The sequence below is a fragment of the Marinobacter azerbaijanicus genome, assembly GCF_030250645.1.
Classification (GTDB): domain Bacteria; phylum Pseudomonadota; class Gammaproteobacteria; order Pseudomonadales; family Oleiphilaceae; genus Marinobacter; species Marinobacter azerbaijanicus.
Genome location: NZ_JASSVS010000017.1, coordinates 1 through 50,420 on the forward strand (window position 1 = coordinate 1; position 50,420 = coordinate 50,420).

Genomic DNA, 50,420 nt, shown 5'->3' on the forward strand with positions numbered 1-50,420 from the left:
TTGCCCTTGGCATCCTCGTACTGAAGCAGGTACCGGCCATTGCTTCTGCATTGGGCGGTGGTGTGGCATTGGCAACTCAGGGCGCTCTGGGCTCTGCTATGTCCGCGATGCGTCCCTCAGCAATCCGCCGTCAGTATCGCGGCCTTCAACGTGATGCACGCTTAGCAGGCAGTGCGGCAACCTCTCCTTACCGTGGCGCCAAGTCTGCCTATCGTGCCTACCAGAAGCGATTCGGTGCTGGCAACACGATGACAGGAGGCTAAGTCATGAATACCAATATCAAGTGGTTAGATACCTGGCGCGTCCGTGTGGCGCGGGTAAAGCGTGGGGTGGGGCTAGTCATCTCGGGCCTGTTACTAGTGGTGGGTATCCTGTTGTCTGTGGCGTTGCTCCCTGAACTGCCTGGTTTGGTCAGCGTCGCTCTTGCTGGCGATGGCGAGGCTGCTCGTACCCTGTTTGTCTGTGTGGCCGGTATTGCCGTGTGCGTGCTCCAGTGGCTATGGCGCGCAGCGATATACCCCGAACTCCGGCGTGCTACATCACAGGAGGAGACGCCATGAGCTACCGCCGTTTGACACCCGAGGAGATCGAGGAACTGCGAGCCGAGATGCGCGCCGCCGGGCAGTGGATGAAAGATGAGATGGCCAGGCGCCGGCGCGAGCGGGGAGAGACGAATGCGGCTGAGACAAGTGCCTCCCCTATTACTAATGGCGAAGCCTACCGATCAGCCCCTGGCGACGAGCAGGTTTGAGACAGGTCCATGCGTATTACTATTGGCGAAGCCCTTGGGGTCAAGGATGGCAATGCCGCCAATAGCACATGCAGCTTTTCGTGCGCACGAAATTTCTGAATGTTCCAAAGGTGTTCAGGGTCCGTGCGTATTACTAATGGTGAAGCCTAACGCGTATACCTGTGATTGCTAGCCTCTCCCGAGGGGGGCGCCATTTTTCTTACGTACGAAAAGAAAGTATGGGTTTAGGGCTAGGGCAGGATTCGCGGGCTGGTACCACAACGTACCGCTGGTTGTGGGGGGCATAGTGGTAGGTCGGTGAGATTTCGTGCGCACGAAATTTGGGGGCGGTTGTGAAGCTAGGGCAGGATTCGCGAAGTGTCAGCCGTTGCCGGCAGGGCGCTGGCATTTGGTACCAGATTTGGAGAGCGACACGCAGTGGAGGGTGACACCGTGACAGAAGCAGCAGTGGTCAAAACCAGGCTGACATCGGCCGAGAAGGAAGCCTGGCAGCGTCTGTGTGAGGCATCTGGCCGCTCGGAGTCAGATGTACTGAGGGAGATGATCCAACGCGTTTGTGGAGAGAGCATCGCTGAAGAGGGGCGGGACATGATGCGAGGCCCCAAGTCCTGCAAGTTATCGGTTCGGCTGACTCGGCAGGAGCAGGATTTGATCACAGAGCGGGCCGCTTACGAGGGCTTTCCGAATCGCACTCGTTGGGCTTCGGCGCTGATTCGGGCGACGCTGCTACGTCAGCCGGTCATGAACGAAGAAGAGCGCTCGGCCTTGATCCAAGCATCTTTCGCACTGACCGACGTCATTGAAAACGCTGGCGGTACCCAGCTGGGTTTGCCTCGCATGCGGATTAAGGATCAGGGCCAGGGAGAAATCAGCATCAAGGAGCTACAGGACAGAGTGCGGGAGGTTAATGAGCGCGTGATGGCACTGGTCTCCGGTGGGCGAAAGCGTTGGAATCTGGTGTGAGAATAGGAGAATGGAAATGCCGCGATATAGTTTCAAGATCGATCCGTGCCCTCAAGAAGACGGCTATGGCTGGGTCCTGAGGTACTTTGAGGATGATTGGGAGATCCCAGGATATGAGATCTTTGCTGTACCTCACGATGTTGAATGGATGAAGAGAGTTGAATACGAAAATGCCAAGTTTTCCGGAGAGCTATGGGTCGAAGAGATGGTAGAAGGAGGAGTGAATGTAGTAGAAGCTCAGGCTGAGAGCGAGCCAGACCCTGGTCAACTGAGCTTCAAGCTCGAAAGATAATTGAAAGTGTGTCCAAGCTCCCACATTGCTGCCAACTGGGATTGGCATATCAGTCTATGTCCCAGGCCTGCTTTAGGCGCGTCACTGTATGCTCCCATTTTGGTGTCGTGGGTTTGCAGACAGTGTTCTGATTGCCGAACAGGCCGACTTCGCTGAATGCCTGCGAGGCAGGGAGTGAAGCGATCCAGCGGACCGGCACGAGATATTCCGCTGCCTCCTCGTCGTCTTCATCGGTCGCCCGGTGGATCTGCGGGTACTCGGTGGCCGTAGTTAGATCCTGGAGTCGCTGACTTCCCTGCTCGGTTTGCACCGTGAAATGGTCGCCTCGGCAACGCTCCCCGGTCACCTCGGCCACTCCTACATAGCCGGTTTTGGGGATGTTAACCCAGACCCGGTCTCCCTCCGAGAGCATGGCGAGGGTCTTCGAGTACCAGGCCGCACCGCCGCCGGCGATGAAGCCATGGCGACGTGCCAGCTCCCAGGGGCGGTTATCGCCGAAGGAAGCGTAGAACTCGCCGTTCCAAGGCTCCTTACGTGCCTTGCGGGCGGCCGGCTGGGGTGGTTCGTCCGGATCGATCATCCAGGCGCGGCTCAGGTAATGATTGCCCTGATCTTCGAAGGCGGCGAAGAACATGGCGTTGATCGAGAGCTGGGCATGCTCATTGAGGTAGTTGATGATCCGTTCACTGCTAGCGTCGAGCTGAGTGGCCACGACCACCAATTGGTGATTCTCGTTGAGGGTGACACTGTCCAGCGGGATGCCGAACTTGGCCTCGAAGGCGTCCTCGAGAGACGGATGAGGGCGCTGATAGCGTTCAGCGAAAGCCTGGTAGATCTCGATCAGCTGGTAGTCGGCCAGGGTGACGACCCAGGAGGCATAGTCGATAGCCTGAGCCACCACGTCGCGGGGTGTCTTGTCGCGCTTGAGTTCGATGACGATGACCGTGCCGTTGGCATCGATAGCCAGTAGGTCGATCAGCTTGTCGAAGCCGGTGCGTACCTGCCGGCCAATCAGCAGCCAATCCCGATTGAGGATCGAGACATCCTGCATGATCTGATCTTCCAGTTGCCCCTCGTCGGCGAGCCCCGTGGGCCGCAGCTTCTGCGGCAGCTCACCCGTAGTACCTGCCAGCTTCCAGATTCCTTGCGCGATGGCCATGTTAGCTCGCTTATTCTAATTGGCTATATAAAACCCTTTGCACGCGTAGAAGGTAGCAACTAAGATACGCTTCAACACGGCCCCTATCGGTGCGACTGCTCGGCAGTAGCGCTGCTTAGGGGTTTTTTATTGTCGTTCCTTCCATTTCCAATCATGCCAGCCATCAATGATGCCCATTCCCTTCAGGTTAAGCCCTGTCGGCGTCAGGTCTGGAAAGCTAATCAATAGCCCGCTTAGACGCTGCCACCAGGTAGAGGTAGGGTTTGTCGTCATCAGCAAATGCTGAACGATGCAGAACAGTAGAAACGGGCGCGCCTGGACATGCGAGTCCTGCCAGGCGTGCTCGAAAAGTGGTACTTCTCCCTGTGCGGGTTTTCGAGGCTGGTCGGCCATGTTCCGGTTCCAGAGACGGCTGTGATGTGCACAAACGTTGCGCAGATAATTAAGGCTGCGCAGCCAGGAAGCGAAGACGCGACCGTTGCTGATTCCGTATCGAGCGGCGATGGCGTCCTGCTCGCGCTCGCGCATGCCACCAAACAGGTGCGATAGCGTTCCGAAATCCCAAATCTCGCTAGCAATCCAGATCGGTACGGGCAAGCCATATTTCTTCTTGTGATGCTCAATGAAGGTCTCCTTCGAGCGATTGATCAGCCTTGCCTGGTTTTCCTGCCATTTATGCAGCGGTGTCAGTCCGGTTTTCTGATCGATTTTTTGGGCGAATTCATCGTGCAGCAGGGAAGGATTCAAATAGGCGTAAGGGTCCAGCCGCCCCAGCGTATGCGCAATATCCACCCGAAGCCCGACCTCGATACGCTCAAGCCCATCCAGTGCCAGCAGGCGCAGCCGCTTGTCGAACACATATAGGTCCACCGCCTGCTGAAAGGTGGCGCCAGGCTTGAAGGTGTCGAGCATCAGGTGATCGGTCTTACCTTTCTTTAGCATGGGAATGCCACTCTTTCTCAACGGAGAACATGCCCCCGAGCGCTGGCGGAAGGCGTACCAGTAACCGCTCAGACGGTAGTAACCAATCCGTTGCAGGTGTGCCAGAGCCCGCTGCTCATCGGTTATTGTCAGGCCTCGACCTTTAAGCTGCTGTAGCTGTTCAAGGTAACTGAGCCAAGGTTTGTCGTAAGCCATCAGTTCACCGCCTGTTCCACTACCGTCTCGGCCAACTGGGCGCGGGTCTCGCCGGCTTCACCCAGACGTACCTTGAGCCGGTCGCAGAGGGCCATCAGCTCTTCAACTTTTTCGACGATGCTCTTTTGCTCTTCCAGCGGAGGTAGGACTACTGGGATTTCTTTCAGCTTGGCAGCTTTTATCCCAGTAGCAGTCATCCCAGTTGCATTAAAGATGAGTTGTTCCTGAAAAGGAAGAGCCAAGATTTGCATCAGCATGAAGGGAGATATCTCTCTCACATGCCATTGAAAGCAAATCGCACGTTGTGCCAGTGCGAACTCCTCCTCTAAATCGACATTTGCAGCGTTCCCGAGAGGAGCCTCTGGGGTAAAAAGAGTATCACCTACACGAGGGAATCCACGGGTCATCCATGTGTGATAATCTGGCTCTGAAATAAATTCCTCAGGGTCCTTGTCGATATACCCTTTTCGAATGTTCTTGGCAGTGATTAGGCGCTTTCCACTCCCTACCTTTTTTGGAGTTTTCCCTCTGTAGTCAATGAATTTTGCCGTATTCCCAAGCCTCACCCACACCCAAGACCTTGGTATGGTTAAGTAAGCCTCTTCAGTATTTACCGCTCCAGAAGCTTTCGTTTTCATTCCTTCTTCACGTTTTAGCCTATCCCTTTCAGCTAGAATCTCATCCAACAAGGCGCTGGCGTGCTTGTCGTTGAGACTCTGCGGCACCAGTCGCCCCATCACCGCCAATTGGAGGATGGCCTTCTTGAGCTTGTCGATGCTGGCCTCGGTAGTGAAGAGGGTATCGAAATGCTCTGCCACGCGGGCCCAGTTCTCGGCTAGCTCTGCGGCATCTGTGGAGTGCGTGAGTGCATCGAGAAGGGTGTCGACCAGCACCTCATGGGCTTCCAGCTGGTCGCCAACCTCCTGTTCCAACCGATCGCAGAGTGCCATCAGCTCATCGACTTTTTCGACGATGCGGTGTTGTTCAGGAAGAGGTGGTACAGGTATCAGGATGGTTTTCAAATTTCCTGTGGAGATTCTAAATCGCGTAGCCCCTTTTCCATAGGATTCAACTTGATTGCGACATGTTGTAGAGTTTAATGCATGGACAACGTATTGCTGATTCAGCATCTCCTCTGTTCTTAGAATGGCTACGTCTACAGCTGTAATGCAGTCCTGCATTAATCCAGGAAAAACTGTCGCTCTTCCTATTGGGCTGGGCAGCCGAGCGATCAGTATGTCGCCAGCATTGATTCTAGAGCATTTTAGTCTAGCAAAAGTTTCTGAATTGATGTATTTTCTTGAAGTATTCTTGAATTCGCCAACGCCAATGTCTGCCAATTGAAGAAGGCGGATAGAACCAGTTGGGTCTTGATCCTTACTTTCAATCCAGTCTCCATCAAAGAGGGGAAAGGGTGCCAGCTGGTCAACGGGTGACCATTTCCAATTATCAGGAATGTCGAAAGGAGCGGTATAGCCACCTGGTTTTTCCTTGAGCTTCTTCGGCTTCCTGACCTTCCCTTCCTCGACCAGCCTCGCTTTCTCCTCAGCGATCTTTTCCAGCAGCACACTTGCGGGTTCGTCGCTTGGGTCCTGCTTCACCAGCTTTCCGCGCACGGCCAGCTCCAAGATCAGTTCGCGCAGCTTCTTGATGCCGGTGAGTTCGATTTTCCCGTTCTTACCCGATGCGCCACGTCCCGTGCCGCTCTTGTGCGTCACGGCGCCGGTCCAGAGATCGAGGTGGTCGGTGATCAGCTCCTGAGCGCTCATGCCGGCACCTCCGCCTGCTGCGGGGTGGCCTGGTCCTTAGACGCATGGTTGAGCGCATCGCCGAGCACGGTCTTTAGTTGGTCACGCAGCTCCTGGATCTCGGCCTGCTGGCGAGCGTATTGCGCAAGCAGCTCGTCCGGATCGTGGCTGACCTGCTCTTCTTGCCAAGGGTTCTTGATGTCGAGGTTGTAGTTGCGTGCCTTGATCTCCTCGATGCCGACCTTCCAGGCCTGTTCGGTTTCCTGGCGGCTGGCGAAGCCATCGGCCTCGTTGCCCCACCAGTCGATCTCGGTGGCGAACTCCTCGACGCGCATGGGCTTGGTCTTGCTGTAGTTCTTGTAGCCCTCGGGGTAGGGGTGCTCGTAGTACCACACATGTTCGGTCGGCTGGCCCTTGGTGAAGAACAGCAGGTTGGTCTTGATGCCGGTGTAGGGGTTGAACACGCCGTTGGGCAGGCGAACGATGGTGTGCAGGTTGCACTCGCTGAGCAGCTTTTCCTTGAGGCGCGTCTTCATGCCCTCGCCGAACAGGAAACCATCCGGCAGCACCACGGCGGCGCGGCCATCCTGCTTCAGCAGACGAATGAACAACGCCATGAACAGGTCGGCGGTCTCACGGGTGCGGAATTCCGCCGGGAAGTGGTTCTCGATGCCGTCTTCCTCGGTGCCGCCGAACGGCGGGTTGGCAACGATCACATCGACCCGCTCCTTCGGGCCCCAGTCCCGATAGGGACGGTTCAGGGTGTTGTCGTGACGAATCTGGCTGGGGACCTCGATGCCGTGCAGGATCATGTTGGTGGTGGCCAGCAGGTGCGGCAGCGGTTTCTTCTCCCAGCCGTAGATGCTGTGTTGCAGCGTCTGCTCGTCGGCGGGCGTCTGCACATAATGTTTGCGCTTGTGCTCGATGGCGCAGGTGAGGAAGCCGCCGGTGCCGCAGGCCGGGTCCATCACGCTCTCGGCAAGCTTGGGATCGACGCGGTTGACCATGAACTCGGTCACGGCGCGGGGCGTATAGAATTCCCCGGCATTACCGGCGCTTTGCAGGTCCTTGAGGATCTGCTCGTACATGTCGCCGAAGGCGTGACGCTGCTGAGATGCGTTGAAGTCGATGCCTTCCTGAATGCGGTTGATCACCTGGCGCAGCAGATGGCCGGACTTCATGTAGTTGTAGGCATCCTCGAACACGCTGCGGATGACGGCGGCGCGAGCGTCGCCGCCGGCATCCAGCTGTTGCAGCCCGGGAAAGAGGGTGTTGTCGATGAAGCTCTTCAGGCCCTCGCCAGTCAGCCCCTCCGGGTCGGCGGCCCAACTGCTCCAGCGCAATTGCTCGGGGATGGGGCTGACGTAGTCGTCGTAGTCCAGCTCCCATTCCTGTTCGCGGTCATCGTAGATCTTCAGAAACAGCATCCAGACCAGCTGGCCGATGCGCTGGGCGTCGCCGTCGACGCCGACGTCCTTGCGCATGATGTCCTGGATGCTCTTGATGGTGGTGCTGATGCTCATGGGAATCTCGTCTCGATAACCGAAAGCGCGCCGGTGTGGCTGCCGGCGCGTAGAATGCGACGTATTGTACCTAGCTGGGTCAGCCGGCTGTAGCGGCGTCTGCATAGAGCGTTTCCTCGAGGGCTCTCACGGCCTCGCGATAGCCGGCCTTGCCGCCGAAGGCCTTGGCGAGCTCCACGGGGGTACCGAGCCGGTCCAGCGGTGCCAGCTTCAGTACCTTGGTGTCCTCGATGGTGGCCACGCCGTTGTCGGCGTACTTGTCGAGCAGGGCGTCCAGCACGGCGCGGGCCTGGCCTTCATAGCGAGTGAAATAGTCCGACTGGCGGGCCTTGGCCGCACGCTGGCGACGGGTGAGTGCAGGCTGGCCGTAGACGATGTGCACGATGGCATCGAAGGGGTCCGGTGTACCGCCGAGGGTCTTCTCGACCTCGCTGGTGAGGTCTTCCCAGAAGACGCCTTGTTCGGACAGCTCATCCAACACGGCCTGCTTGCGGTCGCTGGCTTCCCAACGCCGCAGGAAGTCCTTCAGGGTGGCGTAGTGGGCGCGTACCGTCTTGCGGGTGTAGTCGGTCAGCTCTTCGGTGATTAACTTGCCGTCCGGCCCCAGGTACTGCACGCGCCGGCCGATGACCGCCACGGTGACGTCATCGACGACGTATCGCTTGGGCGGCTCGCCGATCCCGCCGTCTTCGTCATCCTCCCAGCCCCCTTCGGGGGGCAAGGCGGGATCGTTCGGTGACTCGTCGTCGGGCGCGTTTCCATCGACGCTGTCCTCGGCTTCATCGTCGTCGTCCGGTAGTAGTGGGTCGCCTTCGCCAGGTACGTAGACCTTTTCTGGTTCGCCGTCGAAGGCGGGGTCGGCGAAAAGCTCCGTGGCCTTGCGGAAGTCCAGAATCGTGAACCAGAACTTATTGTGCTCTGCGTCAATCCGCGTGCCGCGTCCGATGATCTGCTTGAACTCGGTCATCGACTGGATGCGCTGGTCGAGCACGATCAGCTTGCAGGTCTTGGCGTCGACGCCGGTGGTCATCAGCTTGCTGGTGACGGCGATGACGGGGTAGGGCTCTTCGGGGTCGATGAAGTGGTCGAGCTCGGCCTTCCCCTCGAGCTCGTCGCCGGTGATGCGCATCACGTACTTGCGGTTCTTGGCCACGTGCTGAGGGTTGAGATTGACCAACGCCTGGCGCATCCGCTCGGCGTGGTCGATGTTCTCGCAGAAGACGATAGTCTTCTGCATCGGGTCGGTCTGGGTCAGGTAATCGGTGACGGTTCGAGCGACCAGCTCGGTGCGTTGCGTTAGGATCAGGTGACGGTCGAAGTCTCGCTGGTTGTAGATACGATCCTCGATCACCTCGCCGTGGATGTCGGTCTGGCCGTCGCTGGGGCGCCATCCTTGCAGGTCGCGGTCCAGGTCGACCCGAATCACCTTGTAGGGCGCCAGGTAGCCGTCGTCGATGCCCTGCTTGAGCGAGTAGGTGTAGATGGGCTCGCCGAAGTAGTGGATGTTGGAAACCTCGGTGGTCTCCTTGGGCGTCGCGGTCAGCCCTATATGGGTGGCCCCGCTGAAGTAGTCCAGGATGGCTCGCCAGGCAGAGTCTTCGGCGGCGCTGCCACGGTGGCATTCGTCGATGACGACCAGGTCGAAGAAGTCCGGACTGAACTGCTTGTAGATGTTCTTTTCTTCCTCGCTGCCGGTGACGGCCTGATACAGCGAGAGGTAGATCTCGTGCGACTTCTCGACCTGGCGCTTGGAGATCTTGGTCATAGCCGCGCCGAAGGGCTTGAAGTCGCCGCTCTTGGTCTGATCGACTAGTACGTTGCGGTCCGCCAGAAACAGGATGCGCTGCTTGCGGCCGGCCTTCCACAGTCGCCAGATCAGCTGGAAAGCGGTGTAGGTCTTGCCGGTGCCGGTGGCCATCACCAGCAGCAGGCGATCCTGCCCTTTGGCGATGGCCTCGACCGTGCGATTGACCGCGACCATCTGGTAGTAGCGGGGCGTGCGGCCGCTGCCGTCGTCGTAGAAGGGCTGCTCGACGACCGGGCGTGTCTCTTCACTTAGGCCTTTCCATCGGCGGTAGCCGTGCCAGAGCGCATCGGGCCCGGGGAGCTGATCGAGCGCCAGTGTGGTCTCGGCCTGATCGAAGACCAGGCGGTGGGGGTCGCTGAACAGGAAGCCGCTGCCGTTGGAGCTAATGGCGAAGGGGACATCGAGCTTCTCCGCGTAGGCCTGGGCCTGCTGCATACCATGGCCCAGGCTGTGGCTGGCGTCCTTGGCCTCGAGGACGGCGATGGGCTGGTTCTTCTGGAAAGACAGCACGTAATCCGCCCGACGCGGGTGAGCCCGGTGGTGCATGCGGCCGCGTACCGTGATGCGGCCATCGCTAACCGGGTACTCTTCACGTACCTGGGTGTGGATGTTCCAGCCGGCCTGCTCGATGGCGGGGGTGATGAATTTGGTGCAGATGTCCCGTTCGCTGAAAGCTTGCCTTGTCATAGCTGCTTCCCTGCTGCGTTTATAGATTACTTATCACTTTTTACGCTAGCTTACGTGAAGTTGCGCAGATACGCATGGGGGAAGCGATGAGGGCTCGGCAAGCCTCAAGTCTCACGATTCTGAGAAGCAGCGTCTGGCTGGGATCATCAACCGGCTCAATGACCTCCATGGTGCCGAGGTCAGCGACGATAACAAGCTGCTTTTCGGGAAGATTATCCAGCTTCTGGTTTAAAATCTATATATAAAACGGCTTTTTATGCCGATTTTAGGATTGAAAATAAACCAGCGTGGTTTATTCTTCACTGTGAAGACGGAATTTAAGGTCGCTTTTTGACGTGAAAATAAACCAGCTGCTGCACGAGATCCCGTATGGCGCCGTGGTGACGACCGCCTGGCTAGCATCACATGGCGTCACCTCGGATCAGGCGCGTAAGCTGGCCGGCAGTGGCTGGCTTAAGCGCGTGGGGTACGGCGCGTACTGCCAAGCGGGGGAGCCTCTTACCTGGGAGAGCGCTGTTTTCGCCCTGCAGATGAGCGACGACACGGGCTTACCACTGCTTTGGCCGGGTGGCCAGACGGCCCTGGCACTGCATGGCTTTGCCCACTATCTGCCCATGGGGGAGAGCACAACGCATCTGTATGGAAAGGAGGCCGTTCGGCTGCCCCGGTGGTTGAGTGATGCCGAATGGGTAGGGCGGATGGTGCTCCACTCAGAAAAGGGCCTGCCGGTGCAGCTTCCTGGCAGCTTCACGGACTACGCGCCGGATGGCAGGGCCTTCAGCTTGCAGGTATCGACCCCCGAGCGAGCGGTCCTGGAGTGGATCGCCGTGACGCCGAATCAGCTGCTGTTCAGCAGTGAGCTGGTGGATACCTTCGGCGGCCTCAATACGCTGCGTCCGCGTCGGCTGCAGGCATTGCTGGAGGGATGCCGTTCGGTGAGAACCAAGCGGGCCTTCCTGGTGCTGGCTCGCCACGCCGGGCATGCCTGGTACGGTCGCCTGGAACCACGTCGACTGGATCTCGGCAAAGGCAAGCGGCAGCTCTGCCGGGGCGGCAAGCTGGACAGGGAATATCACGTGACGGTGCCGGAGGCGTTCCTGCATGCCGATTGAAGCTCGCTACCACGAACAGGTTCGTGCAGCCATTACCCCGTCTATCGGTCGACATCGACCTGGCCTACCTGCCGCTGGAGCCTCGAGACGAGGCGCTGCGACGCTGTCGCGATGCGCTGAAGCGACTGGCAGAGACTTTCAGCGCCCGACTGCCAGGCGTGCGAGCCGAGCTTCAGGATAACCGCCGAGACGAGCTGAGGATCCTGGTGCGCCGGGGGCGTAGCCAGGTGAAGGTGGAGGTATCGCCAGTACTGCGTGGCACTCTGCACCCGCTCCAGGAGCGCGATGTTGTCGAAGCTGTGGAAGACGATTACGGCTTCGCGGCGGTGCAGGTGGTGTCACTGCCGGACCTGTATGGCGGCAAGATCTGTGCCGCACTGGATCGCCAGCACCCCCGGGACCTTTTCGATGTGAAGCTGCTTTTGATTGAACCAGCGCGGCCTGGATCGAAGCGTATTTGAGGGCTTCCTGGTCTATCTGCTGGGGCATCCCAGGCCCTTGAACGAAGTGATCAACCCACGGCTGAAAGCGTTGGATGATGTCTACCGACAGGAGTTTGTCGGGATGGCCAGGGCTGATATCCCGTTGCAGCAGCTTGAGGACGTACGGCACGGACTTCTGACGCGGCTGGGCCCGCTGATGACGGATGAAGACGTTCGCTTCCTTCTGTCCTTCAAGCAGGGGGCGCCTGACTGGGCGCTATTTCCGCTGCAGGGCGTTGATCGGCTGCCTGCCGTGCGCTGGAAGCTCGCTAACATCCAGAAAATGGGGGCTGACAAGCATCGTCAGTCCCTGGCGCTCCTGGAGCAGGCTCTGGGTAGTCTTCGGAGATAATGCCCAATATCCCTGCGACGTACCGTCTTAAGTAGACTTCTCCTTATATCCTTTAAACGCTAGGCTGTTACGCATAATTACGCTACAAGCAGGGGATGACATGGCGAACAGCAGGGAAGCTCTGTTCCAGTGGAACATCACCAAGGCCATGTCTGCCGGCGGCTGGGAGCACGTCAGCTGGCTGGAATTGCCCCACTACCGCCTCACCAAGCGCGAGGAGAAGAGCCTGCGCCTCGAGGAGGCCGAGGGTGACTACGGCCTCACCCCGGTCAGCGAGGTGGGCTCAGGCAAGCCCCACGATCCCGAGAAGCAGCGCCTGGCCGAGATCATCGACCGGCTCAACGACCTCTACGGCGCCGAGGTCAGCGACGACGACAAGCTGCACTTCGCCAACGGCATCGCCGACCGCATCGAACGCGACGAGTCGGTGTTGGCCCAGGTACGCAGCCATAGCCAGGACCAAGTGATGCATGGCCTCTTCCCGAAGAAAGTCTCCGATGCGGTACTCGACGCCCTCAGCGACCACGAGAAGCTAAGCATGCCGCTGCTGGAGGACGAGGAAACAGGAAGGCAGTTTGCGCTGTTGATCCTGAAGCTATTGGCGGGGAGGTCGAACAATGACTTGTGTGCTGTGTAGCAAGCTACGGAAGAGGCCTATTATGGCTGATAACGACCTGAAGCGGACATCCCGGAAAGGGGAGGGAGCACATACATTGGGGATATGTAGCATGCGTGATGATTGGTGTTATGCGGCATCAGCTACAGCGCGTACTCCGGACGCTAGTTGGTGAAACTGATCTCATTCTTTAATAATCGATAGTTTTCAGCTGGAAATAGGATAAATAAAAGTTTTATAAAGGAGGTTTGAGTGAAGTTTATAGAGCCATTCGAAATTGAGCAGAACCAAAATCTGAGAGCCCCACAGAAAGAGGGTTGGTTATCAATTCGCGACCATTATCAGGATAATATTGACGCCGAGCGGTTTGTGGGTGTTGTTCTACCGGTAGGATGCGGGAAGTCAGGGCTTATATCTGTAACACCTTATGCAATTCAAGCTCACAGAGTGCTGGTAATTGCTCCTGGTACTCGAATCCGAGACCAGCTTGGTGCGGACATGAAATCAAGCAGCGCTACCAATTTTTATGAAAAATGCTCGGTATTACCTGAAGATGCCGAATATCCAGAAACAGTTGTCGTCGCAAGCGGCACAGTGAACCACGATGATATAGAAAACGCTGACATCGTAGTATCCAATATTCAGCAAATAGCTGGTGAAGAAAATCGATGGCTTGATGAGCTTAAAGATGACTTTTTCGATCTGATCCTAGTCGACGAAGGTCATCACAATACAGCGGCCTCGTGGCGTCAGGTTTTTAATCGCTTCCCAAATGCACGAGTAATCAATTTCAGTGCAACTCCAACGCGGTCAGACGGGCAACTAATGGAAGGCCACGTTATATACTCATTTCCTGTAACTCGAGCAATACAGGCTGGTTATGTAAAACGACTGTCCGCAAAAATGCTTCGCCCATCTGAACTGACTTATATTGATCGTGGCAATGGAGAAGAACGTACAATCGGATTGCATGAAGTAATTGATCTTGGCCAACAGGATGCAGAGTTCCGTCGCGGCATTGTAATGTCAGAAAATACGTTGTCTTCAATAGTAGACTGCTCTATAGGTGAGTTAAGGAGGCTCAGAGAAGAAACCGGAGAGCAGCGCTTGAAAATCATTGCCTCAGCCTTAAATATTGATCATTGTATACAAATCACGGAGGCGTTTAGAGCAAGGGGATTGAGAGCAGGCTATGTGCATTCGCGCGAGGGAGCGGAAGCGAATCAAAGAGTTTTTCAGCAGTTGGACAATCATGAGCTTGATGTGATAGTTCAGGCTAGGATGCTTGGCGAAGGGTTTGACCATAAGTTTTTGGCAGTCGCAATGGTCGGCAGCATATTCGCAAATCTTTCTCCTTTTGTTCAGTTCGTGGGTCGGATAATGCGCGTCGTTGAGCAAAATTCTCCAGATAATCCAGTCAACCGTGGAGTGGTGGTGTTCCATGCCGGAGCAAATGTAGCTCAGCGCTGGAATGACTTTAGAGATTTTAGCACTGCAGACCAAGCTTATTTTGCCGACTTATTACCAGAAGCAGACAATGTAGATTTTGATCCAAATGGAGCCACCGAAAGGGAACCTACGGGGGCGGGGGGGCTATCTCCTGTCGATATCATATCTGAATCTGATGTTTCTGCAGCCGAAATGGACCCTATTGGCAATCCAGAAGTAGCCGACCTTCTTCAACAACTTGTAGACAAAGGCATTACTCCAGACCAAGCCGCGGCGGGAATCCGCAGAATTCGACCCACCCGGCAAGATCAACGCATTGCACGCCGTAGCGCATTGAACGAGAGAATTCAAAATGAGACCGGTGGGTTGTTGGGGCGATGCGGAGTAAATCCTGGTGGGCGCAATCTGGACCCCCGGCACCAAAGCACAAATTTTCAATGGGTGGTAACTGAGCTCAACCGTAGAGTGAATGCCTCCGTGGATCAAGAAGGTTCAAATCGCGAGAACTTCACTCTCACCCAGCTGGAAACCGCTCATGAGGCCCTGAATGGGCATGTTGCCTCTCTTGAAGAGGAAATGCGTAATGGGTAGACCAAAATCGCTTGTCAAAAATATTTACATTTCTGAAGCAAAAAGGGCTCACTCCTGCAAATCAAATGCTAATCATAAAATAAAAAATGGTGAACAAAGGCTTACAGTAAAGGAAGGGCAAAGTGAGAGAAATTATTGTATGGAATGTGGCAAGCGGTTCATAGACTTGGCAATAGAGGATTTGAAAAGAATTCGATCAGATTATTGGCCATAATAACATTAAGAATGTAGATCTTTTTTTCGGTAAGTCAAGAGTGACGCATAACCAAGCCAAGCACAGCGACAGCTTTTCCGTTGCGGCTTCACCTCCACTACAAAGCTTCGCGTGTTGGCGGCGTTATACATCAGGAAAATCTCAATGGCCGCTTCTGGCCGTAAGCGGTCAGCATGCCTTTGAGAGAAGCAATCTTGCGCTCCTCATAGGCATGCTGTTCGAGAGGGAGAGGCCCTTGAGCGGTACACCAGCGGTACACACACCAGCTTCCTGTGTTATCCTCAACTTTCGCTAAGCTACTGATTACAAAGAACTGTACATTTCGCTAGATTACGGTTGCTTTTCCAAGGATATCAGTGGCCTATTGTTTTAAAAGCGAACTCATAATCCCTTGGTCGCTGGTTCGAGTCCAGCTGGGCCCACCAATGAAATCAATCGGTTACGCCACCAAGGGTCAATATTCATCAGTGTGTGGTTGCTGATTGGTTGCTGATCCGCGGCAGCTTCGCCACCACGCTTTCCCATCTGGCCGGGTCGGCATGAGCATAGCGGCTGGTCACCGTCAGTGACGAATGACCGAGCAGATCCCTGATGCTCGTCAGCGCCTCCCCCTTGCTCGCCAACAATGATGCATAGCAGTGACGCAAATCGTGAAAGCGGATGTCGGGGCGACCTATCTTCTCCCTCGCTTTCTCGAACGCGCCGCGCACCCTGTCGCCCGTCGTGTCAAACGGCAAGGCTTCCACTAGCGGTAGGGCTTCCTCCGTCAGGGGTATGACCCTCGGTTTCCCGCTTTTTGTCTGATTGGGCCTGAGCACGATGCGGCCGTTGTAGACGTTCCCTGATTGCAGTGCCATCAGCTCCCCACGCCTCATGCCGGTCAGCATCGCCAGCAGGATTACCTTTCGCTCGATCCTGTAACGCTCCGGCACTGCTTCAAGCAGTTCGGCGAGCTCCAGCTCGGTCAGGTAGACATGGCGCTCGTTCTTGGGCGATGGTTTGCGCAGCTTGCCGTCCAAAGGCATGTCGATCCAGTCCCATTCGCGGTACGACAGCGAGAGCACCCGCTTGACGACCTGAGTGCGGTTGTTGATGGTCGACTGCGCCAGCCCCTTCTCCTTAAGAGCCTTCTGCATCCTACGTGCCGCGTCCAGCAGCTCCTGCCCGATGATCACGCCAGGTGCATGCTCATCCATCCACCTGGCCACCAGCAGGATGTGCTGCTTCTGGGAGCGGACATCGTATTCGCTGACCATGCGTTGCAGCCCGTCAGAGAAGGTGTGCTTGGGCTTGCGGCCCATCACACCGTTGAACTCGTCCTCCTGGCGCTGAGCCTCTGCCTTCAGCGCAAACTGCCTTGCTTCTCCTTCTGTGCGAAAAGTTCGCTGAGTACGCTGGCCGTTGACGGTGCAGCGGACGACCCACGTGCCGCGATCTTTCCTGTGCGAGACTGTGTATCCCATTTCCGGTCCTCCTTCCGCTGAGGACCGCGCCTGCAGCGTTTAGCGTACTCTTCAACTGCCTCAGGCTCAAAGCGAACGGCGTTGCCTAGCTGGACGTAGCCGATCCTGTGCTTGTTCCCGTAGACCCAGCTCAGGCTCATTCCCAGCATTTCAGCGACCTGCTCTGGTCTGAGTAATGCGTAGGCCATTACTAATTCCTTCATTGGCTGGACAGATGGCCAAATCATCGCCGGAGCGGCATAGCGCAATCCTGTTGTCTGCTAGGTGAAAAAATCTATCTAAGCAGAACTATTGATTTATTGACCTGGGTGTGGTTGATGGTTATTGTGTTTAAGGTATTGTTTTTATTGCTTATTTTTTTAAGTGTCGTTTTTTAGTTTTGGAGAGGCGTCTGGGGCGGGAATCGAGGTTTGCAATGCTGAATTCTGTTGTGTCGACCTAGAGATTGGAGAGGCCCTGGATGCGCGCGATGGTATCCTTAGGGGAGGTATAGATAGAGGTCAATGTGATGTCGGATAAGCCAGAGGATTCACTCATGGGCGAGAAGTCGCCTATGGGCGAGCGTAGGCGTCGTGCTCTTGCGGACACTGCCGTGGCCATGCGGTGGGCCGGAAACGAATTGACCGGGCACGCCTGGCAAGTGGTGGAGCGGGTTTTCGAACATTTGGGCGTGTCGGACGCGCAGGAGCGAGATGCTCGGATTGACGAGCTGTTTGCCGACATGGAAAGCGGTGGCTTTCGGCCGAGTGAGGCGATGGAGTCTATCGCCTTGAGCCAGGGTAAGGTGGCCCTCACGGAACAACGCGAGCGGCATGCGGATCTTGCGCTGCGCCAGGCGGTGGCGGTGAAGTATGAATACCACAAAGGCCTGTCTCCGCTGACGGCCACCGGTATGGGGGCATTTGACAGCAGTCTGCAGCATGCCTTTCAGCGCATGCAGTCGTCCCTGCTGGAAGCGCAGCGGCACCTGGCTGCGCTGGACATCCTGAAGAACCTCGAAGGCAAGCACTACAGCCAGCGGGCACGCAAAGGCGGGCACACTCGCGCCCGGCCCGCGTCGGAGCAGGATCAGCAGGCGCTGTTGGGCGTGATGATCAAGGGCATGCTGTACAACGATCCCGGTGCGATCAAACGTGCCCAACATAATGCCGAGGCCGTCGCGCATGAATGGGCTGTGAGAATTTTTGAACTTAACCGCAACTTCCGTATCCTTCACATCACTCCCGGCAATCTTGAAGCCGAGATCCTCACGTTATTGCTGAAGCGTTTGAAGGCCGGTCAGGATGTCAGCGATCGACACATTCATCGGTGTGTGGTAGCCCGTCAGCTGCGTCAGCGGCGCGATGCCTTCCGCAGTGACGGGGCCGCTCGCATGGAGGCCGAGCTGGTCCACGAGCGTGGCTTCCGTGAAGGTGTCCAAGGTGTTCTGGTGTACTTGCTGGAGGATCGGTTCGGGGAACTACCCGATGAGGCGGTGGAAGCAATCCGAGCAATGCGCCACGTTGACGACCTTCAAGCCTGCCTGGATCGGCTACCCGAGGCGGCGTCGTGGCAAGCCGTGCTGCAGGCGCGTGAAACCGCCACATGACGTAGATAGCACTTGCCGCCCCGGAGGGCGGCAAGGCAAAGGAAGGCATCAGAGGTTGCTCGTGTCCGGCGGCCCCAGCCAGGGCATCAGGTTGATGTAGCGCGTTCGATGCTGCGTAAATACCACGACCTGCTGCTGGGTAATGAGTACCTCTAAAGCCGCCTTGAGGCGCTTCTTGTCGCGCAGGGATCGCGGCGCACGCTGACGCACGTCGTTGTACCGAATGATGCGCCAGTTGAATTGCCGAAGCTCATTGAACCACTCATTCAAACAGAAGGCATCCTGCTCCTCCTGGGGAGGCGGCATGAACACCTGCTGGAATTGGCCGGAGTAGAACAGGCAGAGATCCATGGCCATCAGCACCGTCTCGGCGGCGATCCCGCCCTCATGGCCCTCGAACAGGTGTATCAACGCGGCTACACGCGCGATGTTTTCCGCGAGCTTCGAGCCATGGTCGGGGCAGGCTTCATAGTACCCGCCAGGCCCCATCTGTCGCTCGATCTCGTTGGCCACCTGTACCCAGCAGGCCGCTCCCTCCTCGGTGAATTCCAGCACCTCACGTGGCATGTCAGGCGCGTGGGCCAGGATCAGGTTTTCCCGTGTCAGGGTAGCCAGGCGCGCCTCGGCCTGCTCCCAGGCCTCCCATGCCGGGGTGGTATGCAGCGAGTAGAAGCGCTGACCGCGAACCGACGGCGGCGCACAGACGAGAAAGCGGGCAAGCATGCCGGAATCCCTTGCCTGCTGTCCCTGTGCCTCCATGTACTGCTGCAGGATGCCGGGCTGCACCATCAGCAGCAGCATCAGGCGAGCATCGTCGAGCACGATATCGTCCTTGGTGGCTCGCGTGATGACCGTACTGCCGCCGCTCCACAGTGAGTTGATGTGGCTGCGTGCCCGGTTCATGGCGCCCTTGAAGAAGACTTCCGCCTCGTCGGTAGCCAGGGCGGCGCTCGGGATCGCCGTTTCCAGGCCCGAGAAGAGCGCTTCCGGCGTGGTGTCCTCATACAGCAGCCGGAACTCGCGGGGCGGCTCGGGCCGACGCTGATGCAGCTCACGCAGCGATTGCCGTTCACGCTCCGCGGTACCGCCCTTGGTCTGCTTGCGGTAGATCGCCTGGGTCAGCACCTTCTCCTCGGTGCGCCACTCCTCCAGCTCCCCCTGGTAAGTATCCAGCCGCTTGCGCCACTCCCGGCGCTGTTGGCGCTGCGCCTCCAGAATCACATACAGCACTTTGTCGTAGAGGGGCGATTTGCCCTCGCCGGAGCCCGCCACGCCCAGCACATTGATCGAAGTGGGTTTGATGGCTCCGTAGGGCATCTTCAGGTCGTAGCGGCCCTGAGCCACCATGCTGACCCCTGCCAGCAGGGTCAGGACGGTGAGTTCCATCGACACCTGGCAGTTCTGGCTGAGCTCCTGGCTTGATTGCCATAGCAAGGTGGGGGCGAGTCGCTGGGCATGGAAGTGGCCGGGGGCGGGCAGCACGGCTTGGAAGGGATAGCTCATGGTCACTCTCTCCTGTTTGGGTTGGGTTGCCACCAGATCGCGTCCGATGACTGGGCAGAGAGTGACGTCGTTCGGCTCGCATTAAATTGGCGCTGGTTACAGGGGTAGGCGCTTCTAAGCAGTGTGTATTGACAGAACGAGGGTAATAGTATCTAGAAAAAGGGGGTTTTGAGCGCTGCCTGCCCCTCCGATGTGGTTATTTTGGCTATTAGTAGCCGAAATAACCGCTTTCAGGGTCCCCAACGCCTTCGATCCGCCTGCCTTGACCGCTTGGACGAGTGTGATAGTCGAAAATAGTTAAGACGAATTTGTAATAAATTTGCATTTATCCATTCAATTTCTCGCTAAGCGCTATTCGCCATTTCACCCCCTTCCTCGAACCTCGACGCCGCTGACGCTCGGCAAGGCGCGTTACTCTGCCCTTGAATGCGCCGTGACCCACCGCTGCAGTAGCGTCGTGCCCGGTGCTTTCGGCATGCGCCGGAACTGCAGCCACTCTTCGAGCGTGCGGTGCGGCACACCCACCTCTTCAGCCATCTGAGCCTGAGTGATCTTGCGGATCTTGGCCAGCGCCTTGGCATCCCGGATCAGTCGTCGCTTGGGTTCATCTCGCTCCATCGCATCGAGCCGCCGCTGAGCGTCCTCTGACGCGTCGGCAGCGCTCTGCCAGGGCAGCGAGCCAAGTGACGGACTTGCGTTTGGTTGAGCGGCGTCTGCGGCACTCTGATGGGTGCCCTGCCGGAAGCGGAACGGGAACATGGCGAACTCCTTATGGTTGAACGAAGAAGGCCTGCTCCCAGAAGGGCAGGCCGTGTGTCGAGTGGCGTGAAAGCAAACCCGGCATTCGTCGTCGGCGGGCGGAATCCCCGACATTTTCCCGTGACCGCCGGGACGTGACATAGCATAGGCAGGTGGGCGGTCAGAAACTGAGCTCGCCGTAACACCAGGTGGCGGGGGGCTGACGAGGACGCCCAGGGCGAGGTCCTTCAGGTACATGGGGCATGGGGCTGGTCTGGAACGTGCGCCCGGTCACCAGCATGGCGGCGTATTCGTCGACCTTGGTCAGGTAGCGGGCGATGTAATCCAGCCCGCGCTGCTTCTCAAAGTCGTGATAGTCGATGCGCCCCAAGGCGTTGTAGTGATAGACGTTCTCAGCATTGCGATTGCAGTTGAAGTAATGCCCTTGTCCTCCAGTTATCGAGCGCGCCCACAGCTCGCCGATACGCCGGGCCTGGGTAATGTCTTCCTGCACCTGGTGGCCATCGAAGAAGAACACGAAGTGATAATGGAAGCCTTTCTTGGGCTTCCACTCCAGCTTCCAGGCATAGCCGAGCAAGTGCTTGAAGAGCGGGTTCGTGTGGAATGCCTGACACAGCTGCTCACGATGGTAGCGTGCTGTCTCGTAGTCGACGTAGGGGCCATCATGTTCGCTATAACTTAGATCCACTCTCAGTACCGTCAGGCGGCTATGGCGAGCGAACAGGGCGTCCATCAAATGCCGGAGACGCTGGTAGTTGTTGCGGCTATTGCGGCGATTCCGGCTGCACTCGTAGGCAAAGTCCGGCTGCTTCAGGCATTGATACCAGGCCGTCAGTCGTTGGTTAAGTTCCAAAACCGTTTGCTCTGCTACCTGCCGGCTCATGGTGGGAGGCTGGTGAAACCCTGCCTCGCGCAGGTACGCACTGCTCGCAAACGCCCACAGAAAACGCAGAGCGTAGGGGCTCGGCCGATAGTGCTGACCGATATCGGTCTCTTTGAACATCGTCACCAGCACCGCATAGAGCGTGGTCAGCGTGTCCAGCAAGGCATCCGGGGCCAGCACCACGATATCGCTGCCGTAGCCATCCGGCAGGATCATCCGCTGGCTGTCCAGCAAGGCCTCTGTCGTCGCCAATGCCTTGAGCTGGCGATCCACCTCGATCAAGTCCTGTCGCCACAAGTGGTGGGACAGCGTGGCGATCTCCTGGCCCAGGGCGGTGGTTTCCAACACGGTACTGTCCATGCCCTGGCAGATGGCCAGCAGGTCGGTTTCGTTCAGGGAGTCGTCGTAAACATCATCGTACATGGGAAAAGGCCTCTCTTGATGGTCGTGGAGCGTTCTGCTCGTACCATCGCCGAGGCCTGTAGAAATTTACGTCACCACCGGGTAACGGGTCAGGCCACTAGGCAGGAGGCCTGCCCTTCGCTACCACAGATTCCCTACCTGAGGACGTGTCGTGATTCGGCTTCGCCGTCACTCCCTCGATACTCTGCGGTCTCTTTCTGTCGGGGAGGTCGGTGCGATCCTTTGAGGGATCGTCCCTCCCAGTCTTTCGCCTCCCTCTACTGTTCTGCCTTGTGGGCTCTTACTACGTGAGCCCTATGCACTCTCTGAGTCTCTGATTATCCCTATTAGGACTATTAGTTATCTTTTATAGAACTACTTGTTATAACCAATAACATACAAAGCCAAATTAGCATGGGTGGCTCAGGTAGAGACTACGGGGAGAAAAGGGCACTCAAGGTCGGTATCCACCAGGAAGTTGGGCCGTAAGCGATTGAAAAAGTTAGTGTCGAAGACAAGACTTTCCACTGGGCGGCTGTCTGCCCCACCTACCGATTCGATTCAAAAAAATCTCAGCCCTGTATTACCTCCATGAAGCTATCAGGCGATAGCTTCGATGAACGCTCACACCACGACTCAGGAGGTAAGTGCATGTCGATCCATTGTCCGAGCTGCGGCTCGCATCACGTCATCACGCGCAACATCGGTCGCAAGATCGGCGGCACGACCGGAGCGGTGGCGGGTACGGCGTCAGGCGCTGCCGGTGCTTTGTCAGGGGCCAAGGCCGGTGCCCTGGTCGGTGCGGTGGGTGGTCCCCTGGGGGCCACCATTGGCAGTCTGGCCGGGGCCGTCTTTGGCGGGCTGGTCGGGGGCACTGCAGGCGGGATCGCCGGTGCCCGGTTGGGTGAGGAGCTGGACACCAAAGTGCTCGACAACGTTGAGTGCTGTCGCTGCCATCACACCTTCCGGCCCCACGCCGAGTAACCATGGAGCGTGTCGCTCCGCTCCCGGTTGTCTCTTTCTCTCGTCTTTTCCTTTCACACGCAATCACGGTTAGCCCGCTGCCCTGGGGTGGCGGGCCTGTATGTCGTGATGAACACTCAAGCAGGAGTCATTCCCATGGCACATCAAATCGAACAGATGGCATATGTCGGCGATACCCCGTGGCATGGCCTAGGGCAGCAACTCTCGCGTCATCAACCGCTGGAGGTGTGGCGTCAGCAGGCCTGCATGGACTGGCACATCAAGGAGTCCCCGGTACGTTTTATCGCCGATGGGGCCGGTCACCTGGGCAGCATCCACTCCTTTCCGGAACAGAAGGTGCTTTACCGCTCGGATACGCGGGCCCCGCTGTCGGTAGTCTCCCAGCGCTATAAGGTGGTCCAGCCTGAGGAGGTGTTGGAGTTCTACCGGGACCTGACCGAGTACGCCGGTTACGAACTGGAGACCGCCGGGGTGCTCAAGGGTGGGCGCAAATTCTGGGCGCTGGCCCGCAGTGGCCTGGGAACGGCGCTGAAGGGGCAGGATCAGGTCAATGCCTACCTGCTGCTGGCGACCTCCTGCGACGGGTCGCTGGCCACGGTAGCCACGCCCACCTCGGTGCGGGTGGTGTGCAACAACACCCTGACCATCGCGGTGGACGGCATGAGCCAGGGGGTGAAGGTGCCGCACAGCACGGAGTTCAATCCGCAGCGGGTCAAGCAGCAGTTGGGCATTTCGGTCTCGCAGTGGGACGACTTCATGTATCGCATGAAGACCCTGGCCGAGCGCAAGGTTAGCCAGGAGGAAGTGAAGACCTACTTCCAGGCGGTGATCTGCAACGCCGAGGAACCGCTTGACGATCCTTCCAAGCTGCCCAACGTCCGCGCCCTCAATCGCGTGCAGAAGCTCTACCACGGCGAGGGGCGGGGGTCGCAGCTGTGCACGGCCCAGGGCACCGCCTGGGGGCTGCTGAACGCCATCACCGAGTACGTCGATCACGAAAAGCGGGCCCGCAGTAATGACTACCGCATGGACTCGGCCTGGTTCGGCCAGGGGGCGAGCCTCAAAGACAAGGCACTCGACTCCGCCATGGCCCTGGTGACCTGAATCTCATCAGAGATGACGTACCCCTTGCGGTCCCGTCCACCAAGCTCACTTATCCCTTTCACGGCATAGCGCCCGACCCCACCAGGTCGGGCGTTTTCGATTCTGGAGGTCTCATGCCACTTCCTCTCTCACTGGAGGCCTGCCGGGCGCTGACGCAGCTGGCGCGTCAACTGCTCGGTGCTGGCCAAAAACAAGCCCAGACCCACGTGATGGCCCAAGGCCAGGTGTTTCGCGTGGTCGTGTCACTGGAGCCGGTCCCTGCCGATCAGCTCCAGGACGTCTTCAAGCACTATCAGTAAAGGAGGTCACATGACCACACCCAGCCAAACCCCACGCAGCAAAGCCAATGGCCGGGCTCCAGCTACCCGCAAGGCGCCGGTCACCGAGGCGGTACCGAACCCGGCATCACCGCTTCAAGAAAGCACTGCAATCATACAGGTGATCGAGAGAGCGGCCCTCAATCCCGAGGTCGACATCGACAAGATGGAGCGCCTCTTGCAGATGCAGGAGCGCGTGCTCGATCGCCAGGCGCTGATGGCTTACAGCGCTGCCATGGCAGCCATGCAAACGGAGCTACCAAGCATTGTCGAGCGTGGCCAGGGCAACAACGGGGCCTACGCCACCCTGGAGGATATTGTCGACACCGTCAGGCCGATCATGAAGCAGCACGGCTTCGCGGTGAGCTTCCGTATCCAAACCCATGAGCGTGGCATCCAGGTCACCGGTGTGCTGATGCACAAGGACGGCCACCGTGAGGAGACCAGCATGCTGCTGCCGGCCGATACCAGCGGCAGCAAGAATGCCGTGCAGGCCTTCGGTTCATCGACCAGCTACGGCAAGCGCTACGTTCTGTGCGCCTTGCTCAATATCACTACCCGGGGCCAAGACGACAACGGCCATGGCGCTGCGCCGCCGATGAAAGTGGTCACGCCCTTCCAGGCGAGTCAGCTCCAGCAACTGATCACTGCTTGCCCCGTGACCACTCAGGAGTGGTTTGTCGGCAAGTACGGCGACGTGGCGCAGGTGCCGCGCAGCGACTTCGACAAGCTGCGTGCCTCTTTGCACAAACGCGCCGTGCCTCAGCGTCAACGCCACTGACCCACCCCAGAGCCTATTCATCCCAACCACCATCACCCAATCCATGACGCCAGCATATACCGGCGAGGGAGTGCCCTCGCCGGTATGCCGTGGTGTCTCGAAGGAGGTTCGTCATGCAGATCCTGACACTGGAACAAGGCACGCCCGAGTGGCATGCTGCTCGTCTCGGCATCGTCACCATGTCCGAACTGAAGACGCTGCTGGTCAAGGGTAAGGGACCGGGAGGCTTCGGAGCCGGTGCCTTCAGCTACATGCATCAGCTGATCGGTGAGCGCATCACCGGGGAGCCTTCGGATGTCTTCCAGGGCAACGTCCACACCCAGCGAGGCCACGAACTGGAGCCAGTGGCCCGCGAGCTCTATCACGAGGCCACCGGCCTGCCTCGTCTGGAGCAGGTCGGCATCATCTTGAACCACGGCGTGGGCTACTCGCCGGACTGCCTGGTGGACAGCCACGGCCTGGTGGAGAACAAGACCAAGCTCCCCAAGTACCAGATCGAGCTGCTACTGGCTGATGAGCTGCCTCAAGAGCACGTGGCGCAGTGCCAGGGCGGCCTGTGGGTCAGCGAGCGGGAGTGGATCGATTTTGTAAGCTACTGGCCCGGCATGCCGCTGTTCATCAAGCGCGCCTACCGGGATGAGGTGCTGATCCGCAGCATCGCCGAGCGCGTCGAGGCGTTCTACGAGGAGCTGGAAAGTCGTATGGCCATGATCATGGCGGCCTGAAAAATACGCGAAGTGTGACAGTCTTTCCCTCTCAGTCAGCCGTTGAACGCTAAGTGAGCATAGTTCCTACCAGTGTGTTCTAAAACGACGGTCTAACGCTCGCTTGTAAGTATTCGACGCTAAGTTGCTGAGCCTATCTCGGTAATTACATTTATCTAATGAGTTTCATTGCTGGCCCGCTGGGCCAGCAATGGGGTAAAACGAAATATTTTTTTTGTAAATTGGTATAAAAACAAAAGATCTACCACTATAGATAAAATAAATTCGTTGTTACAAGCTCTGCTGATCATCATAAGAGAGAGTTAATACAGAAATTGTCATTTTTTCACGATGTCTAAAGCTTTTTTTGCTCGCTCTTTATGACTACCTTCACCAACCTTGTCAAGATTTTCAAAATCCCCTCGTAACGCCTTAAGTGCGTATCGCTCGTGATCAATTTCAGCCGATGTTCGAATGCCGCGATTGCGGAATATAACGACAGGTGGGCACCATCCTTGAATCGCATGCTGAAGAAGGAACCCAGACACTGCGAAGGGTAGAGCCAGCCAGCGTTTATTAACCAATACGCCAAGACTGATCCCAACGAGGCTAATAGTAGCAGCGTTTGCCTCGAGCGTTCGCTCTATATCCCACTCGTGGTCTAGTTCACTAAGCCGTTGATCAATCTCATTGGGGTGTTCGGAATAATAAACGATGCTTTGCATCGTCTTTTTCTGAATTTCATAATTAGCTTGCTTAGATGTATTGTTTTCAACGCGTGAAGTGGTAGATGGAAGCATAAATCCTCCTGTGGATTACTTTGGCTAATTTAAGGTTTCGCCTCAACGCCTGGAATCGGAGATGTTGGTCTTGGAAATTCACCGTGCAAAGCGTCTACGCCTGACTGTGGCTTAGCTAACGGCACAAGGTCTTGCCGTGCTCTACGCCGCTCTGCGGTATCGATATTCATATCCTCATCACGTTCCTCGATTAACCCTGGGTTCGCCTCGCCGTCGCGGTTGAACGACCATGCTAAAGATGGCTCTCCGAGAGGTAAGGAAGCTTCTGCACTGTTGGTTTGCGCAGTATCCCAAGTATGCCATGTCTTTCCATAGCTATTTATCTTGCTTTTCATAAGCTCATGTTCAGCTGCCTGGGGTAGATTAGGAGCCACCAGCTGGCCGGAGAGGATTTCGCCGTTATGGGGATGCCAATACTGTTTTTCTTCCTCTGGAAGTCTCTCGAAAAGTTCTTCAGAGATAATGTATTCAATCCCGTTTAGCTTTGCGTCGCCAGAATTTCCATCGTAGAGTGCGCATTGCAAAAAATCTTCATTTACCTGATCGCAAAAGTGGTGAGCTTCAAACTGATGCACTGGCTCCTGTTTCAACGGATGGAAACCTACCAGATAAATTTCAAGCCGCGATGGTGGCTCATCCGTCTGCATTGCACTCGCCCCAGCTTCTAATAGTCGAGCCTTCGCACCCACTGATTCGCCAGGTGCCTCTACGTTCGAGCGGGCCTCACCCATGCCGGTACAGCCGACCAGCGTAAGCATAGACACGCCTAACGCTGAATATTGAAGCTTTCTAAAATTGATCATATACTCACCAATTTTTTGGTTATATTAAAATTCCTTCTGGTTAGCGTAGTAAATCCTTCCTGCTTTTGTGTAAAAAAGGGAAATGAAAAGATTCAATGAGTTTTTTTTCGGTAAATTCTAGGGTTATAGCAAGCCGGCATGCTTAGTTGGCTGCACACCTAATTTTATTCCTGCCTAGGTAAGCTTTGATAGATGCCTGCCCAGCGTTTCTGTATTTCCTCATATAGGTTGGGTTTGTATTCGATTCTTCTTTCGATTGGATATAATAGATTTATGTTTCTGTCGCTTGCCGTTAATAGGTCTAGGAGCTGAATATAGTCTACGGACGCTTCCTTTTCCTTTGTTACTTCCGCTAGTCGAGTTAGTGAGCTGAGCAATGCGTCTATACCTTTTCTGTCATAAGAAAAAGTTGAAAATGACTGCACGTATAACCGATCATTCTCCCAAGCGACTTTGAAATTTTCATCTATTACATTGACTTGCGTTCCATTGGGGATTTTTTCAAAAAGTGCTTCGATATCCTCCGCATGCATGCGGATACAGCCACGACTTGCGCGCATGCCGATACCATCTGGACGATTGGTACCATGTATGAGATATCCCGGTAAATCGAGCAATATCGCATGGCTTCCGAGCGGGTTATCGGGGCCAGGGGGAACCACAGAAGGCGGAGGATCACCTCGTTGAGCAGCTTCTTCTCGCATTGAGCGTGGCGGATACCAGGCTGGGTTTTCAAGTCGCATAGTCGTCTGGGTAATTCCTAGCGGAGTATTGAAACCATCTCGTCCGATGCCGATCGGGTAGGTCTCGACCCAGCGCGTAGCTTCATTTTGGGTTGGCGGATAGTAGTAAAGCCGAAGTTCGGCGAGATTAATGACGATGCCTTCCTGCGGAGCATTGGGTAGGATATGCCTCGCGGGAATAATGATTTCTGCTCCTTCGCCAGGTGTCCAAAGGCTAGTGTCTGGATTTGCTGCGCGTATTTCTTCGTACCCCACACCGTGCTCTCGGGCTATGTCTAACAAAGTTATATCTTCTGTAAGAGTAACCGAATATTCCTCGCCAATGATTTGGGTCTCTTTCGCTATCTGATATTTATTGGAAGATGGCTCGCTATCATTTGCAAAAGAAACGTTGACTATCGCTAACGTTGTCAGTGTAGGGCACAATACTGCAATAGATTTTGAAAAATTATAAACACGGCGTGTGTTACGAGAGAGTAAGGACCTCATGAAGATTCCTAGAGAATAGAAAGACGCTGAGTATTCCATACGGTCCTTCCTATAGGCAAGAAAAATCGGCATGCAGGATAATTTTTTACCGATAATGTTGCGTTAATCCTAGGCTGTCATGATGGCAAAAAATGCTACAGGAGTTCACCGATGAGTAGCGAAATTCGCACAAAACTAGAGCGGCTCTGTTATTTTTTTCTGGTTCTTACGTTGTCTGCATTATTACCAATGGCAAGCGCATCCGAAGAGGGCTTTCTTCATGTGGATGACGCGTTTCAGCTAAGTATCGCCCAAGAGGGAGAGCAGATATTATTGCGCTGGGATATTGCCGATTCTTATTACCTGTATCGACACCGACTCGGCATCGAAGGAAAGCCCTCCTCAATTGTGGTGTCCGAGTTGCCGGCGGGAGAAAGCATTAATGACGAGTTCTTTGGCGATTCACAAGTTTATTACGAAAGCGTGGAAGTTCGCGTCGATCCTCAAGAGGCTGAAGAACTAGAACTGAGTTGGCAAGGGTGCGCCAAGGCGGGTCTATGCTACCCGCCACAACAACGCGTTGTAGCGGTAGGCGACTTGATGCAAAACGGCAGCTTGCCTTCGTCTTCTTTACCCAGCCGCGCGAGCACTACTGATAGAGATGAAACAGCCGAACCTGACGCGACATCCGCTATGGCCGAGGATCAACGTCTCGCTGCTTCCTTGGCAGCCGGTAATACTCTATGGATCCTGACAGCTTTCTTTGGCATGGGGCTACTGCTGACGTTCACGCCTTGCGTGCTGCCTATGGTGCCTATCCTGTCTAGTCTTATCGTCGGTGGGGGGCATCATGCCGGGCGTGGGTTGCTTTTATCTTTGGCTTTCGTACTCCCCATGGCGTTGACTTATTCCCTTCTCGGCGTGGCCGCTGCCTTAGCGGGTGCCAACCTACAGATACTTTTCCAGCATCCCGTTTTCATCAGCGTATTCGCTGTACTCTTCGTCCTCTTGGCAATGGCCATGTTTGGTTTTTTTGAAATGCAGCTTCCTGCCGTTGTGCGTCACCGGCTGGATCGATTGCAGCAGCGGCAGCAAGGGGGGCGAATGATGGGGGCGGCCATCATGGGTACGTTGTCCGCTTTGCTCGTTGGCCCATGCATGACCGCACCGCTTGCCGGGGCGCTATTGTATATCGCTGAAAGCGGAAATGCGCTGCAGGGCGGGACCGCGCTGCTTTCGCTAGGGCTTGGGATGGGGACGCCCTTATTACTGGTTGGGCTGGTAGGTCCACGCCTGTTGCCCAAACCTGGCCTATGGATGGTACGAGTGAAAGCGCTGTTCGGATTCGTCCTGCTGGGTATGGCGATATGGTTCGCCGAACGGATCCTGCCAGCTTGGGTTGTCGTTGGGCTATGGGGTGCTCTGGCTATCATCATTGCCATGTCGCTTTGGCAAGTAGCTGCTACGACACAGCCAGCGGCAACATCGCTGGCGGCACGCAGCTCGGCATTAATCATCGGTATATGGGGAGCCGCATGGGTACTCGGCGCAGCGGGAGGTAGTGAAAGCCTCCGACAGCCTCTGGGCTTTCTACAGCAATCCCGGTTGGGCGATTCTACCTCCGAGACATCATTATCATTCGAAGAGATCGATACCCTCGAACGGCTTCAGGCTGCTATTCACCAAGCCAGCGCCGAAAATAGATGGACCATGGTGGATTTTACTGCTGATTGGTGCGTTTCCTGCGATGTGATTGAAGAAGAAGTGTTTCAGGACCCCAACGTTCAGCAGGTCTTGGCTGGAGTCACTCGTCTACAACCCGACGTTACGGAGAATTCGGCGAAAGATCGAGAAATCATGCAAGCCTTTGGCATTTTGGGCCCACCAACGATCATGTTTTTCGGTCCCGACGGGCAAGAGCGCCGTGCTAACCGAGTTATAGGTGAACTAAGCGCTGAAGACTTTCTTGAAAACTTGAAAAGCGCAGGGCTGACTCCCTCTATTAAAAGTGCTGCTGAAGGACGAGATGCATGAATTCAATCAATCAAAGTCTTGCTATTGGTCCAGTGGGCATGAGCTTAAACCTATTATTGCTTTTTCTTGCTGTCGCAATTGCCCTCCTAGTGGGCGGAATTATGGGACGGCGTCATCGAACTGCGATCGGTGATCAGTTGATTAACGTGCTGTTGATCGCCTTAATCGTTGCGCGAATTGTGTTCGTAGTGCGTTACTTCGAGCATTACAGTAGTCCTCTCGGCATGTTGGATATTCGCGATGGCGGGTTCGATATCCTGGGTGGACTTATTGCCGGCCTTGGCTATGTGGCGTGGCGGCTCTGGCGTTCTCCTAACCTCCGTACACCTTTACTTGGTGCTTTAACGGCAGGGGGTATTACTTGGATGCTAACGGTGGGCAGCCTTATGCTCCTCGAGGAAAAAGCTCGCCCGTTACCAAAAACGCCATTATGGACCATCGAGGGCAACCCTACTGTACTTGACGAGTTCGCCAAGCGCGAAGGCACGCCCATGGTGATTAATCTCTGGGCCACCTGGTGCCCCCCTTGTCGTCGCGAAATGCCAGTTTTGGAGGCTGCGCAGCAGGAAGAAGACGATATTGCCTTCGTTTTCGTCAATCAGGGTGAGGACAAGCAGCTTATTGAACAATTCCTGATTGCGGAATCGCTGGAGCTGGAGAACGTCATGCTCGATCCCAGCACCGCCCTCGGTGAAGAAACTGGTTCCATGGCCATGCCGACGACCTTTTTCTACGACGCCCAGGGGCAACTCGTCGATACCCATCTTGGCGAATTGTCATCAGCCACACTCAAGCGCGGACTGGAAAAGCTGCGCTGAGAAACATTACTTTAGGAGTATTGCATGTCGCTACGACTTAGTTCTTCTGTTCTAGCATTGGCGTTCGTTGGGGCTATCCCCATAGCGGTGGCAGAAGAATGGCCTGACCCCATCCAGGCCATCGCCAACCAGGGCTTGACTATACATGGTGACTTTGAAGCGCCCAGTGGCCTCACCGGGTATGCCGCAAGCTATCAGGGACAGGAGATTGCCGTATACCTGACCGAAGATGGCAAGCATGCCATCGTTGGGAATCTTGTCGATGCGGAAGGCAACAATCTGTCCCGAGAACCGCTGAGCGCAATGGTCCGTGGCCCTCAGGATGCGGAAATCTGGTCCGACCTCGAGGAGAGCCATTGGGTACTCGACGGGGATCCAGATGCGCCACGCGTCGTCTATACGATCACCGATCCCAACTGCCCCTACTGTAAACAGCTGTGGCAAGAAACTCGCCCCTGGGTAGAGGCGGGCGAAGTCCAGTTGCGACACATTCTGGTGGGCATCTTGCTCGAGGACAGTCCACAAAAAGCCTTGGCTATCCTTGAGTCCAATGATCCGGCCAGGGCGCTGCATGAGCACAACCAGGGCGACACTCCACCAGCAAAAGAACGCTTTTCCCCTGAGACAGAGCAGACCCTGTACGAAAACCACCAGTTAATGCAAGGGCTGGGGCTGCAAGCTACGCCCAGCACCTTCTACCAAGTCGAGGCAGGGATAGAAGTCATACAAGGCTTGCCGAATGATGAGCGCCTGCAAGAAATCATGGGCGGCCCCGCTCCCTGACAGGGCAACAGCGTTTCCAGCTTCCCGCAGATTGCCGTAGCTATGTGGGAAGCTTGCAAAAAGGACTGTAAGCCTTCGCTACGACTTACGTCGTTTGGTAACACGGTCTTTTTGTTTATTCGGAAATGGTCTAACCTTTTATCATATTGATCTAACGGGGCGAGGCGTTATGCACATCCATGCGGAATCGCCAGGGACGCCCAAGGTCGCTGGCTTCTTTGACCCACGCACGTTCAGCGTTCAGTACGTGGTGAGCGACCCTGCCACCAGACGCTGTGCCATCATCGATCCGGTACTCGACTTCGATGAGAAATCGGGTGCTACCGCAACCTTCCATGCCGATGAGCTCTTGGCTTATGTCGATCGGCATGGGCTTGAAGTTGAGTGGATCCTCGACACGCACCCCCACGCCGATCATTTCTCAGCGGCCCGGTACCTGAAGGAAAAAACCGGGGCGCCTACTGCGATTGGCGTCTATGTCAAGGGTGTCCAGGCCTTATGGAAAGACCTATACAACTGGCCGGACTTTCCGGATGACGGACGCCAGTGGGACCACCTGTTTGCCGAGGGCGACACCTTCCGTGTGGGCGAGGTAGAAGGCCGGATCATGTTCTCGCCCGGCCATACCAAGGCGTCGATCACCTATGTCATCGGCGATGCGGCTTTCGTACATGACACGCTGTTTCAGCCGGATGGCGGCACGGCCCGTGCCGATTTCCCCGGGGGCAATGCCCACAAGCTATGGGATTCCATCCAGGCCATCTTGGCACTGCCGGACAACACTCGGCTGTTTACCGGTCATGACTACATGCCCGGCGATCGCGAGCCGGAGTGGGAAAGCACGGTGCGTACCCAGCGTGAAGCCAACATTCATCTCCAAGGCTGTCCGACCGCAGATAGCTTTATTGCCATGCGCAACGAGCGTGATGCCAAGCTGCCCATGCCGAAACTGATTCTGCACGCCTTGCAGGTCAATATTCGGGGCGGTGCCCTGCCAGAGCCAGAGGAGAACGGGCGTCGCTACCTGAAGATTCCCCTCGATGCTTTACCGGGGGCCGCCTGGGGTGAGGCGCGCTCCTGAAGTGACAAGGAGGTAACCCATGGACATCAAGCCGCTCGATAATCGTCTTTACGTGACGGCACAACCTCGATTCGACGAACTCGAACAGCTCGCCGAGCAAGGCTTCCGTACGATCGTCTCTAACCGTCCTCGCGGCGAGAGCGACGATCAGCCAGACTTTGACGCCATGAAAACCAAAGCAGAGTCATTGGGCATGGCCTGGCACGAGATCCCCGTTAAGCCCGGTGAGTACGCACAGGCAGACATCGATGCCTTTGCCGATGTGTTGCATACTTCAAAGGCACCCGTGCTCGGCTTCTGCCGTACCGGCAAGCGCGTCTCTCATTTGTGGGCGTTATCGCTTGCCCCGCGGCGTCCAGTTTCCGAGCTTATCGCATCGGCCAATGCGGCTGGCTATGATCTGGAGCCCTTGCGCGGCAGACTTGAACAACAAGCCAAACAGTCAAAGGGCGATTCTGCGTCGTGAGCGTGCTATGGCCCGCCTGAAACGCTATCTGCCCATACTCCAATGGCTGACAGGCTATGGGCGCGATACGCTGGCCAACGATTTGTTAGCAGCGGTGATTGTGACCGTCATGCTGATCCCGCAGTCGCTGGCATACGCCATGCTGGCGGGTCTCCCCCCCGAGGTGGGGCTGTATGCCAGCATCGCTCCGCTGTTCGCTTATGCACTCTTCGGGACCAGCCGCACCCTAGCCGTAGGGCCGGTGGCTGTGGTTTCACTGATGACAGCGGCGGCTATCGGTCGTGTCGCCCCGCAGGGGTCGCCAGAATACTTGGGAGCTGCCCTGGTACTGGCGCTGATGTCTGGCCTTATTCTTACCCTTATGGGTGTGGCGCGGCTGGGCTTTCTGGCTAACTTTCTCAGCCATCCGGTCATTTCCGGATTCATTACTGCATCTGGGTTGATCATTGCTGCCAGCCAACTGAAGCATTTGCTGGGTATCGAGGTGTCGGGCCACAATCTGATCGAAGTATCGGGCGGCCTGGTCGAAAGCTTACGACTGACCCACTGGCCTACGCTGCTCATCGGTATTGGTGCCCTGGCATTTCTTTATGCTTCGCGTCGCTGGATGGGGCCGGGGTTACGCCGTCTGGGGCTGCCAGCGGGCAGTGCCGATATGGTGGTGCGCGCCGCGCCGATTCTCGCCGTGGCGGTCACCACACTAGCGTCTTGGGGCCTGGAGCTTGGCGAACGTGGCGTGGCGGTCGTGGGTGAGGTTCCGGCGGGCCTGCCACCGCTGAACCTGCCGAGTCTCGATATGACGCTGTGGCGCGAGCTGTTCGTGGCGGCACTGCTGATCAGTGTGGTTGGCTTCGTCGAATCGGTGTCGGTGGGCCAGACACTGGCCGCCAAGCGGCGCCAGCGCATCGACCCAGATCAGGAACTGGTGGGGCTCGGGGCGTCAAACATCGCGGCCTCGTTTACCGGTGGCATGCCGGTCACCGGCGGCTTCGCCCGCTCGGTGGTCAACTTCGACGCTGGTGCCGAAACCCCCGCCGCCGGGGCTTTTACCGCGGTAGGGATCGCCATCGCCGCTCTGCTTCTGACACCATTGATCGCTTATCTACCCATTGCCACCTTGGCGGCGACCATCATCGTGGCGGTACTGTCACTGGTCGATTTTTCCGCCATACGTCGTACCTGGGCCTATTCACGCTCTGATGCGATGGCCATGCTCGTGACCATGATCGTCACCCTGGGACATGGTGTGGAGAGCGGCATCCTGGCCGGTGTGGGGCTATCCCTGGCCCTGCATCTCTACAACACCAGCCGCCCTCATAGCGCGGTGGTGGGCCGGCTACCAGGTACCGAACACTTTCGCAACGTGAAGCGTCATCGAGTCGAGACGGATCCGCGTCTGGCCATCCTTAGGGTCGATGAAAGCCTCTACTTCGCCAACTCGCGCTACCTTGAGGATTTGATCATGTCGTTGGCGTCACGCGAGCCGGGGCTTGCCCACATCGTGCTGGCGTGCCAGGCGGTCAACACGATCGATGCTTCGGCGCTCGAAAGTCTTGAGGCGATCAACACCCGCTTGCGGGATGCAGAGGTCAAGCTACACCTGGCCGAGGCCAAAGGACCGGTGATGGATCGCCTGAAGCATACTGACTTCTGCCGCGAGCTGACCGGGCGTGTGTTTCTCAGTACCTTCGATGCCTGGCGTTATTTGCGCGGCGAATCGCAACACCTTGGACAACCCTGCGGTGGGACGGAGTTGGCCAACGCAGGAAATCCGGACTGATTGAAGCTTAAAATGTAGGGAGGTTACGCGTGGACTGGACATCAAATTTGCAGGGTCTGTTTGGCGGCATACTCATCGGCATTTCTGCCACTTGGTTGATGGCTACCCTAGGGCGTGTAACAGGAATCAGTGGCATTGCCGGTACGTTAGTGACAGCGCGCCCCAAGGGCGACAGCGCCTGGCGGGCCGCGTTCTTGGCTGGCCTGGTTACCGGTCCTATCCTACTCGTTCTGGCTGGGGGCGACCTAGGAAACGTTGTGAATGAGCCAAACGAAATTATCGGCGATCCTGCCGGTGGTGTGCTGTCGATGTTAATTGCAGGTTTACTGGTCGGCGTCGGGACGGGGCTCGGCAGTGGCTGTACCAGTGGCCATGGTGTATGCGGCTTGGCACGCTTATCGCCGCGCTCAATGGCGGCTACCGGCACGTTCCTGCTTAGCGCTGTGGTGACGGTTTATGTCGCTCGCCACATCGTGGGAGGTGGGGCATGAAAGCTCTGATGGGCTATCTTGCAGGTCTCATGTTCGGCCTGGGACTCGCCATCTCGGGCATGACCGATCCGGCACGTGTCCTAGGTTTCCTGGATATCGCCGGCGAATGGGATCCTACGTTGATCTTCGTGCTGGGCGGGGCCGTTGTCACTACCTTCATCGGCTATCGGCTAGTGCTTCGTCGGAGCAGCCCCCTTTTCGGCGACGCGTTTCAGTTACCCACAAAGCGTGAACTCGATGGTCGTCTGCTCGGTGGCGCCACGCTATTCGGCATCGGCTGGGGGCTTTCGGGCTACTGTCCGGGACCTGCCATCGCCTCGATTGCAGGGCTGACAGCCCCTCTCGCCGCCATGCTCTTGGCAATGATTGGTGGCTGGTGGCTTGCCAGACGCGTCTAGCTGATTACCACCGCTCTCCGTACAGGATCAATCATGCACGTGCTACTTATCGAGGATGATACCCTCGTCGCGTCCGGCATTCAGGCAGGTCTCGAAGCTTATGACTTTGTGGTAGATGCCTTCGCCACGCTGGCTGAGGCTCGCATGGCCATGAAAGATGTCGCTAGCGACATCGCGATACTTGACCTCAGCTTGCCCGATGGCGACGGGTTAACTTTGCTCAAGACATGGCGAGCTGAAAAGCGCAATATCCCCGTACTCATTCTGACGGCTCGAGATGCCGTTCCGGATCGTGTGGCAGGGTTAACGGCTGGTGCGGACGATTATCTGACCAAGCCGTTTGATCTCGACGAACTCGTTGCGCGGTTGCACGCCCTGTTGCGCCGGTCGTCGGGACGCTCCAGTTCCTTGATTGAGCACGGTTCCTTAAGCCTGGATCCACTTTCGCGGTGCGTCACGGTCGCAGATGAAGTTATTCCTTTATCGCGTCGGGAATTGATGTTGCTAGAGACATTTCTTCAATCACCTCGCAGCGTGTTAACGGCTGACCAGATCAAGGATCGCCTGTACGGCATGAGCGATGAACTCGAGAGCAATGCGCTGAACGTTCATATCCATAACTTGCGCCGTAAATTAGGCAGTGGAGTCGTCGAAACGGTACGTGGGCTTGGGTATCGCCTGGGCAAGCCAGACGCCATTGATCCACCAAGGTGAGCTGAAGCGAAAAACGATGAGCTTACGCACCCGCCTACTTCTCACCCTTGGGCTGACGTTAACCCTGCTTTGGGGACTTGCAGCCACCTGGCTGTTGCGCGACCTACATACCCAAGTGGAGTTGACGCTGGATAAGCGTCTCGCCCAATCGGCACGCATGGTGGCCGGCCTGATGGAACAATTACCCCCAGAAGTGTGGGGTCGCATCGATCATGACGCGTTGACGATACCTCCAATTGAAGGCTTAGCGTGTCAGATTCACTCACCACGCGGTGAAGTCATTGCCCGCTCTCACGCCGAAATGGACGATATTCTCGCCCCTGGCGAGCAGGGTTACACCTACCGCAAGGAAGCTGGAACGACGTGGAGAGTATATACCTACGAACGAAACGGCATGATCATTACCACCGCTGACCGCATGGATGAGCGCGACATTCTTCTACGCGATGTCATTAAGGTAGCGGTAGTCCCGTTTCTCACAGCCTTAGTGGGCAGTATGGGAGCGCTATGGCTGGGCGTGCTGCGCGGCCTGAAACCACTTGGCCGTTTGCGTAATACGTTGGCCAGGCGTCATCCTGAGGCACTGACAACCGTAAGCTTGGAGGGAGCGCCTAGCGAACTACGGCCTTTGATCCTGACACTCAACAGTCTTTTGCTCAGAGTCCATAAGGCTATGGTGCGTGAGCAGCGTTTCACCAGTGACGCGGCCCATGAACTCCGCACGCCCTTAACGGCCATCAAGACGCATCTTCAAGTCGCCAGGCGGGTCGAAGGAGAAGCGGCTGAGCGCGCCTTGAGCTATGCCGAGGAAGGGGTGGCTCGCATGGTACGCATCTTGGAGCAGCTCCTGTTGTTGGCACGTGTCGAGGGGCGGACTGCGTTTGAGGACGGTGAAGCTTGCACCTTGGAGGATGTCATTTCGTTGGCGATACAGGATGCTGCAACGCATGCTGAGACGAATCGAATCGATTTCAGCCCCGTCTTTTCTTCCGCCGAACTGGAAATGCCTCGAGAGTTGGCGGTTGCTGCACTGCGTAACCTTATCGATAACGCCTTGCGCCACGGCGATTTAACCGAGCCAGTCAAAGTGACCGTAGAACTGCAGACACACCCATCCAGGTCATGGGCCACCCTAAAGGTGAGCAACTACGGCGCAGTGTTGAATGACGAGACGCTGGCAAACCTGACCGAGCGTTTCTGGCGCTCTAGCCGTGATGGTGGAAGTGGTCTGGGGCTAGCGATTGTCGTTGCGATTGCAGAGCGTTTTGAGGGAGCTCTGCATTTTAAAAGGCCCGTTCAGGGTGGTTTAGAGGCGAGTTTGATCTTGCCGGTGCGCCCACTTTCGGTAACCGTCCGGTGAACACACCTTGAATCACCCCTGCTTAAAGCTGGACAGCTCGGAAGCGCCAAGCTGCCGGTGCCGCGAAGTATCTTAGCCAGCGTGAGTTTGACGGGCCCCGGTTTTAATGAGGGAACATTGCTCCAACCGCACTGGTTGCGTTTTGGTTGCCGACTGGGTGAATTTGGTGTGAGCCAAGCAATGAGTGGAAATTCATAAGCTATTGAATTACTGGAGACATGCGTTGCAGGCGCGTTCCCCAAAATGGCTTGGTTGCACTCATAATCCCTTGGTCGCTGGTTCGAGTCCAGCTGGGCCCACCAAATTTCCTTCCCGCTCCATCCCAGAACATGCCATAAACCCCGCAACCATGGGCTTCATTGGTTGGGCGACGTTTCATGACATGTCAGAAAGATTCTTGACATGCCCCCTCCAAAGGGGGCATCAATGGGGGCACAACCACATGATGCCCATTTGGTGCCCCCATGAGCCAACGCCAGACCAACAAACTGACCGCCACCGCTGTGCGCAACGCCAAGCCTCGCGATAGGACCTATCGCTTAGCCGATGGGGGCGGTCTCTATCTGGAGGTGACTCCGTCCGGCGGAAAATATTGGCGGCTGAAGTACCGCTTCCACGGGAAGGAGAAGCGCCTGGCTATCGGCGTCTATGGCTCGAAGGACGGCGAGGTATCGCTTGCTCAGGCCCGGGACGAGCGGGACAAGGCAAAAAAGCTGTTAGCTCAAGGTTCAGATCCCAGCACCGTCAAGCGTATCGCCAAGCTGGAGGGCAAGGCCAGTGTGGCGAACACCTTCAGGGCCGTAGCGACAGAATGGCTGGAAGAAGTTCACAAGCATAATGTCGTGCCGACGCACTACAGCAAGAACAAGAGCCGGCTAGAACGTGATGTTTATCCTTACCTGGGCAGCCGACCTGTAGCGGACATCACCCCGCTCGAATTGCTGGAGTGCTTGCGCAAGGTCGAGAAGCGGGGGCACCTGGAGACCGCGATTCGCATCAAGACCGTTGTGGGCCAGGTCATCCGGTATGCCGTCACCACGGGACGAGCTGACCGTGACCCAACGACCGACCTGCGAGGCGCCTTGCGACAGCCAACAGTGAGCCATTACGCGGCCATCACCGATCCCGAAGAACTCACCGGGCTCCTCCGTGCAATTGATGGCTATCGCGGCCAGCCTGTCACGATCGCTGCTCTGAAGCTGGCTACCTTGCTGTTCGTGCGTCCCGGTGAGCTGCGCCATGCGGATTGGAAGGACTTCGATCTCGATGAAGCAACCTGGAGCTTCCTGCCTAGCAAGAACTCACCGCCGCTGATTGTGCCGCTACCCCGGCAGGCCGTGGCGATTCTTCGTGAACTCTATCCTCTCACCGGTCGCGGACACTTTGTCTTGCCTGGCCTGCGCAGCAGCAAACGCCCGATGTCCGGGAACACGATGAAGGGCGCCCTGGATTCCATGGGGTACAAGGGAAGACAAACCGCTCACGGCTTCCGGGCCACGGCGAGAACAATCATCGCTGAGCGCTTGGATTACCCCGAGCATTACGTTGAGCAACAGCTGGCTCATAAGGTGAAAGATGCTAATGGCCGAGCCTATAACCGGACCAAATTTTTGGATCAGCGGCGGGAGATGCTGCAAACGTGGGCGAACTACTTGGACGAACTTCGTGAGGGGCTGGATAACGCTGAGCAGTATCGTCATGGCAGAGAAGACGAGTCACGCAGAAACGCAGCTCTTGCGGCTGGCTAGGGCGCCGCTGATGGCGTCTGCAGACCGCTAGCAGGGCTCTCAAACAAGCAGCTGTCACCGAGTGGGATGCGTATCGGCTCATCGAGATGAGGTGCCGAAGAGCGGCGCAGACAACCAAATGTCGAGTTGGTGAGTGTTGTACCCCTTATAGAAGGCGAGCCAAAGAAAATTACCTTCAATTGAGGAACGTACCATGCGACTGATTCGCCGACCTGAGGTTTTGAAGCGCTGTGGTTTCAGCAACTCGACCATGCATCGTCTTATCAAGGCCGAAGACTTTCCATCACCAGTACTGTTAGGGAGCCGGGCTGTGGCCTGGGTTGAGGAGGATGTCGATGCCTGGATCCGTGAGCGTATCGATGGGCCGGATGACGACTGATTGTTCCCATGCCTGCAAGTAGCTGCTAGATCATCTGAGACTCACTGTCGCTCTACAGCAGCGGCGGTGAGCTCTACTGCGCCTAGCGGCCTGGCCGAGGTACTTCCCCGAACAGACCCTGCCTTCTGCCGCCATGCTTGCTCCAAGCATGGCGGCCTGCACCTTCCGACCTCCCGCGAGCCACTGCCCCATCCGGTACACTCCCCCTATCTGGGCTTTGCGTGTACTTTGTGACCACAGACCAAGAGCTTGCTTGAGAACCTATGCGCTCGCAGATATTCTCTTTCGTCTGCGTTGCTCTGGGAGCCTGATGCAGCCTGGGCCTAGCGTATAGGCTGCATGAATCAGCTTATAATCTGTGGTGGTGGCGTCCGAGATGTGCGGAAACCAATGGCTTCATTTTCTGGATAACGCGGCCTACCACATGGGGTGGGGGCGGCTGGATTTGGTGCATGAGTCGATAGTGCATGGCTGAAGGCCGGAATCGACCCAAAGCGGTCATGCTGGCAAAGGCAGCTGGCACGTCCATTCGTGTTATGCCGCCGGCACGATGATTGGTGTTATGTAGCCAAGCTATACGTAATTGTTCGATATATCCATGCCTTAGGGGCCTTGCGTGCGAGCGGCATAACGTTCTTGAAAGCGCGCGCTCGTTGTAGTCAATAAACAAGCGCGTTGACTAATACCTCTTAAGAGTACATGGGAGACTCAGTGAATACTGAAAGAGCAGAAAAGATACTGGCACTTCAGCTTGATTGGGTTAGAACAGCTGATTCGAAGGTGCCACCATTATTTGCGATAAACATTGCCATGTTAGGTTTGTTGGCGGCATTAATTAAGATGCTTCCCGTATGGACCATATCTACAGCTGTTGCATGCAGCATTTCGGCTATTCCGATATTGCTTAGCTTGGGTTTTCTGGCGCTTGCTATTTTCCCTCGTTTAGATGGGCCTAAAGAGTCGAATGTATTTTTCGGGGGGATTTCGAAACAATCAGAAGCGAAATTCAAAGAAAACTTCTTTAAGGCTAGCGACTCAGAAATTCAAGATGACTTACTTGGACAAGCGTACCGAAATGCAGAGATAGCAGCGAAAAAGTACGCGAATGTTAAGCTTGCTTTCATGTTCACATTTTTCAGCGTCTTGCCTTGGGTTTTTGCAGTCTATTTTCTTTACGTATAACCAGGAATCGGAAATGTCTTTAAAGGATGATCTAGATGCGCAGGTTAAAAAGATATTCAAAGAGCAGTGGTCAGAGAGAGATGGGAAAGTTGTTCCTGAGCCAAGTGATCTAAAGCTTAGTAACGATGCTGTAAAACTAGATGGTGTTGTTCTCTATGCAGATATGTCTGAATCCACAAAGCTTGTGGACTCGAAGAAGGCTTTTTTTGCCGCAGAGGTTTACAGATCGTTCCTTCACTGCGCCGCGAAAATAATACGTTCGGAAGGTGGCGATATTACCGCCTATGATGGTGATAGAATCATGGCTGTATATACAGGCGACACAAAAAATACATCTGCCGCTAGAGCCGCTCTAAAAATTAATTATGCAAGAATTAATATAATTAATCCCGCGCTCAAAACACAATATCCTAAAGCTGCGTACGAAGTAAAACACACTGTAGCAGTTGATAGCTCTAAGCTTTTTGTTGCTCGAACGGGAATACGGGGGTCAAACGATTTGGTTTGGGTTGGGAGAGCGGCGAACCATGCTGCAAAGATGGGCAGCTTATCCAATGCCTATCCATCCAGAATAAGTTCAGATGTGTACGATATGCTGCACGAATCAGTTAAATTCTCCAAAGGGAAGCCGATGTGGGAAAAAGTAACATGGACCGACATGGATCGCACAATATACAGGTCTACTTGGTGGTGGAGTATCTCTTAACATGTCTATCAACTTCGCGCCCTTGGCGCCGGACGCAGCAAAGCTGCGCCGGTTATTGAAGCGTTAAAAGGTAAAGCATGGAAAGTAGAGCTCGCAGAAAATACGCTTCGATGATGTGGGAATGTCGCTATAGGGTAGAAACACTGCGTGATTTCATATCCGGAAAAACTCACTGCACCTATCTCCAGACCACGATCGAGTCAGAAGCCCTTCAGTTACGGAAATTGCTTGAGTTGATTGCGTTCTCCTCGCTAGTGTCATACCAAGAGGCCTACCGTTCCGTGAGAAAAGATATTGCGAAGGATTGGCATGCGGCTAGGATCTTGCGCAAGATTGAGAGCATCAACCCTGATTTCTATCCAGTCCCGATAGACGGTTTCGATAGACAAGGCTGGCATAGAGTTCAGGGTGGGTACCTTACAAGAAAACAGTTCGAACGGTTATACGATGAATGTGGAGCTATGCTTCACTCTCAAAATCCGTTTTCAAAAGGGAAGAGTTCATCGACCTTTCATAAAAAGGTGCCTGGTTATTTGGGCAGAATTGAGACCTTGTTGTCAGAGCATTTGGTGGAGCTTGCTGAATCACGAGAGCTCATTCACGTGATCGCTCCGATGGAAGAAAATGCACCAATCCAGGTACGCCACTTAGTACGGGAATCGAACCACGTTTAACAAGTCACGGAAGGCGGGCGCGCAAGACGCGCCGCTTCGTTCAGCGTTGAATACCAGAAAAATCTCAATGACCGCTCATGGCCGATAGCGGCAGTATGCGATATGGTCGTTTTCTTTACGCACTCCGCCCTGGAGAGCGTAAAGAAATTGCGTAAATATTTCTACTTTCAGAAAAGGTGCGTTTTCTTTCGATTGCTTGCGAACTACTAAGGAATCCTTGGTAGTTGCCGCCTCATCCAAGCCAGCCGGCCTCCAGCGACCGCAGACAGCGGCACAGCACCTCGGCACGGCCCGCAGCCATCAGCTGCTCAGCGGTTCGGTAATCGAACACATCGATTGGCTCGTTGTGGAACCAGGTGCGGGCTTGAGTTCTCGAGCCGCAGACCCGCTCGGCGGCGTCCAGCACTGCCGCTGTGTCTTTTTCAATAGCGCTGGGTTCTGTCATGGGCCACTCCTGGATTCAGAAGATCACGGGCACACACCCAAACTTGGCACGGCCAACATGGTGACGCCATGGTGTAAAGTAAACGAAGGTTTTCTTTCGTGCATCCACTAGCCGGCTGGGCCTGCTTCCAGTGACCGCAGATAGCGCAGTAGATCGTTGGTGCGCCCAACGCTCACCAGTGGCTCGGCGGTCTGGTAGTCAAAAACGTCAATTGGCTCGTTGTGGAACCAGGTGCGGGCTTGTTCCCTCGAGCCGCAAACCCACTCCAGCGGCGTCCAGTACTGCCGCTGTGTCCTCCTCGATAGCGCTGGGTTCTGTCATGGGATACTCCTGGATTGAGAAGCTCATGGAGCTCACACCTAACCTGGGTACGGCCACCAACAGGCTTCGGCTGATGGACACAGCCCCGAAACGGCTATCACCGCACTGGCTGTCGCGCAGGAGCTTTGGGAGGTTCAGAAAAGCCTAGGTGACGGACGGCAGGTCAAGTTCGATCGTCGCCCTGACCTCACAACGGGGGGTGGCCATCACAGCTTGGTCCCTCCAGAGGGTGCCGAACAAAGCGTAAGAGGCCATCGGCGATGGCCTGGCGAGGGTCAAGGTCAAGCGGGAGAAGGGCTACAGCCTTACCCGGTCTTCATCACCGTTGATTGTCGGGCGCTCCATGTTCACGCGTAGCCACGTCTCGCGTAGCGTACCAATGTCGCCGGTAGCGATGACTTCCAGCGGTGACCGACCATCGAAGCCTTCGTTGTAATTGGCCATTCTCATGAAACCATACAGGTTCTCGGGGTTATCGAAGATCACACGGAGCGCCGCGTGGATGTTCATCACGTAGCTGATGCGGGTGAGCTGGTCTTCATCCAGAGACACCTGCCATTTTAAATCGTGGCGCTGGGCACGCGCATAGGTTTCAGGTGAGACACGCAAGATGGCTGTACCTTGCTCAGCGGTGGCGCCCCACTTCCCCAGGATCGTGACGGCGGTCTTTAGCCCCGTGGTGGCCTTGTCTTGGTTCAGCATCTCCATCACACGACCCCGCCCCACTCAAGAGCTCGAAGGATGCGTTTGACTTGCTTGGCACCAGGCTCTGTACCACAGAGCATGATTGGCGGATGACCTCCTAGCGCTTCATTGGGACGAGTCAGCCAAGTGATAGCCTTGTCCCTATCCTCAAAGGTTTCTTCAGCCAGGCGGACTACAGACTGGGTCGTAACTGATGTCTCAGCCATGTTGCGCCTCCGGTAATTGACCTCTACCGACGATTAGAGGTTGCTGTACTCAGTATGACACCTGACGGACCTCGGCGACTCGGAACAGCAGACTTTTCGGCCGGCACTACTTGGGGACAATTGTCACAGCCCCTCTGGCATGGCCACTGACTTGAGATCATGATGCCAAGAAAACCAGCGTTTTTCATTGATCAATGGAGGCGGTAATGACCAAGCGAAGCGATACGCCGCTTGAGTGGCTGCCAATGCCTGAAACCATTGATCCAGAGAAGTACCATCCGGTCGCTGTCTGGCGGGCGGCTATAGGGTTGTTTGAGGGGGCTGAGCGCTGGTTGCATCAAGAGGTCATGGGGCTCGGAGGAGAGCGCCCCGTCGATGTGATGCGGGCAGACCTTCAGCAGGTGCTGGACCTGATAGGCAAGATCGAGCATGGAGTTCATACCTGACCCGACCCCGTTGAGGGCGTGGCTGAGAGTTGGTGGGTGACCAGGGGGCACGATGACAGGAGCAAGTGAGGAACAGGCGCCCAGGGCTGCCGATAGCGGCCCTCTGGAGCGCTTAAGGGCCTCGGTGAGCGAGTACATCGCACCGTTCGAGCCGGTGGGCATCGAGGACTGGGAGGCGCTGAACCTTGAGGATGTCACGGACACGTCGGGAGGTAACGCATGATCATCGGCTACGCCCGCGTCAGTACCCAAGACCAGAATCCCCAATTACAGCGTGCTGCCCTCGAGGAGGCTGGCTGCGAGCAAGTTTTCGAGGAGCGTGTCACCGGCACCAAGCGAGAACGCCCCGAGCTGCAGGCCTGCCTGCGAACCCTGCGTGACGGCGACACCCTGGTGGTGTGGAAGCTCGATCGGTTGGCACGCTCGCTCAAGGACCTGGTAGAGCTGATCCATGAGCTGAACGAGCGCGGTGTGGGCTTCCGGTCCCTCACCGAGGCGATCGATACCACCAGCGCCGGCGGCAAGCTGGTGTTCCACATCTTCGGGGCACTAGCGGAGTTCGAGCATAGCCTGATCCGGGAGCGGACCCTGGCTGGCCTGGCGGCGGCGCGTGCCCGTGGTCGAAAAGGGGGGCGTCGCCCCACCCTGTCGGCGGCGGATGTGCGAAAGGCCGCCGCGATGCTGGCGGATCCCGAGCTCACCAAGACCGACGTGGCCAAGCACTTTGGAGTCAGCCGGGTGACCCTGAACGCGTCCCTGGAGCGTGAAGGCCTAGCCAAGGCGGCAAACCATCCTAAGCTCGAGCAGTTGCTGGCAGAGTGCGGTCCTGACGCGCCCGAGCTGGAAGAGCTGCGATCCTGGCAGGATGCGCCGTCTGTGGGGCGAGAAGTATAGGGGCTGCTTTTCCATGGATTCCACAGCGCAGTTTCTATGGATTCCACGGCGCTGAATCGCCCCGAGTTTCGTAGTCAGCTCCAGGCCTTATACTGAAGGCACCAGGAGGTCCCATGAGCCGTCAACGAAACACCGAAGAATTCAAGGTCGAAGCGATCAAGCAAATGACCGAACGTGGCCACCCCGTCGCTGAGGTGCTCGATGCTCAGGCTGTGCTGGATTATGCCGCTAAAGTGTTCGAGGACGCCGACATCGCTCGCGAGTGGCTGCACTGCGAGGCGCCGGCGCTATCTGACTCGCGGCCCGTGGATCTGCTCGGCACATCTAAAGGGCGGCAGTCGATACGCGAGGCATTGGGAAAAATCGAATGCGGCGAATTCTCATGACGCTCGATAGCGCATAACTTCGGAGTATCGGATGGTTGTCTTCTCCGATCATGACATCCAGATCCTAGTTGATGATCTCAACGATCATGCCTCTTTGTTGCAAGAGCACGGTTTACGGCTGGAAGCTGTGGATCCTAATGCTTCTCGTGCCATGCTCGCTATTGCACACGAGCTTTGGGAAATGCAAAAGACGTTGGGTGATGGTCGACGCACGCTGCGTCGTGCACCACCCGAAGAAGGTGAGCCGAACGTCAAAGTGCACCATACATCAACAGGGCCGCCTTATGTGCGGATTCGAGACATCCCGGAAATGTATCGGGATGACTTCATGCGCTATCTACGTGGCGCAGCCAGGCCTGTCGTTGATGGTGAGACGGGGCCAGTCGCTTTCGAAGTTGACTGGCTGGACTGGTTACACGATCGCCGGCCTGACCGCGGCGGCGGACGTGCTCCGTGATGTTCATACCGCCACCTGACTATTTCAATACACAGCAAGAAGACCTTGCATGATCATCGGCTATCTCCGCCTCAGCACCCGGTACCGGTCCGCCCAGCTGCAGCGTAGCGCCCTTGAAGAAGCCGATTGTGAGCAGGTCTTCGTGAAGCGAGTCACCCACATCAAGCGAGAGCGTCCCGAGCGGCAGGCTTACCTGCGTTCCCAACGCGACGGCGTCACTCTGGCGGCGTGGAAGCTCGGTCGGTTTGAATCGCCTCGGGTATTCTAGTCACCCGCCAGGCTATGGAAGTCACCGAAGTTAAATCAGCTCGCAGTGCCGTCGCCCCAACCCCTTAGAGCGCTGAAGGTGCCGGCATGATTTATTGTGAATGGCGGGATCGCAGATGAGCGTTGCTGCGTCAGCGGGTCAGTTGTCAGGCTAACGAGATACGCCATGTGTGGACGCTGTGCGCTCTACAGTGATTACCCCAAGCTATCGGCCTCGCTGAGGCTACCGCTAGCCGAGCCTTCAGTGCCGCTCGCGCAGCGCTACAACGTTTCCCCGGGTACCTTCATCACGGCAGTACGCCGCGCCGATGATGAGGCGCCATTGGTGATGTGACTGAGCTGTGGTGGGGCTATCGCCCTCACTGGGCCAGCGAGAGAGCGCCGCAGCCGATCAATGCCACGGTGGAGAAGCTAGCAACCTCCAACTATTGGAGTCCGCAGTGAATCGCGACTCGACCTAAAGCGGAAATGCCACCAAAAGCTGCAGGTACGCTTATAGGTGAATTTTTCGGCATGGAGCAATATTTTTACTAAACATAAGTATCAAATACCTAGGAAGTCAGATTTCACAAGCAAGCGCTTACAGACGGCCGGTCACTTGTTACACTCACGGCCGTTGCTGAAGCTCCACGTTATATAAAAATTTTCTCAAGGTCGGCTTATGGCCGAGAGGATCCGCTTCAGCCTATGCTGAAGGAGTGAATTAGAGAGTTATAAGAGAATGATAGAGTAGATGGGTTTTATAAAAGACTGGTGAGTCAGATACTGCCCCTCAGCCTTTCCTTGGGAACCTGGCCACCGCCGGCTGTTGATTGCAATGCCGGTCCGTGTCGCTCGGGCTATCATTGTGATCTGCCATTGTGTCTATACTAATCTTTATGCTTCGCCGACTGGACTTTACAATTGTATTGGCTCAGCCATTCCTTCAATGGAGTGCTGTTTTGCTTAGGTGAGACTCGGTTACCTGCCGAAGGATAATGTCTGCATGTCGAGTTTTGGGCTGGCACCGGTGAGGCTGGGCATGATGCCGGGCTGTCTGATTGCCGCCCGAGCGGCTTACATTTCACTGATAGCCCTGACTCCCACGATTTCGCGTAGGCAATTTTCTCTTACATAAATGTTATCGTTGCGCTCGCGATGTCCGCTGCTGGAGATCAACAGTTGTGGGTCAGTCGCCAGCTCCGGGTGGCCAGCTGCCTGGCTCATCAGGAATCGGAACCAATTGGGCATAGCAGCATCCACCACTACGCATTCATTCCGACTCGATTGTCACGAAAAGGGAGGGTTTTTTTCGGACTCTCTAGGTCTCGTTGAACTTATTGTGCAGACTGAATTGCCAGCGAGCAGCCGTTAAGGCCAACGGTTCGGCATTGTTCGGACGGAACCCTTCACCATTTCGAGCCTGCGCCACAGTGCTACTGTAGGAATCCAAGCCAATCTGGTCACCCGCTATGCCCTTCTCGACATCTGCTGTCGCGCCTAGCCGAGAAACAAAAGCCTCTGCTCTAATCGGCCTCCATCCGTAAGCTAGTAATTGTAAAAACTGAACGAAACTGAACGAAACTGAACGAAACTGACAGAAAATGAACCAAAGTGCCCATCACAGGGTTTGTCGAATTCCTATGTGTGCTGCAGCGCTCTAGGCAACCCTGGGCGCCTTTCAGGGCTGTAACGACCTTGAGCCCAATGGGCATTGGTCCCCGTTAGCACCCTGTCAGACGGAGATAACCCTAGTCTGTATCAGCGCTTATCTCTCGGGTCCTAACCGTTGACCTGGTGAATGGCCCACCAAGCGGTGCCTATACCCCTTATAGAAGGGGGCAGCAACCACGAGAGGACGGCCGGATGAACATGAAGCTACACAAGAAAGATATTTTTCTCATTGAAGGCGCTCGGCGAGGTGCCCTCTCTAACCCTGGTAGCGCACGAGCTATCATTGCAGAGGGCTTGAGGCACCGTTCCCACATCTCGCACCTATCCGGTGCGCCACGAAGCGCATGTAAGCACTTAGATGGACCAGTCCGTGATCCCAACGAGCTGTATGATTGGATTTCGTATCAGATGCAAAATGCTAAAAATTCGATGCACTTGAATGGAAGAGTTGTATGGCGAACTGTTCGTCGCGATGCCATTGCAATAGGAGCTATCGTTGCGAGACTTCCTGAGACAATGGAGGAGTTTGATTCGAAGAGATTTGTAGATTTTTCAAAAGATTTTACAGATTGGGCAAGGAAGTTTCTGGCAGAAAGAGGATTTCAAGCGCACTTTCGCCTTGAGCACCTAGATGTATTACATCCGGAGTTACAAATATGGTTTACGCCATACGGTGTTAATCAGGGGGATGGCACTTGGTCGTTTGCTCCGGTTATGGGGAAAAACAATGCTTTCAATAATAGGGTCAAAGAAAGATTTTATAGAGAGGTGTGGATTAAATACGAGAATTATTGCGATTACAATGTTGGGGATGGGGCAAGGAAGATCCCAGATGATTTCCCAGCTCTTTGTAGTGAGTCTGTATATGATGGAGGTGTTTCTCGGATTAATGTGAATGAGATATGCAGATTGAGGCAAAAAATACAAAAGATGGAGAAGGGCAAAGAATTGCTAGAGAAAAAGCTTGTTAATTTAGAAGAAATTAATCTGATGATTTCCTCTCGCCTAGATAAAAGTGAAGCTCGTTCGGTATCAAGGCGTGAAAAAAATGCAGAGTTGCTCGAGAGGTATAATTCCCTCTGTACTGGAGCAAACCTTTTTCTGACGGAGGGAGTCTGGAAAAATATTATTCCCAAGGTGTTGCAGTCAGCGATAGATAATATACATCATCTTGAACTTGTAACAAAGGAGGAGTGGAAAATGTTGGTTGTTGAGGATGCTCTTTCGAAAATTAAGTTGCTTTCAGAAGTACATGGATCTGACGTTGTCGGGTTTTGGGTCGATAAGGCTTTAGATGGTTTTTGTTTTTTGGAGGTGAATAATAACGATCAGGGGTTCAAAGCATTCAAATAATTGTAATTGCATCATAACCTAGATTATGTTGCATCCGCACCGTTCGGCAGCCTGCAGGTGGGTGATATCGGCGACGTGCCGATCAATACTTTTCATCTGCCCAAGACCGTTGAGATCATCGAGCGGTACCAGCGAGGTGCTGCAGCACGCCTGCATTCCGCTCACGCTGGGGGGCGATCACCTTATCACCCTGCCGAATCTGCGCGCGATGGCGAAGAAGCACGGGCCGGTGGGCCTGATTCATATCGATGCCCATGCCGACGTGAATGAGCACATGTTCGGCGAGCCGCTGGCGCACGGTACGCCATTCCGGCGTGCCCAGGAAGAGGGCCTGCTGGCCCAGGGCAGGGCGCATGCAGGACATGACCGCCGAGCTTGGCGTCACCGTGGTGGCCGGCTTCCTGGGGCCGGCAAGACCACCCTGGTGAATCACCTGCTGCAGCATGCCGACGGTCGTCGGCTCGGGGTCATAGTCAACGATTTCGGGG

55 protein-coding genes and 3 pseudogenes are annotated in these 50,420 nt (G+C 56.0%); 41 read left to right on the top strand and 17 right to left on the bottom strand.

Translation table 11 applies throughout. The annotated features are described in order from the left end of the window. The 5 genes from QPM17_RS21435 to QPM17_RS21455 all read left to right on the top strand — a co-directional run. Positions 1-263: hypothetical protein (locus tag QPM17_RS21435; RefSeq protein ID WP_479691235.1), on the top strand; the 263-nt coding region annotated here is incomplete at its 5' end. 3 nt (positions 264-266) lie between these two features. Then, positions 267-560 (top strand): hypothetical protein, encoded by a 294-nt coding sequence (locus QPM17_RS21440; RefSeq protein ID WP_285393737.1) that lies wholly within the window; start codon positions 267-269, stop codon positions 558-560. Further along, complete coding sequence (locus QPM17_RS21445; RefSeq protein ID WP_285393738.1) at positions 557-751, top strand: hypothetical protein; 195 nt, start codon at positions 557-559, stop codon at positions 749-751. The genes QPM17_RS21440 and QPM17_RS21445 overlap by 4 nt, the downstream gene beginning before the upstream one ends. 357 nt (positions 752-1,108) lie before the next feature. Continuing rightward, the gene (locus tag QPM17_RS21450; protein ID WP_285393740.1) at positions 1,109-1,714 is read left to right on the top strand and encodes a hypothetical protein; all 606 of its coding nucleotides are present in this window, start codon (positions 1,109-1,111) and stop codon (positions 1,712-1,714) included. A 16-nt stretch (positions 1,715-1,730) separates the two neighbouring features. Then, positions 1,731-2,006 carry a hypothetical protein gene (locus tag QPM17_RS21455; RefSeq protein ID WP_224415645.1) on the top strand — a complete coding sequence of 92 codons (276 nt, stop codon included), beginning with the start codon at positions 1,731-1,733 and terminating at the stop codon, positions 2,004-2,006. A gap of 49 nt (positions 2,007-2,055) precedes the next feature. Here the strand turns inward: QPM17_RS21455 and QPM17_RS21460 are convergent, their stop codons facing one another. The 5 genes from QPM17_RS21460 to hsdR form a co-directional block, all read right to left on the bottom strand. After that, a complete protein-coding gene (locus QPM17_RS21460; RefSeq protein WP_285393743.1) occupies positions 2,056-3,165 on the bottom strand; it encodes a PDDEXK family nuclease in 1,110 nt (369 codons plus the stop codon). A 126-nt stretch (positions 3,166-3,291) separates the two neighbouring features. After that, the gene (locus tag QPM17_RS21465; protein WP_340367394.1) at positions 3,292-4,302 is read right to left on the bottom strand and encodes an Abi family protein; all 1,011 of its coding nucleotides are present in this window, start codon (positions 4,300-4,302) and stop codon (positions 3,292-3,294) included. Then, on the bottom strand, positions 4,302-6,071 hold the full coding sequence (locus tag QPM17_RS21470) for a restriction endonuclease subunit S (RefSeq protein WP_285393745.1): 1,770 nt from the start codon (positions 6,069-6,071) through the stop codon (positions 4,302-4,304). Before QPM17_RS21470 ends, QPM17_RS21465 begins: the two co-directional genes overlap by 1 nt. Then, on the bottom strand, positions 6,068-7,573 hold the full coding sequence (locus tag QPM17_RS21475) for a type I restriction-modification system subunit M (protein ID WP_285393747.1): 1,506 nt from the start codon (positions 7,571-7,573) through the stop codon (positions 6,068-6,070). Before QPM17_RS21475 ends, QPM17_RS21470 begins: the two co-directional genes overlap by 4 nt. A gap of 79 nt (positions 7,574-7,652) precedes the next feature. After that, on the bottom strand, positions 7,653-10,067 hold the full coding sequence (gene hsdR, locus QPM17_RS21480) for an EcoAI/FtnUII family type I restriction enzme subunit R (protein ID WP_285393749.1): 2,415 nt from the start codon (positions 10,065-10,067) through the stop codon (positions 7,653-7,655). A gap of 335 nt (positions 10,068-10,402) precedes the next feature. On the opposite strand from hsdR, the gene QPM17_RS21485 reads away from it, so the two are divergent. The 5 genes and pseudogenes from QPM17_RS21485 to QPM17_RS21505 all read left to right on the top strand — a co-directional run bounded on the left by QPM17_RS21485 (position 10,403) and on the right by QPM17_RS21505 (position 14,669). Then, complete coding sequence (locus QPM17_RS21485) at positions 10,403-11,179, top strand: type IV toxin-antitoxin system AbiEi family antitoxin domain-containing protein (RefSeq protein ID WP_285393751.1); 777 nt, start codon at positions 10,403-10,405, stop codon at positions 11,177-11,179. Positions 11,180-11,202: 23 nt separating this feature from the next. Next, positions 11,203-11,640 (top strand): nucleotidyl transferase AbiEii/AbiGii toxin family protein, encoded by a 438-nt coding sequence (locus QPM17_RS21490; protein WP_285393752.1) that lies wholly within the window; start codon positions 11,203-11,205, stop codon positions 11,638-11,640. Then, positions 11,606-12,013 (top strand): hypothetical protein, encoded by a 408-nt coding sequence (locus tag QPM17_RS21495; protein WP_285393754.1) that lies wholly within the window; start codon positions 11,606-11,608, stop codon positions 12,011-12,013. Before QPM17_RS21490 ends, QPM17_RS21495 begins: the two co-directional genes overlap by 35 nt. A gap of 172 nt (positions 12,014-12,185) precedes the next feature. Further along, positions 12,186-12,650: pseudogene (locus QPM17_RS21500) on the top strand (type I restriction endonuclease subunit R); the annotation flags it as partial. Positions 12,651-12,881: 231 nt separating this feature from the next. Next, positions 12,882-14,669 (top strand): DEAD/DEAH box helicase, encoded by a 1,788-nt coding sequence (locus QPM17_RS21505; protein ID WP_285393755.1) that lies wholly within the window; start codon positions 12,882-12,884, stop codon positions 14,667-14,669. Between the two features lie 678 nt (positions 14,670-15,347). Here the strand turns inward: QPM17_RS21505 and QPM17_RS21510 are convergent. Continuing rightward, on the bottom strand, positions 15,348-16,346 hold the full coding sequence (locus QPM17_RS21510) for a tyrosine-type recombinase/integrase (protein WP_285393757.1): 999 nt from the start codon (positions 16,344-16,346) through the stop codon (positions 15,348-15,350). 41 nt (positions 16,347-16,387) lie between these two features. Beyond that, a pseudogene (locus tag QPM17_RS23865) lies at positions 16,388-16,573 on the bottom strand (helix-turn-helix domain-containing protein); the annotation flags it as partial. Positions 16,574-16,854: 281 nt separating this feature from the next. Between QPM17_RS23865 and QPM17_RS21515 the strand changes: the two are divergent. Continuing rightward, on the top strand, positions 16,855-17,934 hold the full coding sequence (locus QPM17_RS21515) for a hypothetical protein (RefSeq protein WP_285393759.1): 1,080 nt from the start codon (positions 16,855-16,857) through the stop codon (positions 17,932-17,934). Positions 17,935-17,982: 48 nt separating this feature from the next. Here the strand turns inward: QPM17_RS21515 and QPM17_RS21520 are convergent, their stop codons facing one another. The 3 genes from QPM17_RS21520 to QPM17_RS21530 form a co-directional block, all read right to left on the bottom strand. After that, positions 17,983-19,437, bottom strand: coding sequence for a YfjI family protein (locus tag QPM17_RS21520; RefSeq protein WP_285393761.1), 1,455 nt, complete (start codon positions 19,435-19,437; stop codon positions 17,983-17,985). Between the two features lie 411 nt (positions 19,438-19,848). Next, positions 19,849-20,196 carry a helix-turn-helix domain-containing protein gene (locus QPM17_RS21525; protein ID WP_285393763.1) on the bottom strand — a complete coding sequence of 116 codons (348 nt, stop codon included), beginning with the start codon at positions 20,194-20,196 and terminating at the stop codon, positions 19,849-19,851. Between the two features lie 160 nt (positions 20,197-20,356). Beyond that, positions 20,357-21,502, bottom strand: coding sequence for a YagK/YfjJ domain-containing protein (locus QPM17_RS21530; protein ID WP_285393765.1), 1,146 nt, complete (start codon positions 21,500-21,502; stop codon positions 20,357-20,359). Positions 21,503-22,132: 630 nt separating this feature from the next. On the opposite strand from QPM17_RS21530, the gene QPM17_RS21535 reads away from it, so the two are divergent. The 5 genes from QPM17_RS21535 (at position 22,133) to QPM17_RS21555 (ending at position 25,392) form a co-directional block, all read left to right on the top strand. Further along, the gene (locus QPM17_RS21535) at positions 22,133-22,465 is read left to right on the top strand and encodes a hypothetical protein (RefSeq protein WP_285393767.1); all 333 of its coding nucleotides are present in this window, start codon (positions 22,133-22,135) and stop codon (positions 22,463-22,465) included. A gap of 135 nt (positions 22,466-22,600) precedes the next feature. Then, positions 22,601-23,569: a DUF932 domain-containing protein gene (locus QPM17_RS21540; protein WP_285393769.1), complete on the top strand. Its 969-nt coding sequence runs from the start codon at positions 22,601-22,603 to the stop codon at positions 23,567-23,569. Positions 23,570-23,682: 113 nt separating this feature from the next. Continuing rightward, positions 23,683-23,868, top strand: coding sequence for a hypothetical protein (locus QPM17_RS21545; RefSeq protein ID WP_111414537.1), 186 nt, complete (start codon positions 23,683-23,685; stop codon positions 23,866-23,868). A 10-nt stretch (positions 23,869-23,878) separates the two neighbouring features. After that, on the top strand, positions 23,879-24,667 hold the full coding sequence (locus QPM17_RS21550) for an ERF family protein (protein WP_285393772.1): 789 nt from the start codon (positions 23,879-23,881) through the stop codon (positions 24,665-24,667). A gap of 113 nt (positions 24,668-24,780) precedes the next feature. Beyond that, the gene (locus QPM17_RS21555; protein ID WP_285393823.1) at positions 24,781-25,392 is read left to right on the top strand and encodes a lambda exonuclease family protein; all 612 of its coding nucleotides are present in this window, start codon (positions 24,781-24,783) and stop codon (positions 25,390-25,392) included. Between the two features lie 317 nt (positions 25,393-25,709). On the opposite strand, the gene QPM17_RS21560 is transcribed toward QPM17_RS21555, so the two are convergent. The 3 genes from QPM17_RS21560 to QPM17_RS21570 form a co-directional block, all read right to left on the bottom strand. After that, positions 25,710-26,171 (bottom strand): hypothetical protein, encoded by a 462-nt coding sequence (locus QPM17_RS21560; RefSeq protein WP_285393774.1) that lies wholly within the window; start codon positions 26,169-26,171, stop codon positions 25,710-25,712. A 29-nt stretch (positions 26,172-26,200) separates the two neighbouring features. Then, positions 26,201-26,974, bottom strand: coding sequence for an OBAP family protein (locus QPM17_RS21565; RefSeq protein WP_285393776.1), 774 nt, complete (start codon positions 26,972-26,974; stop codon positions 26,201-26,203). 164 nt (positions 26,975-27,138) lie between these two features. Continuing rightward, the gene (locus QPM17_RS21570; RefSeq protein WP_285393778.1) at positions 27,139-28,206 is read right to left on the bottom strand and encodes a L,D-transpeptidase family protein; all 1,068 of its coding nucleotides are present in this window, start codon (positions 28,204-28,206) and stop codon (positions 27,139-27,141) included. Positions 28,207-28,356: 150 nt separating this feature from the next. Between QPM17_RS21570 and dsbD the strand changes: the two genes are divergently transcribed. The 15 genes from dsbD (at position 28,357) to QPM17_RS21645 (ending at position 42,799) form a co-directional block, all read left to right on the top strand. Continuing rightward, positions 28,357-30,219 carry a protein-disulfide reductase DsbD gene (dsbD, locus tag QPM17_RS21575; protein WP_285393780.1) on the top strand — a complete coding sequence of 621 codons (1,863 nt, stop codon included), beginning with the start codon at positions 28,357-28,359 and terminating at the stop codon, positions 30,217-30,219. Continuing rightward, complete coding sequence (locus QPM17_RS21580; RefSeq protein ID WP_111414542.1) at positions 30,216-31,037, top strand: TlpA disulfide reductase family protein; 822 nt, start codon at positions 30,216-30,218, stop codon at positions 31,035-31,037. The genes dsbD and QPM17_RS21580 overlap by 4 nt, the downstream gene beginning before the upstream one ends. Before the next feature lie 24 nt (positions 31,038-31,061). Next, the gene (gene dsbG, locus QPM17_RS21585) at positions 31,062-31,820 is read left to right on the top strand and encodes a thiol:disulfide interchange protein DsbG (protein WP_111414543.1); all 759 of its coding nucleotides are present in this window, start codon (positions 31,062-31,064) and stop codon (positions 31,818-31,820) included. A gap of 169 nt (positions 31,821-31,989) precedes the next feature. After that, positions 31,990-32,901, top strand: a complete 912-nt coding sequence (locus tag QPM17_RS21590) for an MBL fold metallo-hydrolase (RefSeq protein WP_285393784.1) — start codon at positions 31,990-31,992, stop codon at positions 32,899-32,901. A 19-nt stretch (positions 32,902-32,920) separates the two neighbouring features. Next, complete coding sequence (locus tag QPM17_RS21595; RefSeq protein WP_285393786.1) at positions 32,921-33,367, top strand: protein tyrosine phosphatase family protein; 447 nt, start codon at positions 32,921-32,923, stop codon at positions 33,365-33,367. Positions 33,368-33,374: 7 nt separating this feature from the next. Further along, on the top strand, positions 33,375-35,147 hold the full coding sequence (locus tag QPM17_RS21600) for a SulP family inorganic anion transporter (protein WP_285393824.1): 1,773 nt from the start codon (positions 33,375-33,377) through the stop codon (positions 35,145-35,147). A gap of 29 nt (positions 35,148-35,176) precedes the next feature. After that, on the top strand, positions 35,177-35,638 hold the full coding sequence (locus QPM17_RS21605) for a YeeE/YedE family protein (RefSeq protein WP_285393788.1): 462 nt from the start codon (positions 35,177-35,179) through the stop codon (positions 35,636-35,638). Further along, positions 35,635-36,036, top strand: a complete 402-nt coding sequence (locus QPM17_RS21610; RefSeq protein WP_111414548.1) for a DUF6691 family protein — start codon at positions 35,635-35,637, stop codon at positions 36,034-36,036. The genes QPM17_RS21605 and QPM17_RS21610 overlap by 4 nt, the downstream gene beginning before the upstream one ends. A 33-nt stretch (positions 36,037-36,069) precedes the next feature. Beyond that, positions 36,070-36,750, top strand: coding sequence for a response regulator transcription factor (locus QPM17_RS21615; RefSeq protein WP_111414549.1), 681 nt, complete (start codon positions 36,070-36,072; stop codon positions 36,748-36,750). Beyond that, positions 36,704-38,110, top strand: coding sequence for an ATP-binding protein (locus QPM17_RS21620; RefSeq protein ID WP_285393791.1), 1,407 nt, complete (start codon positions 36,704-36,706; stop codon positions 38,108-38,110). The genes QPM17_RS21615 and QPM17_RS21620 overlap by 47 nt, the downstream gene beginning before the upstream one ends. A gap of 464 nt (positions 38,111-38,574) precedes the next feature. Next, positions 38,575-39,858: a tyrosine-type recombinase/integrase gene (locus tag QPM17_RS21625; RefSeq protein ID WP_285393793.1), complete on the top strand. Its 1,284-nt coding sequence runs from the start codon at positions 38,575-38,577 to the stop codon at positions 39,856-39,858. A 193-nt stretch (positions 39,859-40,051) separates the two neighbouring features. After that, positions 40,052-40,237 carry a helix-turn-helix transcriptional regulator gene (locus QPM17_RS21630; protein WP_285393795.1) on the top strand — a complete coding sequence of 62 codons (186 nt, stop codon included), beginning with the start codon at positions 40,052-40,054 and terminating at the stop codon, positions 40,235-40,237. A 711-nt stretch (positions 40,238-40,948) separates the two neighbouring features. Continuing rightward, a complete protein-coding gene (locus QPM17_RS21635) occupies positions 40,949-41,419 on the top strand; it encodes a Pycsar system effector family protein (protein ID WP_285393796.1) in 471 nt (156 codons plus the stop codon). Between the two features lie 13 nt (positions 41,420-41,432). Beyond that, complete coding sequence (locus QPM17_RS21640) at positions 41,433-42,125, top strand: hypothetical protein (RefSeq protein ID WP_285393798.1); 693 nt, start codon at positions 41,433-41,435, stop codon at positions 42,123-42,125. Positions 42,126-42,406: 281 nt separating this feature from the next. Then, positions 42,407-42,799, top strand: coding sequence for a hypothetical protein (locus QPM17_RS21645; protein WP_285393799.1), 393 nt, complete (start codon positions 42,407-42,409; stop codon positions 42,797-42,799). Between the two features lie 232 nt (positions 42,800-43,031). Here the strand turns inward: QPM17_RS21645 and QPM17_RS21650 are convergent, their stop codons facing one another. The 3 genes from QPM17_RS21650 to QPM17_RS21660 form a co-directional block, all read right to left on the bottom strand. After that, complete coding sequence (locus QPM17_RS21650) at positions 43,032-43,244, bottom strand: hypothetical protein (protein ID WP_234251952.1); 213 nt, start codon at positions 43,242-43,244, stop codon at positions 43,032-43,034. 618 nt (positions 43,245-43,862) lie between these two features. Further along, positions 43,863-44,273, bottom strand: a complete 411-nt coding sequence (locus tag QPM17_RS21655; protein WP_285393803.1) for an antitoxin Xre/MbcA/ParS toxin-binding domain-containing protein — start codon at positions 44,271-44,273, stop codon at positions 43,863-43,865. Next, positions 44,273-44,476 carry an MbcA/ParS/Xre antitoxin family protein gene (locus QPM17_RS21660; protein WP_285393805.1) on the bottom strand — a complete coding sequence of 68 codons (204 nt, stop codon included), beginning with the start codon at positions 44,474-44,476 and terminating at the stop codon, positions 44,273-44,275. Before QPM17_RS21660 ends, QPM17_RS21655 begins: the two co-directional genes overlap by 1 nt. A gap of 206 nt (positions 44,477-44,682) precedes the next feature. Between QPM17_RS21660 and QPM17_RS21665 the strand changes: the two genes are divergently transcribed. From QPM17_RS21665 to QPM17_RS21695, 7 genes are all read left to right on the top strand, one after another. Further along, complete coding sequence (locus tag QPM17_RS21665) at positions 44,683-44,922, top strand: MbcA/ParS/Xre antitoxin family protein (protein WP_285393807.1); 240 nt, start codon at positions 44,683-44,685, stop codon at positions 44,920-44,922. Between the two features lie 52 nt (positions 44,923-44,974). Further along, complete coding sequence (locus QPM17_RS21670; RefSeq protein WP_285393809.1) at positions 44,975-45,145, top strand: hypothetical protein; 171 nt, start codon at positions 44,975-44,977, stop codon at positions 45,143-45,145. Further along, positions 45,142-45,816 (top strand): recombinase family protein, encoded by a 675-nt coding sequence (locus QPM17_RS21675; protein ID WP_285393811.1) that lies wholly within the window; start codon positions 45,142-45,144, stop codon positions 45,814-45,816. The genes QPM17_RS21670 and QPM17_RS21675 overlap by 4 nt, the downstream gene beginning before the upstream one ends. A 233-nt stretch (positions 45,817-46,049) precedes the next feature. Then, complete coding sequence (locus QPM17_RS21680; RefSeq protein WP_285393826.1) at positions 46,050-46,202, top strand: MbcA/ParS/Xre antitoxin family protein; 153 nt, start codon at positions 46,050-46,052, stop codon at positions 46,200-46,202. A 31-nt stretch (positions 46,203-46,233) separates the two neighbouring features. After that, on the top strand, positions 46,234-46,659 hold the full coding sequence (locus QPM17_RS21685; RefSeq protein WP_285393812.1) for a hypothetical protein: 426 nt from the start codon (positions 46,234-46,236) through the stop codon (positions 46,657-46,659). A 49-nt stretch (positions 46,660-46,708) separates the two neighbouring features. Next, a complete protein-coding gene (locus QPM17_RS21690) occupies positions 46,709-46,927 on the top strand; it encodes a recombinase family protein (RefSeq protein WP_285393814.1) in 219 nt (72 codons plus the stop codon). A 165-nt stretch (positions 46,928-47,092) separates the two neighbouring features. Next, entirely contained in the window at positions 47,093-47,260 is a 168-nt protein-coding gene (locus QPM17_RS21695; protein WP_285393816.1) for an SOS response-associated peptidase family protein, read from the top strand. Positions 47,261-47,982: 722 nt separating this feature from the next. Here the strand turns inward: QPM17_RS21695 and QPM17_RS21700 are convergent. Continuing rightward, entirely contained in the window at positions 47,983-48,156 is a 174-nt protein-coding gene (locus tag QPM17_RS21700) for a hypothetical protein (RefSeq protein WP_285393818.1), read from the bottom strand. A 615-nt stretch (positions 48,157-48,771) separates the two neighbouring features. Between QPM17_RS21700 and QPM17_RS21705 the strand changes: the two genes are divergently transcribed. The 3 genes and pseudogenes from QPM17_RS21705 to QPM17_RS23870 all read left to right on the top strand — a co-directional run. Then, positions 48,772-49,932, top strand: a complete 1,161-nt coding sequence (locus tag QPM17_RS21705) for a hypothetical protein (protein ID WP_285393819.1) — start codon at positions 48,772-48,774, stop codon at positions 49,930-49,932. A gap of 33 nt (positions 49,933-49,965) precedes the next feature. After that, positions 49,966-50,269: pseudogene (locus tag QPM17_RS21710) on the top strand (arginase family protein); the annotation flags it as partial. An 87-nt stretch (positions 50,270-50,356) separates the two neighbouring features. Beyond that, on the top strand, positions 50,357-50,420 hold a 64-nt coding region (locus QPM17_RS23870; protein WP_422732793.1), incomplete at its 3' end, for a hypothetical protein.

What these genes read in the sequence shown, in the direction of transcription:
- QPM17_RS21610 (WP_111414548.1), top strand. Translation starts at nt 35,635, where the DNA reads ATGAAAGCTCTGATGGGCTATCTTGCAGGTCTCATGTTCGGCCTGGGA.
- QPM17_RS21535 (WP_285393767.1), top strand. Translation starts at nt 22,133, where the DNA reads ATGTCGATCCATTGTCCGAGCTGCGGCTCGCATCACGTCATCACGCGC.
- QPM17_RS21675 (WP_285393811.1), top strand. Translation starts at nt 45,142, where the DNA reads ATGATCATCGGCTACGCCCGCGTCAGTACCCAAGACCAGAATCCCCAA.
- QPM17_RS21445 (WP_285393738.1), top strand. Translation starts at nt 557, where the DNA reads ATGAGCTACCGCCGTTTGACACCCGAGGAGATCGAGGAACTGCGAGCC.
- QPM17_RS21540 (WP_285393769.1), top strand. Translation starts at nt 22,601, where the DNA reads ATGGCACATCAAATCGAACAGATGGCATATGTCGGCGATACCCCGTGG.
- QPM17_RS21615 (WP_111414549.1), top strand. Translation starts at nt 36,070, where the DNA reads ATGCACGTGCTACTTATCGAGGATGATACCCTCGTCGCGTCCGGCATT.
- QPM17_RS21470 (WP_285393745.1), bottom strand. Translation starts at nt 6,071, where the DNA reads ATGAGCGCTCAGGAGCTGATCACCGACCACCTCGATCTCTGGACCGGC.
- QPM17_RS21475 (WP_285393747.1), bottom strand. Translation starts at nt 7,573, where the DNA reads ATGAGCATCAGCACCACCATCAAGAGCATCCAGGACATCATGCGCAAG.
- dsbG (WP_111414543.1), top strand. Translation starts at nt 31,062, where the DNA reads ATGTCGCTACGACTTAGTTCTTCTGTTCTAGCATTGGCGTTCGTTGGG.
- QPM17_RS21525 (WP_285393763.1), bottom strand. Translation starts at nt 20,196, where the DNA reads ATGTTCCCGTTCCGCTTCCGGCAGGGCACCCATCAGAGTGCCGCAGAC.
- QPM17_RS21700 (WP_285393818.1), bottom strand. Translation starts at nt 48,156, where the DNA reads ATGCCCAATTGGTTCCGATTCCTGATGAGCCAGGCAGCTGGCCACCCG.
- QPM17_RS21520 (WP_285393761.1), bottom strand. Translation starts at nt 19,437, where the DNA reads ATGAGCTATCCCTTCCAAGCCGTGCTGCCCGCCCCCGGCCACTTCCAT.
- QPM17_RS21595 (WP_285393786.1), top strand. Translation starts at nt 32,921, where the DNA reads ATGGACATCAAGCCGCTCGATAATCGTCTTTACGTGACGGCACAACCT.
- QPM17_RS21655 (WP_285393803.1), bottom strand. Translation starts at nt 44,273, where the DNA reads ATGGAGATGCTGAACCAAGACAAGGCCACCACGGGGCTAAAGACCGCC.
- QPM17_RS21670 (WP_285393809.1), top strand. Translation starts at nt 44,975, where the DNA reads ATGACAGGAGCAAGTGAGGAACAGGCGCCCAGGGCTGCCGATAGCGGC.
- QPM17_RS21590 (WP_285393784.1), top strand. Translation starts at nt 31,990, where the DNA reads ATGCACATCCATGCGGAATCGCCAGGGACGCCCAAGGTCGCTGGCTTC.
- QPM17_RS21625 (WP_285393793.1), top strand. Translation starts at nt 38,575, where the DNA reads ATGAGCCAACGCCAGACCAACAAACTGACCGCCACCGCTGTGCGCAAC.
- QPM17_RS21440 (WP_285393737.1), top strand. Translation starts at nt 267, where the DNA reads ATGAATACCAATATCAAGTGGTTAGATACCTGGCGCGTCCGTGTGGCG.
- QPM17_RS21460 (WP_285393743.1), bottom strand. Translation starts at nt 3,165, where the DNA reads ATGGCCATCGCGCAAGGAATCTGGAAGCTGGCAGGTACTACGGGTGAG.
- QPM17_RS21560 (WP_285393774.1), bottom strand. Translation starts at nt 26,171, where the DNA reads ATGCTTCCATCTACCACTTCACGCGTTGAAAACAATACATCTAAGCAA.
- QPM17_RS21690 (WP_285393814.1), top strand. Translation starts at nt 46,709, where the DNA reads ATGATCATCGGCTATCTCCGCCTCAGCACCCGGTACCGGTCCGCCCAG.
- QPM17_RS21510 (WP_285393757.1), bottom strand. Translation starts at nt 16,346, where the DNA reads ATGGGATACACAGTCTCGCACAGGAAAGATCGCGGCACGTGGGTCGTC.
- QPM17_RS21705 (WP_285393819.1), top strand. Translation starts at nt 48,772, where the DNA reads ATGAACATGAAGCTACACAAGAAAGATATTTTTCTCATTGAAGGCGCT.
- QPM17_RS21685 (WP_285393812.1), top strand. Translation starts at nt 46,234, where the DNA reads ATGGTTGTCTTCTCCGATCATGACATCCAGATCCTAGTTGATGATCTC.
- QPM17_RS21455 (WP_224415645.1), top strand. Translation starts at nt 1,731, where the DNA reads ATGCCGCGATATAGTTTCAAGATCGATCCGTGCCCTCAAGAAGACGGC.
- QPM17_RS21695 (WP_285393816.1), top strand. Translation starts at nt 47,093, where the DNA reads ATGTGTGGACGCTGTGCGCTCTACAGTGATTACCCCAAGCTATCGGCC.
- hsdR (WP_285393749.1), bottom strand. Translation starts at nt 10,067, where the DNA reads ATGACAAGGCAAGCTTTCAGCGAACGGGACATCTGCACCAAATTCATC.
- QPM17_RS21465 (WP_340367394.1), bottom strand. Translation starts at nt 4,302, where the DNA reads ATGGCTTACGACAAACCTTGGCTCAGTTACCTTGAACAGCTACAGCAG.
- QPM17_RS21545 (WP_111414537.1), top strand. Translation starts at nt 23,683, where the DNA reads ATGCCACTTCCTCTCTCACTGGAGGCCTGCCGGGCGCTGACGCAGCTG.
- QPM17_RS21570 (WP_285393778.1), bottom strand. Translation starts at nt 28,206, where the DNA reads ATGAGGTCCTTACTCTCTCGTAACACACGCCGTGTTTATAATTTTTCA.
- QPM17_RS21515 (WP_285393759.1), top strand. Translation starts at nt 16,855, where the DNA reads ATGTCGGATAAGCCAGAGGATTCACTCATGGGCGAGAAGTCGCCTATG.
- QPM17_RS21565 (WP_285393776.1), bottom strand. Translation starts at nt 26,974, where the DNA reads ATGATCAATTTTAGAAAGCTTCAATATTCAGCGTTAGGCGTGTCTATG.
- dsbD (WP_285393780.1), top strand. Translation starts at nt 28,357, where the DNA reads ATGAGTAGCGAAATTCGCACAAAACTAGAGCGGCTCTGTTATTTTTTT.
- QPM17_RS21660 (WP_285393805.1), bottom strand. Translation starts at nt 44,476, where the DNA reads ATGGCTGAGACATCAGTTACGACCCAGTCTGTAGTCCGCCTGGCTGAA.
- QPM17_RS21580 (WP_111414542.1), top strand. Translation starts at nt 30,216, where the DNA reads ATGAATTCAATCAATCAAAGTCTTGCTATTGGTCCAGTGGGCATGAGC.
- QPM17_RS21630 (WP_285393795.1), top strand. Translation starts at nt 40,052, where the DNA reads ATGCGACTGATTCGCCGACCTGAGGTTTTGAAGCGCTGTGGTTTCAGC.
- QPM17_RS21640 (WP_285393798.1), top strand. Translation starts at nt 41,433, where the DNA reads ATGTCTTTAAAGGATGATCTAGATGCGCAGGTTAAAAAGATATTCAAA.
- QPM17_RS21665 (WP_285393807.1), top strand. Translation starts at nt 44,683, where the DNA reads ATGACCAAGCGAAGCGATACGCCGCTTGAGTGGCTGCCAATGCCTGAA.
- QPM17_RS21650 (WP_234251952.1), bottom strand. Translation starts at nt 43,244, where the DNA reads ATGACAGAACCCAGCGCTATTGAAAAAGACACAGCGGCAGTGCTGGAC.
- QPM17_RS21530 (WP_285393765.1), bottom strand. Translation starts at nt 21,502, where the DNA reads ATGTACGATGATGTTTACGACGACTCCCTGAACGAAACCGACCTGCTG.
- QPM17_RS21555 (WP_285393823.1), top strand. Translation starts at nt 24,781, where the DNA reads ATGCAGATCCTGACACTGGAACAAGGCACGCCCGAGTGGCATGCTGCT.
- QPM17_RS21600 (WP_285393824.1), top strand. Translation starts at nt 33,375, where the DNA reads ATGGCCCGCCTGAAACGCTATCTGCCCATACTCCAATGGCTGACAGGC.
- QPM17_RS21550 (WP_285393772.1), top strand. Translation starts at nt 23,879, where the DNA reads ATGACCACACCCAGCCAAACCCCACGCAGCAAAGCCAATGGCCGGGCT.